The sequence below is a fragment of the Rhodoferax sp. genome, assembly GCF_044236835.1.
Classification (GTDB): Bacteria; Pseudomonadota; Gammaproteobacteria; order Burkholderiales; family Burkholderiaceae_C; genus Allorhodoferax.
In genome coordinates this window covers 1-55,835 of record NZ_JBIIGC010000002.1, presented here as the reverse complement: position 1 = coordinate 55,835, position 55,835 = coordinate 1, and the positions used below count along the sequence as shown (strand labels likewise).

The 55,835-nt window shown below is 63.1% G+C and carries 56 protein-coding genes (1 of these 56 running past the window's edge); 20 read left to right on the top strand and 36 right to left on the bottom strand.

What is annotated here, in order from left to right; genetic code table 11:
- The 4 genes in view from ACILRC_RS01835 to ACILRC_RS01820 are tightly spaced (at most 12 nt apart) and all read right to left on the bottom strand, a layout consistent with a single transcriptional unit that may run on beyond the window.
- Positions 1-128 carry the beginning of a S49 family peptidase gene (locus tag ACILRC_RS01835; RefSeq protein WP_395667635.1) on the bottom strand. The gene continues 853 nt to the left of window position 1, outside the view, so 128 of the gene's 981 nt are visible here — the first part of the coding sequence; it begins with the start codon at positions 126-128; its stop codon lies off the left edge, out of view.
- Positions 129-527, bottom strand: coding sequence for a Rieske (2Fe-2S) protein (locus ACILRC_RS01830; RefSeq protein ID WP_395667634.1), 399 nt, complete (start codon positions 525-527; stop codon positions 129-131).
- A gap of 12 nt (positions 528-539) precedes the next feature.
- A complete protein-coding gene (locus ACILRC_RS01825) occupies positions 540-1,208 on the bottom strand; it encodes an HAD family hydrolase (protein ID WP_395667633.1) in 669 nt (222 codons plus the stop codon).
- A complete protein-coding gene (locus tag ACILRC_RS01820) occupies positions 1,199-2,266 on the bottom strand; it encodes an RluA family pseudouridine synthase (protein WP_395667632.1) in 1,068 nt (355 codons plus the stop codon). The genes ACILRC_RS01825 and ACILRC_RS01820 overlap by 10 nt, the downstream gene beginning before the upstream one ends.
- A gap of 492 nt (positions 2,267-2,758) precedes the next feature.
- Between ACILRC_RS01820 and ACILRC_RS01815 the strand changes: the two genes are divergently transcribed.
- Positions 2,759-5,719 carry an Rne/Rng family ribonuclease gene (locus tag ACILRC_RS01815; RefSeq protein ID WP_395667631.1) on the top strand — a complete coding sequence of 987 codons (2,961 nt, stop codon included), beginning with the start codon at positions 2,759-2,761 and terminating at the stop codon, positions 5,717-5,719.
- 136 nt (positions 5,720-5,855) lie between these two features.
- Here ACILRC_RS01815 and ACILRC_RS01810 read toward each other — a convergent pair whose 3' ends face one another.
- The 5 genes from ACILRC_RS01810 to hemC form a co-directional block, all read right to left on the bottom strand.
- Positions 5,856-6,932, bottom strand: coding sequence for a GGDEF domain-containing protein (locus ACILRC_RS01810; protein ID WP_395667630.1), 1,077 nt, complete (start codon positions 6,930-6,932; stop codon positions 5,856-5,858).
- A 69-nt stretch (positions 6,933-7,001) separates the two neighbouring features.
- Positions 7,002-8,303: a heme biosynthesis HemY N-terminal domain-containing protein gene (locus ACILRC_RS01805; protein ID WP_395667629.1), complete on the bottom strand. Its 1,302-nt coding sequence runs from the start codon at positions 8,301-8,303 to the stop codon at positions 7,002-7,004.
- Between the two features lie 2 nt (positions 8,304-8,305).
- On the bottom strand, positions 8,306-9,421 hold the full coding sequence (locus ACILRC_RS01800; RefSeq protein ID WP_395667628.1) for a uroporphyrinogen-III C-methyltransferase: 1,116 nt from the start codon (positions 9,419-9,421) through the stop codon (positions 8,306-8,308).
- On the bottom strand, positions 9,418-10,203 hold the full coding sequence (locus ACILRC_RS01795) for a uroporphyrinogen-III synthase (protein ID WP_395667627.1): 786 nt from the start codon (positions 10,201-10,203) through the stop codon (positions 9,418-9,420). Before ACILRC_RS01795 ends, ACILRC_RS01800 begins: the two co-directional genes overlap by 4 nt.
- A gap of 2 nt (positions 10,204-10,205) precedes the next feature.
- The gene (gene hemC / locus ACILRC_RS01790) at positions 10,206-11,132 is read right to left on the bottom strand and encodes a hydroxymethylbilane synthase (protein ID WP_395667626.1); all 927 of its coding nucleotides are present in this window, start codon (positions 11,130-11,132) and stop codon (positions 10,206-10,208) included.
- A 57-nt stretch (positions 11,133-11,189) separates the two neighbouring features.
- On the opposite strand from hemC, the gene ppc reads away from it, so the two are divergent.
- Positions 11,190-14,054, top strand: coding sequence for a phosphoenolpyruvate carboxylase (gene ppc, locus ACILRC_RS01785; protein WP_395667625.1), 2,865 nt, complete (start codon positions 11,190-11,192; stop codon positions 14,052-14,054).
- A gap of 66 nt (positions 14,055-14,120) precedes the next feature.
- Here ppc and ACILRC_RS01780 read toward each other — a convergent pair whose 3' ends face one another.
- Both ACILRC_RS01780 and ACILRC_RS01775 read right to left on the bottom strand, forming a co-directional pair.
- The gene (locus ACILRC_RS01780) at positions 14,121-14,906 is read right to left on the bottom strand and encodes a LytR/AlgR family response regulator transcription factor (protein ID WP_395667624.1); all 786 of its coding nucleotides are present in this window, start codon (positions 14,904-14,906) and stop codon (positions 14,121-14,123) included.
- Positions 14,903-15,940, bottom strand: a complete 1,038-nt coding sequence (locus ACILRC_RS01775; protein ID WP_395667623.1) for a sensor histidine kinase — start codon at positions 15,938-15,940, stop codon at positions 14,903-14,905. The genes ACILRC_RS01780 and ACILRC_RS01775 overlap by 4 nt, the downstream gene beginning before the upstream one ends.
- Before the next feature lie 45 nt (positions 15,941-15,985).
- Here ACILRC_RS01775 and ACILRC_RS01770 point away from each other — a divergent pair, with 45 nt between their 5' ends.
- Together ACILRC_RS01770 and argH are read left to right on the top strand one after the other, a co-directional pair.
- Positions 15,986-17,671, top strand: a complete 1,686-nt coding sequence (locus ACILRC_RS01770) for a dienelactone hydrolase family protein (protein ID WP_395667622.1) — start codon at positions 15,986-15,988, stop codon at positions 17,669-17,671.
- 56 nt (positions 17,672-17,727) lie between these two features.
- Entirely contained in the window at positions 17,728-19,161 is a 1,434-nt protein-coding gene (argH, locus tag ACILRC_RS01765; RefSeq protein ID WP_395667621.1) for an argininosuccinate lyase, read from the top strand.
- Between the two features lie 20 nt (positions 19,162-19,181).
- Here argH and ACILRC_RS01760 read toward each other — a convergent pair whose 3' ends face one another.
- The 12 genes from ACILRC_RS01760 to ACILRC_RS01705 all read right to left on the bottom strand — a co-directional run bounded on the left by ACILRC_RS01760 (position 19,182) and on the right by ACILRC_RS01705 (position 29,014).
- Positions 19,182-19,559, bottom strand: coding sequence for a hypothetical protein (locus ACILRC_RS01760; protein WP_395667620.1), 378 nt, complete (start codon positions 19,557-19,559; stop codon positions 19,182-19,184).
- Between the two features lie 79 nt (positions 19,560-19,638).
- Positions 19,639-20,253, bottom strand: a complete 615-nt coding sequence (locus ACILRC_RS01755; RefSeq protein WP_395667619.1) for an FMN-binding negative transcriptional regulator — start codon at positions 20,251-20,253, stop codon at positions 19,639-19,641.
- A gap of 73 nt (positions 20,254-20,326) precedes the next feature.
- Entirely contained in the window at positions 20,327-21,286 is a 960-nt protein-coding gene (locus ACILRC_RS01750; RefSeq protein ID WP_395667618.1) for a Gfo/Idh/MocA family oxidoreductase, read from the bottom strand.
- A gap of 1 nt (position 21,287) precedes the next feature.
- On the bottom strand, positions 21,288-22,169 hold the full coding sequence (locus tag ACILRC_RS01745; RefSeq protein WP_395667617.1) for a class III extradiol dioxygenase subunit beta: 882 nt from the start codon (positions 22,167-22,169) through the stop codon (positions 21,288-21,290).
- Between the two features lie 4 nt (positions 22,170-22,173).
- Positions 22,174-22,626 (bottom strand): protocatechuate 4,5-dioxygenase subunit alpha, encoded by a 453-nt coding sequence (ligA, locus tag ACILRC_RS01740; protein ID WP_395667616.1) that lies wholly within the window; start codon positions 22,624-22,626, stop codon positions 22,174-22,176.
- Positions 22,627-22,631: 5 nt separating this feature from the next.
- Positions 22,632-23,564 (bottom strand): amidohydrolase family protein, encoded by a 933-nt coding sequence (locus tag ACILRC_RS01735; RefSeq protein ID WP_395667615.1) that lies wholly within the window; start codon positions 23,562-23,564, stop codon positions 22,632-22,634.
- Positions 23,565-23,634: 70 nt separating this feature from the next.
- Entirely contained in the window at positions 23,635-24,663 is a 1,029-nt protein-coding gene (locus tag ACILRC_RS01730; protein ID WP_395667614.1) for a TRAP transporter substrate-binding protein, read from the bottom strand.
- 20 nt (positions 24,664-24,683) lie between these two features.
- The gene (locus ACILRC_RS01725; RefSeq protein ID WP_395667613.1) at positions 24,684-26,006 is read right to left on the bottom strand and encodes a TRAP transporter large permease; all 1,323 of its coding nucleotides are present in this window, start codon (positions 26,004-26,006) and stop codon (positions 24,684-24,686) included.
- Positions 26,003-26,518, bottom strand: a complete 516-nt coding sequence (locus ACILRC_RS01720; protein ID WP_395667612.1) for a TRAP transporter small permease — start codon at positions 26,516-26,518, stop codon at positions 26,003-26,005. The genes ACILRC_RS01725 and ACILRC_RS01720 overlap by 4 nt, the downstream gene beginning before the upstream one ends.
- Before the next feature lie 39 nt (positions 26,519-26,557).
- On the bottom strand, positions 26,558-27,241 hold the full coding sequence (gene ligK, locus ACILRC_RS01715) for a 4-carboxy-4-hydroxy-2-oxoadipate aldolase/oxaloacetate decarboxylase (protein WP_395667611.1): 684 nt from the start codon (positions 27,239-27,241) through the stop codon (positions 26,558-26,560).
- Entirely contained in the window at positions 27,234-27,956 is a 723-nt protein-coding gene (locus ACILRC_RS01710) for a substrate-binding domain-containing protein (protein WP_395667610.1), read from the bottom strand. Before ACILRC_RS01710 ends, ligK begins: the two co-directional genes overlap by 8 nt.
- Positions 27,957-27,967: 11 nt before the next feature.
- The gene (locus ACILRC_RS01705; protein WP_395667609.1) at positions 27,968-29,014 is read right to left on the bottom strand and encodes an amidohydrolase family protein; all 1,047 of its coding nucleotides are present in this window, start codon (positions 29,012-29,014) and stop codon (positions 27,968-27,970) included.
- 140 nt (positions 29,015-29,154) lie between these two features.
- On the opposite strand from ACILRC_RS01705, the gene ACILRC_RS01700 reads away from it, so the two are divergent.
- Complete coding sequence (locus tag ACILRC_RS01700; protein WP_395667608.1) at positions 29,155-30,420, top strand: LysR family transcriptional regulator; 1,266 nt, start codon at positions 29,155-29,157, stop codon at positions 30,418-30,420.
- A gap of 1 nt (position 30,421) precedes the next feature.
- Here the strand turns inward: ACILRC_RS01700 and ACILRC_RS01695 are convergent, their stop codons facing one another.
- The 8 genes from ACILRC_RS01695 to ACILRC_RS01660 all read right to left on the bottom strand — a co-directional run bounded on the left by ACILRC_RS01695 (position 30,422) and on the right by ACILRC_RS01660 (position 37,776).
- Positions 30,422-31,339 (bottom strand): sugar phosphate isomerase/epimerase family protein, encoded by a 918-nt coding sequence (locus ACILRC_RS01695; protein ID WP_395667607.1) that lies wholly within the window; start codon positions 31,337-31,339, stop codon positions 30,422-30,424.
- Positions 31,336-32,259 (bottom strand): 4-hydroxyphenylpyruvate dioxygenase, encoded by a 924-nt coding sequence (locus ACILRC_RS01690; RefSeq protein ID WP_395667606.1) that lies wholly within the window; start codon positions 32,257-32,259, stop codon positions 31,336-31,338. The genes ACILRC_RS01695 and ACILRC_RS01690 overlap by 4 nt, the downstream gene beginning before the upstream one ends.
- Before the next feature lie 20 nt (positions 32,260-32,279).
- A complete protein-coding gene (locus ACILRC_RS01685; protein WP_395667858.1) occupies positions 32,280-33,146 on the bottom strand; it encodes a shikimate dehydrogenase family protein in 867 nt (288 codons plus the stop codon).
- Between the two features lie 46 nt (positions 33,147-33,192).
- Positions 33,193-34,191 carry a TRAP transporter substrate-binding protein gene (locus ACILRC_RS01680; protein ID WP_395667605.1) on the bottom strand — a complete coding sequence of 333 codons (999 nt, stop codon included), beginning with the start codon at positions 34,189-34,191 and terminating at the stop codon, positions 33,193-33,195.
- Positions 34,192-34,277: 86 nt separating this feature from the next.
- Complete coding sequence (locus ACILRC_RS01675) at positions 34,278-35,555, bottom strand: TRAP transporter large permease (RefSeq protein ID WP_395667604.1); 1,278 nt, start codon at positions 35,553-35,555, stop codon at positions 34,278-34,280.
- Positions 35,552-36,103, bottom strand: coding sequence for a TRAP transporter small permease (locus tag ACILRC_RS01670; protein WP_395667603.1), 552 nt, complete (start codon positions 36,101-36,103; stop codon positions 35,552-35,554). Before ACILRC_RS01670 ends, ACILRC_RS01675 begins: the two co-directional genes overlap by 4 nt.
- Before the next feature lie 88 nt (positions 36,104-36,191).
- Positions 36,192-36,881 (bottom strand): TetR/AcrR family transcriptional regulator, encoded by a 690-nt coding sequence (locus ACILRC_RS01665; protein ID WP_395667602.1) that lies wholly within the window; start codon positions 36,879-36,881, stop codon positions 36,192-36,194.
- A gap of 22 nt (positions 36,882-36,903) precedes the next feature.
- The gene (locus ACILRC_RS01660; protein WP_395667601.1) at positions 36,904-37,776 is read right to left on the bottom strand and encodes a helix-turn-helix domain-containing protein; all 873 of its coding nucleotides are present in this window, start codon (positions 37,774-37,776) and stop codon (positions 36,904-36,906) included.
- 119 nt (positions 37,777-37,895) lie between these two features.
- Between ACILRC_RS01660 and pobA the strand changes: the two genes are divergently transcribed.
- The 4 genes from pobA to ACILRC_RS01640 all read left to right on the top strand — a co-directional run bounded on the left by pobA (position 37,896) and on the right by ACILRC_RS01640 (position 42,246).
- Positions 37,896-39,071: a 4-hydroxybenzoate 3-monooxygenase gene (pobA, locus tag ACILRC_RS01655; protein ID WP_395667600.1), complete on the top strand. Its 1,176-nt coding sequence runs from the start codon at positions 37,896-37,898 to the stop codon at positions 39,069-39,071.
- A gap of 148 nt (positions 39,072-39,219) precedes the next feature.
- Entirely contained in the window at positions 39,220-39,783 is a 564-nt protein-coding gene (locus tag ACILRC_RS01650) for a GbsR/MarR family transcriptional regulator (RefSeq protein ID WP_395667599.1), read from the top strand.
- Between the two features lie 37 nt (positions 39,784-39,820).
- Positions 39,821-41,245, top strand: a complete 1,425-nt coding sequence (locus ACILRC_RS01645) for a cytochrome ubiquinol oxidase subunit I (RefSeq protein ID WP_395667598.1) — start codon at positions 39,821-39,823, stop codon at positions 41,243-41,245.
- Complete coding sequence (locus tag ACILRC_RS01640) at positions 41,242-42,246, top strand: cytochrome d ubiquinol oxidase subunit II (protein WP_395667597.1); 1,005 nt, start codon at positions 41,242-41,244, stop codon at positions 42,244-42,246. The genes ACILRC_RS01645 and ACILRC_RS01640 overlap by 4 nt, the downstream gene beginning before the upstream one ends.
- Positions 42,247-42,278: 32 nt before the next feature.
- Here the strand turns inward: ACILRC_RS01640 and ACILRC_RS01635 are convergent, their stop codons facing one another.
- On the bottom strand, positions 42,279-43,049 hold the full coding sequence (locus ACILRC_RS01635; protein ID WP_395667596.1) for a TOBE domain-containing protein: 771 nt from the start codon (positions 43,047-43,049) through the stop codon (positions 42,279-42,281).
- 254 nt (positions 43,050-43,303) lie between these two features.
- On the opposite strand from ACILRC_RS01635, the gene modA reads away from it, so the two are divergent.
- The 6 genes from modA to ACILRC_RS01605 all read left to right on the top strand — a co-directional run bounded on the left by modA (position 43,304) and on the right by ACILRC_RS01605 (position 49,533).
- Positions 43,304-44,059 carry a molybdate ABC transporter substrate-binding protein gene (modA, locus tag ACILRC_RS01630; RefSeq protein ID WP_395667595.1) on the top strand — a complete coding sequence of 252 codons (756 nt, stop codon included), beginning with the start codon at positions 43,304-43,306 and terminating at the stop codon, positions 44,057-44,059.
- A 29-nt stretch (positions 44,060-44,088) separates the two neighbouring features.
- The gene (gene modB / locus ACILRC_RS01625) at positions 44,089-44,778 is read left to right on the top strand and encodes a molybdate ABC transporter permease subunit (protein WP_395667594.1); all 690 of its coding nucleotides are present in this window, start codon (positions 44,089-44,091) and stop codon (positions 44,776-44,778) included.
- A complete protein-coding gene (modC, locus tag ACILRC_RS01620) occupies positions 44,775-45,860 on the top strand; it encodes a molybdenum ABC transporter ATP-binding protein (RefSeq protein ID WP_395667593.1) in 1,086 nt (361 codons plus the stop codon). Before modB ends, modC begins: the two co-directional genes overlap by 4 nt.
- Positions 45,861-46,019: 159 nt before the next feature.
- Entirely contained in the window at positions 46,020-46,805 is a 786-nt protein-coding gene (locus ACILRC_RS01615) for a YdhR family protein (protein ID WP_395667592.1), read from the top strand.
- A gap of 42 nt (positions 46,806-46,847) precedes the next feature.
- Positions 46,848-47,723, top strand: a complete 876-nt coding sequence (locus tag ACILRC_RS01610) for an RNA polymerase sigma factor (protein WP_395667591.1) — start codon at positions 46,848-46,850, stop codon at positions 47,721-47,723.
- Positions 47,724-48,279: 556 nt separating this feature from the next.
- Positions 48,280-49,533, top strand: coding sequence for a putative Na+/H+ antiporter (locus tag ACILRC_RS01605; RefSeq protein WP_395667590.1), 1,254 nt, complete (start codon positions 48,280-48,282; stop codon positions 49,531-49,533).
- 115 nt (positions 49,534-49,648) lie between these two features.
- Here the strand turns inward: ACILRC_RS01605 and ACILRC_RS01600 are convergent, their stop codons facing one another.
- Both ACILRC_RS01600 and ACILRC_RS01595 read right to left on the bottom strand, forming a co-directional pair.
- On the bottom strand, positions 49,649-50,581 hold the full coding sequence (locus tag ACILRC_RS01600) for a patatin-like phospholipase family protein (RefSeq protein WP_395667589.1): 933 nt from the start codon (positions 50,579-50,581) through the stop codon (positions 49,649-49,651).
- Positions 50,578-51,249 (bottom strand): TetR/AcrR family transcriptional regulator, encoded by a 672-nt coding sequence (locus ACILRC_RS01595; RefSeq protein ID WP_395667588.1) that lies wholly within the window; start codon positions 51,247-51,249, stop codon positions 50,578-50,580. Before ACILRC_RS01595 ends, ACILRC_RS01600 begins: the two co-directional genes overlap by 4 nt.
- Before the next feature lie 92 nt (positions 51,250-51,341).
- Between ACILRC_RS01595 and ACILRC_RS01590 the strand changes: the two genes are divergently transcribed.
- From ACILRC_RS01590 to ACILRC_RS01580, 3 genes are all read left to right on the top strand, one after another.
- A complete protein-coding gene (locus ACILRC_RS01590) occupies positions 51,342-52,142 on the top strand; it encodes a hypothetical protein (RefSeq protein ID WP_395667587.1) in 801 nt (266 codons plus the stop codon).
- A 25-nt stretch (positions 52,143-52,167) separates the two neighbouring features.
- Positions 52,168-52,389 (top strand): transcriptional regulator, encoded by a 222-nt coding sequence (locus ACILRC_RS01585; protein ID WP_395667586.1) that lies wholly within the window; start codon positions 52,168-52,170, stop codon positions 52,387-52,389.
- A gap of 225 nt (positions 52,390-52,614) precedes the next feature.
- On the top strand, positions 52,615-52,899 hold the full coding sequence (locus ACILRC_RS01580; RefSeq protein ID WP_395667585.1) for a putative Na+/H+ antiporter: 285 nt from the start codon (positions 52,615-52,617) through the stop codon (positions 52,897-52,899).
- Positions 52,900-52,945: 46 nt separating this feature from the next.
- Here the strand turns inward: ACILRC_RS01580 and ACILRC_RS01575 are convergent, their stop codons facing one another.
- Positions 52,946-53,482: a GNAT family N-acetyltransferase gene (locus ACILRC_RS01575; protein ID WP_395667584.1), complete on the bottom strand. Its 537-nt coding sequence runs from the start codon at positions 53,480-53,482 to the stop codon at positions 52,946-52,948.
- A gap of 39 nt (positions 53,483-53,521) precedes the next feature.
- Positions 53,522-54,142 (bottom strand): class I SAM-dependent methyltransferase, encoded by a 621-nt coding sequence (locus tag ACILRC_RS01570; RefSeq protein ID WP_395667583.1) that lies wholly within the window; start codon positions 54,140-54,142, stop codon positions 53,522-53,524.
- A gap of 64 nt (positions 54,143-54,206) precedes the next feature.
- On the opposite strand from ACILRC_RS01570, the gene ACILRC_RS01565 reads away from it, so the two are divergent.
- Positions 54,207-54,662, top strand: a complete 456-nt coding sequence (locus tag ACILRC_RS01565) for a rhodanese-like domain-containing protein (RefSeq protein ID WP_395667582.1) — start codon at positions 54,207-54,209, stop codon at positions 54,660-54,662.
- Positions 54,663-54,835: 173 nt separating this feature from the next.
- Entirely contained in the window at positions 54,836-55,327 is a 492-nt protein-coding gene (locus tag ACILRC_RS01560) for a Spy/CpxP family protein refolding chaperone (RefSeq protein ID WP_395667581.1), read from the top strand.
- Positions 55,328-55,835 lie beyond the last annotated feature (508 nt).

The following is a 55,835-nucleotide window of genomic DNA, read 5'->3' as shown; positions in this document are numbered from 1 at the left end:
CGGCGCGCCCGGCGCTGCTCTTCAAGCGTTGCCATGGCCAGTTTTTCGAGCACCGCGCGCTCCCAGCCTGGTGCGTGGGCATTATCGGCATCGCCCGAAACACTGGGAGAAGGATTGGAGTCGGTCATTTAAAAATCTACCGGTTGAAGGTTGTGCGCAGTATGCCAGTGGACCACTCCATCGTGCTCCGAGACGCTGATCTTGACCAAGCCGCCACGGCACGGACCGCCTTGGCACGCGCCGGACTCCGGGCTGTACATCGCGCCGTGCGTTGCGCAAATCAAATACTGGCCACTGGAATCAAAAAAACGGTTGGGCTGGTAGTCCATTTCCATGGGCACGTGGGAGCAGCGGTTGAGGTAGGCGTGCACGCGGCCTTCGAAACGAATGGCAAACGCCAAACACGTTTGTCCAAGGTACTTCACATCAAAAGGAACCGCTTCGGCGCCTTCTTGTAACTCGCTGGACTGGCACAAAACCAGGGCCCGCGATGCGGGTGCTGCTCCATCCAAACCACTGTATTCCATGCCTGCGATCCTTCATCCGTGGCTCAACAGCCATGCTTGCAAGTCTGCCACGGTGTGGGCCACGTGCAGAGGCGCGTACGGCGCAAAGCCACCCGCGTCGTGGGCACCATAGGCCACGGCAACACTGGCACAACCGGCATTGCGCGCCATCTGCAAATCGTGCGTGGTATCGCCGACCACCAGCGTTCTGTCGGGCGCCACCCCGAATTCATGCATCAGTTCGTTCAACATCAGCGGGCTGGGCTTGCCAGCAGTTTCATCTGCTGTTCGCGACCCATCAAACATGCCTTGGAGGTCCACATGCGCTAGCGCCGCATTGAGCCCCACGCGGCTCTTACCTGTCGCCACCACCAGGAGATACTGGGCCGCTTTGAGCGCATGCAGCATGGGTAAGACGCCCTCGAACAGGCTGGTGTCGTGTTGGTGCATCGCATAGTGGTGGCGGTAGCGTGCACCCAGCTCGTGGTACTTTTCCTTGGGCACGTCCGGCGCAGCGTGGGCCAGCGCTGGCAGAAGCGCCATGCCAATCACGTACGCGGCGGCGCGGTCGCTGGGCACAGTGCCGCCCACATCGGCCACCGCCGCCTGGATGCAGCGGGTAATGAGCTGGGTCGAGTCGAACAGGGTTCCGTCCCAATCGAACGCGATCAGGTCAAACCGGCGAGCCCCCGTCACACGCACGCCCCAGGCAGCGCCACGCGCAAAAAACCCAGCAAGTCCGGCGGTAACTCCGACCGGATCTCCATACGCTCGCCGCTGGCCGGATGTTGACATTCAAAGCGCCAGGCATGCAAGAACATGCGAGCCAGACTACCCGGCCCCGTTGCCCGCGCCAAGGCCTTGTTGGTGTCGAAGTTGCCGTACTTGTCGTCGCCCGCAATGGGCATGCCCTCAGACGCCAAGTGGACCCGAATCTGGTGGGTGCGTCCGGTCTTGATGGTGACCTCCAACAAACTAAACGCCTGTGCTAGGCCGCCTGCAGTGGGGACGTTGGTCGCGCGCAGCTTCACCAAACTCAAGGACGGCATGCCATCCGGGTGGTCCTTGGCCACTACCTTTACCCGGCGCTCACCGCCCTGCGGCCCATCCGCCATGGGCACCAGATATTTGTGCAAGGGCTTGTCCAGCACCTTTTTGTTAGTGGGCCAATGGCCCACCACAACAGCGAGGTAAGTCTTGCCGGTTTCCCGCTGGCGAAACTGGTCTTGCAAGTGCTTGAGTGCGCTGCGCCGCTTGGCGACCAGCAGCACCCCCGATGTCTCGCGGTCCAAACGGTGCACCAGCTCCAAGAAAACCGCACCAGGCCGGGCCATGCGCAGCTGTTCGATCACTCCAAACGCCACCCCCGACCCGCCGTGCACCGCAACCCCCGCGGGCTTGTCAATCGCCAGAAAGTAGTCGTCCTCAAACAGCACGGGAAAACTCTGCACCGGCACCGCTACGCGGCCCCGGCCCAAGGTGCTGGCCGGACCTGGCAGCGGGACGTCCCTCTGGGCAACCCGCACCGGCGGCAAGCGCACCAAGTCGCCGGCCGCAACCCGTGTGTCGGCCCGCACCCGACCTTTGTTGATGCGCACCTCGCCGCTGCGGATGATTCGGTAAATGTGCGTCTTGGGCACGCCTTTGAGGCAGCGCATCAAGAAATTATCCAGTCGCTGGCCAGCCCCTTCGCCATCGACGAGGACCGTTTTCACTTGCTGGCCGGGGGGCTCAGGATTGACCCCTATAATGTGTTTCACTAGCGTGACGCTGTAAGTGGTTGATTTAGTTGGAGTTTAGTCCACCCCACTGGCAGCCTCGCTGGAAGGTCGATGCCGCCGCACCGCCGCCGTTGCACACCCCACGCCCCATGCGCTGGGTGCACCAGGCGGTCCGGTCCATCAGACAAATTGAAACCCTGCTACGGAATACCCCAAGTCTGCCAACCCACCGTTGGCAGGCGGATAAAAACGAGATGTTTGTGTTGTTGAATCTGGTAGCCCTCTGCATACGGTGTGTTCTCGCACCGCTGGCAGCACTGCACCAGCCCGCAGCCCGCACCCCCACGGCGCACCGCAACGGCCCCACTGCCGCGCGCACGCAAACACGCACCCTCGTTCCCATCCACTCGCCCACGCTGCGACGTCACGTTTGACGTAGCAAAGCTTCGGCAATTCCACCGCGTTTCGGTTCGTCTGCACAGGCATCGTTGGCCCTTTGGGGCAGGTACACAATGATGAAGGACGCACTCCATGAAACGGATGCTGATCAACGCCACGCAGGCAGAAGAGCGCCGCCTGGCCATCGTCGACGGACAAAAGCTCCTCGACTACGAAATCGAAATTGAAGGGCGCGAGCAGCGCAAAGGCAACATCTACAAAGCGGTGGTAACCCGTGTAGAGCCCTCGCTGGAAGCCTGCTTTGTCGATTACGGCGAAGACCGCCACGGCTTCTTGCCGTTCAAAGAAATCTCCAAGATGTACTTCCAGCAGGGTGTGTCAGCCAGCCAGGCGCGCATCCAGGACGCCATCCGCGAGGGCCAGGAACTGCTGGTCCAAGTCGAGAAGGAAGAGCGTGGCAACAAAGGTGCAGCCTTGACCACCTTTGTATCCCTGGCAGGTCGCTACGTCGTGCTGATGCCCAACAACCCCCGCGGCGGTGGCGTAAGCCGACGCATCGAGGGTGACGACCGCGCCGAACTCAAAGAAGCGCTGGACCAGTTGGAGTACCCCAACGGCATGTCCATCATTGCCCGCACCGCCGGCATCGGCCGCAGCGCTCCGGAGTTGCAGTGGGACTTGAACTACCTGCTCAAGCTCTGGAACGCCATTGACGGCGCAGCCAAAGGCGGTAAAGGCGCGTTCCTGATTTACCAAGAATCCTCCTTGGTGATTCGCGCCATCCGCGACTACTTCAACAACGACATCGGCGACATCCTGATTGACACCGACGACGTGTACGAACAGGCCCAGCAGTTCATGGCCCACGTCATGCCCGAGCATGCCGCCCGGGTCAAACGCTACCGCGACAACGCGCCGCTGTTCAGCCGCTTCCAGATCGAACACCAGATTGAGTCGGCCTACGCCCGCACGGTGCAACTGCCTTCGGGTGGCGCCATCGTGATCGACCACACCGAAGCGCTGGTCTCGGTGGACGTGAACTCGGCGCGTGCCATCAAGGGTGGCGATATTGAAGAGACCGCCACCCGCACCAACCTGGAGGCCGCCGACGAAGTGGCCCGCCAGATGCGCCTGCGCGATTTGGGCGGCCTGATCGTGATCGACTTCATCGACATGGAAGAGTCGCGCAACCGCCGCGAAGTCGAAAACCGCCTGCGCGACGCCCTGCGCCAGGACCGTGCCCGCGTGCAGTTCGGCACCATCAGCAAATTCGGCTTGATGGAGATGAGCCGCCAGCGTCTGCGCCCAGCGCTGTCCGAAGGCGCGTCCATCCCCTGCCCGCGCTGCGGCGGCTCGGGCCACATCCGCGACACCGAATCCAGCGCATTGCAAATTTTGCGCATCATTCAGGAAGAGTCGCTCAAAGACAACACCGCGTCCGTCCTGTGCCAGGTGCCGGTGGACGTGGCTTCGTTCCTGCTGAATGAGAAGCGTACCGAAATCGCCAAGATCGAACTCAAGCAGCGCATCAACGTGCTGATGGTGCCCAACAAAACGCTGGAGACGCCCAACTACAAGCTCGAACGCCTCAAGCACGACGACCCGCGCCTGGATAACATCGAAGCCAGCTACAAGATGGCCGACGACATGGAGGATGCCACCGGCGTCACCCGTCGCTCACAAGAGCCTACAAACAAGCAAAGTCCGGTGATCAAAGGTGTGCTGCCCGATGCACCGGCACCGGTCGTTCCGCCCAAGCCCGAAGCGCCACCGATCGCCCCAGTGGCGGTGGCCAAATCCGCGCCCACTCCCGCCCAGGCGGCGCCCCAAACCGGCTTCATGGCTTGGATCAAGCGCCTGCTAGGCGGCGAGGCACCTGCATCGCAGGCCAAGCCCGCTGCAAGCACGCCGGTCGCCAAGGCAGACGACAAGCGCGAGGGCCGCAGCGCGCGCGACAGTGGCCGCCCTGCTGGTCGCGCGGGGCGTGGCGACGGACGCGGTGACGGACGCAACACTGAAGGTCGATCCGAGGGTCGCGGCGAAGGTCGCGGTGAGGGACGTGGCCGCAACGGACGTGGTGGCCGCAGTGCCGAGCGCCAAAACAGTATTACGACCGACGCGGTGCAAGACACTGCGGCCCGCGAGCCACGCCAAGAGCGTGTACCACGACAAGACCGTGGCAATCGCGCGGGCCAAGGTCGCAATGAGGCCGTCGAGCCACGCGACGACGTGCGCATCGAAACACCCCAAGACCGGGCCGAAGTGGCACGTAATGAGGCACCCCGCACCGACAACGCGAGCGAGCCCCGTGAGGGACGTGAAGGTGGTCGCGGCGGCCGTAGCCGTGGATCGCGCGGACGAGGCGAGCCAGGCCAACGCCCGAGCAACCCAACCCAAGAAACCTCTAACGGGGACGCTGCGCAAGGAGCGCTGGAGTTTTCAGCGGACGCTTCAGCAAACGCCACCGAGGCGGGTGCTGGGTCATCAGAGCGCAACGAAATGAACGAGTCCCGCGAGAAGCGAAGCCGTGACCGGTACGGTCGCGAGCGCACGCCTCGCGGCGAGCGCGGCAACCGCAGCGAGCGCGAAGACCGCCAAGCGCCAGCACCACAGGCAACGCTAGCAGACGGCAATGATGCGGCGACGCAGCCAGCGGCCATGCACCACGCGAACACACCCGGCACCGAAAGCGCAAACAACGCAGGCGACGCCAGCGCCCACCGTGTATCTGCCGCTGGGTCCATTGGCACAAGCCCGGCATCAGTCGTCGACACCTCGGCTAGCACAAAGGCCAGCCCGGCGGCAAGTTCTTCGGCTGCACCCGCCACCGCCATGCCCGCCGTCGGCACATTCGCGTTGCCGTTGGACAGCCTGCAGTCCATCGCCACCGGCGCTGGCCTGCAGTGGGTTAACTCGGATCCGGCAAAGGTGGCTTCAGTGCAGGCAGCAATCGCAGCGGAACCAGCGACGATTCACGTGCCGCGCGAGCGCCCTCCTTTGGTCGAAGTGGACACCGGCCCACTTATCCTGGTGGAAACGAAACGCTCACTTGTTGACTTGGCATTGCCCTTCGAGCCGCCAGCGCAGAGCTAAGCACACCACTATCGCGTGGGGAGTGGTGGCGCAACCAGCGCCACCTCACACTAGCGGCGGAAAAACCGGCGGGCTCAGAAGCGCGTGCCAATACATAAGGGCCCTCGGGCCCTGATGTATTGTGCGCAGTGCGCCACTAAATGATGTCAATCGCACCGACCTTGGCCGCCCCATTGAGCAGGCCTCGGCGCACCAGATCAGCGTGCCCAGCCACTCGGTCGCCGCCCTGGTGCTGGGCGTAGTCCACTGCGCGCTCGGCTCTCTCTAGCGCAGTGCTGGGAGAATCATCGGCTGACACCCTGGTGAAGCCGCCGCAGACAGTGACCGTGCCCACCTGCGGAAAGTTGAACTTGGCCACGTTCGCGCGACAGCGCTCAAACGCTGCGAGCACCAGGGCTTCATCCGGGCAATGCATCAACACCGCAAACTGCTCGCCACCCAACCGGTACAGGCGGTCGTAGGTACGGAAGGTGTTGGCCAAAACACGCGCGACCAACAGCAAGACTTCTTCGGCGATCAGATGGCCATGTTTATCGGAAATCGCTGAGAAGCCGTCGACGCTGACCGTGCCCAGCCAGTAGTTCGGCGGCACACGGTGGCGGCGCTCCTGGCCCGCCTTGACTTGCACCTCGAGTAGCCGCGCGCTGCCAGCGGCGCCAGCTTCAAGTTCGTCGAGCACTGCGCTGTAAAACGTGTCGTCCAAAGACTTGCGGTTGAGCAGCCCGGTCAGACCATCGCGGTCACTGTAGGCAAGCAGGTGGAACATGTTGCGAAACACATGCTGCAGGCGCCCGATCGCTTCGAGCTCGCCAGCCGAAAGCAACCCACCAGAATGAAACTCCACCACACAGTCGGCACCATCGCGGGACCCATCCAGCAGCGGCAAGTACGTGATGCGTGGCCCGTCTTCGCCCGCCCAGGCGAACACCACCTGGGCGCGCTCGCGCAGGCATTGCGCGCGTTGCTTGAAATCCTCCAGCAGCGGCAAGGTCGCAAACTCCACTCGCAAGGGGTCTACCACTTTGCCTCCGCCGCGGACATCCAGCGTCACGACCTCCATCCAGCGATCCACACCGTCTTCGCTGAGCAACTTGGCAATGATCACACGCTGCACAGGCAGCAAGTCGATCAAGGCCTTGGCCAGGGTGAGTTCCAGTAGGTCGCGCTCGCGGTGGTCGGTGAGCTTGATGAGGTGGTCGGTGAGTGTGGCCATAAAAACATAATAGCCCTGAAAGCAGCGCGCGTCACCCTACCAAACCCGGGGCAACACCCGCAAAAAACCTCAGGTTTTGGCGGACTCTTTGAGTGCCTGTTGGTAGGCGTGGGAGGCCACATCGGGCTCGTTGCGCTGCTCGGCCATGCGCCCCAAAGCATGCCACGCATCGCGCTTGAGCCGGTGGTCTTGCAGAAGCGACAAAGACTGTTTGAGCAGTTGCTGGGCCTTGCCCCACAAGCTCAGACGCATACAGGCCATGCCAGCTAAGTACTGCAATACCGGGTCGCGGGGCCGCGCCATCTGCGCAGCCTCGATCCGACTAAGCCAGTGTGCATCGGGCGGGTCGCCCTGCTCGCCAAAACCGCGCTCCAGAATACGCACCATGCGCACCCACTGCGCCGCTGCCGGGTCACTCCCAGGCGAGCCCTGCGCTTGCACCCACTGTTCCCAAATGGGCGCAACCCATTGCCGCGACAACTCGGCACCGCCTCCAAGTTCGAGTAAACGCTCAGCGGCTTGCATCGCCACGTCAGGCATGAGCCGTTCGGGCAGATCCAGCTGCTGCCAGGCGCGCGTCAGTTGGGCCGGATCGTGCGCCGCCATGACATGTTCAAGTGCCAGGCCCCGCGCAATGCTCTTGCCAGCCATCTCGGAAAAGGCACGGTGCTTGGTCAGCACCCGGGCGTATTCCAAGGCCAACACCGGTTGGCGCGACAGGCGTGCGGATTTGAAGCGCAAACGCAAAGCCACGGTGCGACGCGACGCCCCCTGCGACAGGCGGTCCAACCACTCGAGCGATTTGGCGGGATCCCGGTCGTCAAAAGCCCAGCGCGCCGCCCGCAGGTACACGCCATCACGCAACTCGGCTGCGTCGCGCGCTGTGGCACGCTCCAGCGCCTGCTGCAAATGCCCGTCACGCACCGTGCGGTCCTGCAGCGCGTGCGCGGCCTCGGCCGCCAGCAGATGCGCCATGGCATGCAAAGCATCTGCGTGGGGCAAGGCGTCGCCGGTGCGGTCCATGGATGCCTCCAATGTGGCGACCAGCTCGGCCGCCTTGCGCGCCCGAATAAAGCGACCACCGGCCATGTGGGAGAGGGACTCCAGCAAGGCCTCTCCCATCGCGCGCTCCTTCTGTTGCAAGCGCCAGCGCTTGGCCTGGCGCGGGATGGCGAACATGGCTGTCACCGCACGCAAGAACAAATGCCCTGAAACAAAACACGCCAGCAGCACCAGTAACACCAAATTGAGCGAAAAGTCCACCCGGTAAGGCGCCCAGTACAGGGTCACCGTGCCCGGGTTGCTGCCGGCAAACTGCGCGGTGGCCGCAGCCACCGCAAACAAGCCCAACAGCCACAGCGCCAGCCGCATCTTCAGCGCCCTGCTGCGGCGGTGGCCAGCGCCGCCAGTGTCTCGTCGATACGTGGGATTTCCAGCGACTGCATTTGCCCCTGCGCTTGCGCCAGGCCCTGAACCGCGAACTGGGTTTTGCGCGAGCCGCTGTCGAAGTAACGTTGCAGCAAAACACCCGCTTTGGCCAAGTCGGAACGGGCCGCGTCGGTTTGGCGTGAGAGCAAACCGAGCCTGGCATTGAGCAGCAGCAGCTTGAGGTTCTCCCGAAGGAAAAATGCTTGCTCGGGCGCAAGCAGTGCAGCCTCGGGGTGTTCGATGCGGCCCACCCGCACCAGCGCGCGCAGCTCGTCACGCACCGTCGCGCCCAAGCGGGCCCACCAGGCACCGGCCGGCTCGTCAATGCGGCGCTTGGGTGACTCGGTGGCCTGCGCTGGTACCGCGTTGCCCACCGGCAAGTCGTCGATCTGCTTGACCAGGTCGTCGAGCCGGGCCAAGAGCGCCGGTGTGTCGGCCAAGGCGGTGGATTTGACGCGCGCAATGTCCCGCCCAATAGCCCGCTGCAAGCGCGACAAGCGGGGCTGCGCGGCGCGCGCAATACGGCCCTCGGCGCTCCTTAACGCGGCCAGCAAAGGCTCGAGGCTACCGGTGAGCTGGGCTTGCTGCTGCGCCAGGCGCAAGGCGGATTCGATATCGACCACTAAGTTTTCATCGCGCGAACGGGCCAAGCTTTGCATCAACTCTTCCAGCTGGCTGCGCTGCAAAGACACTTCGGCCAAACGCGCCTGCGCCACAGACAGCTTGGCGGCCGTGTCCAGGGAGAGATCCTGCGCCTGTTTGGCAAACGCATGGGCTTGAGCGGCCAAGTTGGCGGTGTCGGCGCTTCGTCGGGCCAACTGCTCCTGCATGTCACCCACTCTCTGCCATGCCATGAAGGCGCCCAACACACCTACCACTGCGACCACCGCCACGACCGCCAGTAAAGTTTTGAGGGTCTTCTCGTTTAAGGGTGCTTGCAGGGGTGACGGCGCTGGCCCGCTAGCCAACCCTGGCGCAGGGCTCGCGGGTTCGGCAGGGCCCGAAAGGTTGGCCGCAGACGCCTCGGTGGTTCCTTCAGGGGCTGCGGGCTCGGATTTCATGGCAGGGATTCTATCGACGCAAGCACCTGCGCCAGCGTGGGGCGGGACTCCCAGACGACGCCAAATCCCAGTGCTCGCGCGGTTTGCGCGATGCGGGGGTGCGTGGCTAATGCACGGGCGTCCTGCCAGCGCTGCGCGGGACACAGCAAGCCCAGATTGCGAATCGCCTCTGAACTGCTAAACAACCACAGCGTCCCGTCCCCCGCAGCCTCCCGCACAAGGGTGCGCGCGCTGTCATCGAGCACAGGCAGGCCCCGCAAGTAGGCTACTGCAAAGTCCACATTTGCGTCCGCTGCACGCACTTGCTGGGCAAACCAATCGCGGCCGGCGCCTTGTGCGTCGCCCTCTGGGTGGTCTGCATCCGCCAAAGAGCCACCGCGCACCACCAAGACCCGGTAGCCCGGCACCACCCGGCTGCCGACCAACAGCCACAGCGCTTCGGAATCGAACTGCCCCTGGGCCGCGTCGGGCACATCAACCTGCTGAGGATCCAGTCCGCAACGCAGCAGCGCGGCCGCACTGCCAGGGCCGGTAACCCAGGCGCGAGCAGTGAAGGGCGTGCCCGCAGGCCGCAAAGCAAAAAAATGGTCGATCGCGCTGGCGCTGACAAACATCACAGCGTCGTAGGTGTGCAAAGCCTGCCAGGCGCGCAGCACGGGCTGCGGGTCGGGCACCGGGTGGATGGCGATCAAGGCCAGTTCCTGCACCGCATGTCCGCGTTCTCGCAGGGCCTGTGTCCAGGGCTGGGCCTGCGCCTGGGCACGGGTCAGCAGCAGGCGCATCGCTAGCGGTCGGCATCCAGCGCGGCCACAGCCCGCTGCAGATCGCCAGCGACCGCTTCGCCCAGCGCCGTCGCGCTTTGGGTGTCGTGCACCGACGCGCTGCCCTGGGCTGTTACCAAGGCGTGTTGTCCCTGGGGATCGCCCCAGGCTGCCTCCAGGTGCAAGACGGGTCCACTCCAGGTGGCATGCGCTGCCAATGGCATGGAGCAACTCCCCCCCATGACACGGCTGACCGCCCGCTCGGCGCAGACCACCAGCCAGGTGGCCGGGTGCATCAGGGGCGCGAGCGCCTGCACCACATCAGAGCGGTGGCTGCGCACCTCGATACCAAGCGCGCCTTGCCCTGCGGCGGGCAGCATCTGGTCGGTCTCAAACACACTGCGAATCCGCTCAGCCAAGCCCAGCCGCTTGAGGCCGGCTGCAGCTAGCACGATGCCGTCATACAGGCCCTCATCGAGTTTGCGCAGTCGGGTGTCCAAATTGCCACGCAAGGCCTCGATGCGCAGGTCCGGGCGCAGCGCACGCAGCAGCGCCATGCGGCGCAAGCTGGAGGTGCCCACCACCGCGCCTTGGGGCAACGCCTCCAAGTTCGCGTAGCGGCCAGACACCCATGCGTCACGTGGGTCCTCGCGCTCCATCACGCAAGCAAGCGAGAAGCCTTCCGGTAACTCCATGGGAACATCTTTGAGCGAATGCACTGCCAGATCGGCACGTCCGTCCTCCAGCGCCGCCTCCAGCTCTTTAACGAACAGCCCCTTGCCACCCACTTTGCTTAAGGCACGGTCCAGAATTTGGTCGCCCTGCGTGGTCATGCCCAAAAGCGTGACCACATGGCCCGCGCGCTCAAGCAAAGCCTTGACGTGTTCGGCCTGCCACAGGGCAAGGCGGCTTTCGCGGGTTGCGATCGTGAAATGTTGCTTGGAGGTCATGGCGTGAAGGCGTGGATGGGACGCGGTAACGGCGCGGTAACGGCAGGTTCGTCGGCGATGCTAGCATGGCCCACCATGAAAAACGCCGCTGCCACCCCCCCTGCAACAGGCCCCTCCACCGCGTCGCTTGCCGGCCAAAAAACCAAGGAGCGGCCCCTGGTGGAAGACATCCGTTTGCTAGGCCGCATCTTGGGGGATGTGATCCGTGAGCAAGAGGGCGTGGAGGCCTACGAGCTGATCGAGCAAATCCGCAAATGGTCGGTTGCATTCCGGCGCGAAGCCGACCAAGCGGCGGACAAGGCACTCAAGAAACTGCTCAAGGGCTTGAGCAGCGACCAGACGGTGAGCGTGATCCGCGCCTTCACCTACTTCAGTCACCTGGCCAACTTGGCCGAAGACCGCCACCACATCCGCCGCCGCGCAGTGCACGAGCGCGCTGGGGAAACCCAGGAAGGCAGCCTGGAGGTAGCGCTGCAGCGCCTGCGCTGGGCTGGTATCACGCAAAAGACGATCTCCAACACCTTGGCCCAAAGCTATGTGGCGCCGGTGCTGACCGCCCACCCCACCGAGGTGCAGCGCAAAAGCATTCTGGACGCCGAGCGCGACATCGCCCAGCTGCTGGCCGCGCGCGACGACATCCGCCAGCGCGCAGCGGCTTATCAGGGCAAGAAAGACGCGCTCACCCCCCGCGAACTGGCGGCCAACGAGGCGCAGATCCGCGCCCGGGTGATGCAACTCTGGCAAACCCGCCTGTTGCGCTACAGCAAGCTCACCGTGTCCGACGAGGTGGAGAACGCGCTGAGCTACTACGAGTCGACGTTTTTGCGCGAAATCCCCAAGCTGTACGCCGAGCTTGAACAGCTCTTGGGACAGCAACCGGTGCACAGCTTCCTGCGCATGGGCCAGTGGATCGGTGGCGACCGCGACGGCAACCCCAATGTCAGCGCCCAAACGCTGGAGTACGCGCTGCGCCGCCAGTCCGAGGTGGCTTTGCGCCACTACCTGACCGAAGTGCACTACCTGGGCAGCGAGCTGTCAATTTCAGCCATGCTCAACCGCTGCACCCCCGAACTGCAGGCGCTGGCCGATGCATCACCAGACAGCAATGCACATCGCCAAGACGAGCTCTACCGCAAGGCGCTGATCGGCATGTACGCGCGCTTGGCCGCCACGCTGCAAGAACTCACTGGCACCAGCGCGGCACGCCATGCGGTTCCGCCCCAAAACCCCTACTTGCGCGCAGAAGACTTTTGCGCCGATTTGCGAACCATCGCGCATTCGCTCAAGACCCACTTCGCGGGCGCTCTGGTGGGGCAACGGCTGCACCCTTTGATCCGCGCCGTCGAGGTGTTTGGTTTCCACCTGGCCACCGTCGATTTGCGCCAAAGTTCAGACAAGCACGAGGAGGTGGTTGCCGAGCTCTTGGCCACTGCGCGGGTGGAGGCCAACTACCCGGCCTTGGACGAAACCGCCAAGCGCACGCTGCTGTTGCAACTGCTCAACGATGCCCGCCCTTTGCGTGTGCATGGTGCGCAATACTCGGACCACCTTCGCGCAGAACTCGCCATCTTTGCGATGGCCAAAGACATGCGCCAGCGCTTTGGCCACGAGGCGATTCGCCACTACATCATCAGCCACACCGAAACGGTGAGCGACCTGTTGGAAGTGCTGTTGCTGCAAAAAGAAGTGGGGCTGGTGCGTAGCACTTTGGACACACAGGCAGCGAGCGACCTGATCGTGGTGCCACTGTTTGAAACCATCGAAGACCTGCGCAATGCCGCACCCATCATGCGCGAGTTTTACGCGCTGCCAGGTGTGGCCGCACTGGTGCAGCGCAGCGGTGGCGAGCAAGACATCATGCTGGGCTACTCCGACAGCAACAAAGACGGCGGCATCTTCACCAGCAACTGGGAGTTGTACCGGGCCGAAATCGCACTCGTGGAGTTGTTCAACCAGTTGGAGGCCAGCCACAAAATCAAGCTGCGCATGTTCCACGGCCGCGGCGGCACGGTAGGTCGTGGCGGCGGGCCCAGCTACCAGGCCATCCTGGCGCAGCCTCCGGGCACGGTGCGCGGGCAGATTCGGCTGACCGAACAGGGGGAGGTGATCGGATCCAAATACGCCAACCCCGAGATCGGGCGGCGCAACCTCGAAACCCTGGTGGCCGCCACATTAGAGGCCACGCTGCTGCAACCGACCAAATCGGCCAGCAAGGCCTTTCTGGATGCGGCTGCCGAGCTGTCGGCCAGCAGCATGGCCGCATACCGCGCGTTGGTCTACGAGACGCCGGGCTTTAGCGACTACTTTTTCAGCGCCACGCCCCTGCGCGAAATTGCCGAACTCAACATCGGCTCGCGCCCTGCTTCGCGCAAGCCCTCGCAGCGCATCGAAGACCTGCGCGCCATCCCCTGGGGCTTTAGCTGGGGCCAAAGCCGCCTGACGCTGCCAGGCTGGTTCGGGTTTGGCTCGGCCGTGGCGACCTTCACCCAGTGCGATACGCCTCAACAAAGCGCAGAGCGCTTGGCCTTGCTACAAAAAATGGTGAAGCAGTGGCCCTTCTTCAAAACGCTGCTCTCGAACATGGACATGGTGATGGCCAAAAGCGATCTGGCCCTGGCCTCGCGCTACGCCGAGTTGGTGGCCGACGCCAAGCTGCGCAAGCGCATCTTCACTGCCATCGAGAACGAGTGGCATGCCACCGCACATGCGCTCTCCGTCATCACGGGGGAGAAGCAGCGGCTGAGCGAAAACGCGGCCCTGCAGCGCTCGATCCGCCACCGCTTTCCGTACATCGACCCGCTGCACCACTTGCAGGTGGAGCTCGTGCGCCGCTACCGCGCAGGAATCACCGACGAACGGGTCAAGCGCGGTATCCACATCTCCATCAACGGCATTGCGGCCGGCTTGCGCAACACGGGCTGAAACGCTGCGCCCCGCTGCTACGCCAGCGCGCTGCAGGAGCGGGTTGCGGCGGTCGGGCTGCTTGGACTATTTGGCAACTGCCTGGTGCCCCAGCAACATCTCACGCACTGCGGCTAACTGGCGACGCGATACCACCAAGGGGGCATCAACCCCCTCCAGGGTCAAGGCCCAACCCTCCCCTTCGTTCGGATCGTGGTGGCGTTGCAGCGCGCGTGCTGCGCGCTTGGCCACCAAGGCATTGCGGTGCACGCGAATGAAGGTATCGCCGTAGCGCGCCTCCAGTTCGCCCAAAGAGCCCTCGATGACGTAGCTGCGTGCCGCCGTGCGCACCGTGATGTACTTGAGCTCGGCCTTGAAGTACAGCACCTCAGCCACCGGCAAGCGTTCGGTGCGGTGGCGATCTTGGATCACCAGCACTGCGGCATCGCTGACTTGCGTGGGCGCAGCTTCGCGCTGATTCAGAAACCGCAGCACCTTGTGCAGCGCAGCCTGCAGACGATCCTGGCGCACCGGTTTGGTCAGGTAGTCCACCGCGTCCAGTTCAAAGGCGTCCACCGCATGTTCGGCGTAGGCGGTTACGAACACCAAGGCGGGCGGATACGGCATGTCGGCGATCTGGCGGGCCAGGGAGAGGCCATCCATGCCAGGCATGTGGACGTCCAGCAGCACCAGGTCGGTGGCTTGCTGCTGCAAACATGCCAACGCATGGGCCGCGCTGTCGGCTTGTGCCATCGTCTCGGCACTCGGGTCGCGGCAAGCCCGCAGCAGCGTACTCAGGCGTGCGCGCGCCAGGGGTTCGTCATCCACCACCAGCACCCGCAGTGGGCGCTCAACACCGGGCTGCGCTGTCACAGCGGAACCTCCACACGGACCTGGAACACGCCGTCCTTCAAGCCGCTGGAAAACTGGCCCTGCACATCGTGGAGCAAAGCCAATCGCTCACGCACATTGCGCAACGCGACCCCAGCCCCGCCGGGGCCGGGACCGGCCGGCACCGTGTTGGTAACGGTGATCACCACCACCGAGCGGCGGCGCTGCACCGTGATCCCTATATCTGCACCCGAGGCACTGGGTTCCACACCGTGACGCACCGCGTTTTCCACCAAGGGTTGGAGCAACAGAGATGGAACCCGGGCGACACCGGCGTCGGGATCGACCTGCCAAGTCACCCGCAATCGATCGCCAAACCGCACCCGCTCAATGGCCAGATAGCGCTGGGCCAACGCGATTTCCTGCTCCAGGCCAACCGAGGCCCCTTGGTCCACCAACGCATGGCGGAAAAGATCGCTAAGGTCTTCCAACAGCAGCTCGGCCTTGTCCGGCTCGGCACGCACCAGGGCAATCGCGCTGTTGAGCGTATTGAACAAAAAATGGGGGCGGATACGGGACTGCAGATCGGCCAGCTGGGCGGCAGCATCGGCCTCACGTTGGCTGCGCGCACGCAAAACCAGGGCCACTACGACCACAGCCGACAGCAGACCGCCAGCACTGGCGCTGGCCAGCCACGGTGCGGGCGCCCCGGCTTGCGACAGCGCAACCATCGCACACGCCAGCACGCCAGCCAACGCACCCAGCACCACCGCGACGGCAGACTGCCAGCCCAGTCCCAGTGCCGCCAGCCGGTGCCGTAGCGAGCAGGCCACCAGCAGCCAAGCCAGGGTGGCAGGCAGGGCGCCGCCGGTAACCAGCGCGGTGCGCAACAACCAGTCCTCAAAGTGCATGGCGCCGAACATGCAGGCCACAACCACCACGCACTCCACCCACACAACGGTGCGTAACACCAGGCCCAACTGGCACACATCCAACACCGGCGCGGCAACGCCAGAAGCACCCGCCCCGGCAGCTGGCGCGTCCTGGAAAACCGATACCATTTGGGCGTTTTTCATAGGGGAGCGTGTTGTGATGTTTTTACCCGATTGTGGCGCTGGGCTGTGGCAGTGAGCGCAGCCTGCCCCTTGGACGCCGCTGATGCGCCTGCGCCAGGCTGCAAGCGCTTGGGGCTGTTGCTGGCGGCGGCGTTGGCGCTGTGGTTGGGGCTGTATGGCTTGGCGGGCGCGCAAGAGGTCGAGTGGCGATTGCAAACCGTCAGCACCCGCACCGGCCCCACCGGCAAGGTTGCGACGATCAACCTGTCGATCGCCGCACCGCAGGGCGGCGGCGCGCGCCATGTTCTGCTGTATGTCTCTAGCTTCAACGCGCCCCAACTCTCACAAAATCCGAAGGTGGACCGCGTCGCCCCCGTGCTACCGTGGTCGCGTGTGGGCCCGCTGCTGACGAACCACGGCGTGGTGTTTGTGGCTGCCGATATCCCCAGCGATGCCAATCGCCGCAGCTTGGCGAATCGTCCACTGCCCGAGATTGCAGCCGACGTGCGCGCGGTCATGCTCCAGCTCGAGCAGGAGTTCCCCGGACTACCGATTCACCTCGCCGGCTTTGGCGAAGATGCCGGCGAACTGGTGCCAGTGAGCCAGCGCCTGCCTGGCGCGGGCCGGCTGGTGTTTGTCAGCCCCGATTTTCGAAACTACCGCGCCTATGACTGGAAGTCATTGAAGCGGCAGGTGATGGTGTTGCAGTCACCGGGCACGCAGTGCGATTACGTGTCCTTTGCCGACGCTGCGATGGTGGCGCAACGCAATGGCTTTCGGATGGTGCTGGCCGGCTACCCGCAGGCCGAGCGCAACACGGTGTGTGGTCGCGGTAGCCAGAACACGCTCGAGGGTCTCGAAGCCCAAACTGCCGAGGTCATCGCACAGTGGCTTGATGGCCGGGAGCCGCCCAGCGGCATCGGGCACGCCCCCGCAGCAGTGGCCTGGCGCGAGCAGGTGCTGCGCTACGCGATGCCGGAGTCCTTAGGCGCGCAGACGCGGGAAATCACCATCCTGTACCCGGACGGCGCGGGCCCGTTTCCGGTCACGATTTTCAACCACGGCGATGTCCTGGTGGAGCACCCGCCGGTCCGCTTTCGCCAACGCATGGTGGACATGGTCGTCGCCCGCGAATTCCTGCAGGCCGGTTGGGCGGTCGCCTTTCCGGCACGCCGTGGCGTGGGCTTGTCCGACGGCCTGTACACCTACGAGAACGTGCTCGACGATTTCAACCCCACCTACAAGGCGCAAGTCCATGCCCGCGAAATCCTGCCCGTGCTGGATTTTTTGAAGCAGTTCGCGCTCATCGACACCAACCGCGTGGTGCTCAGTGGGCAATCGGCGGGTGGCTATGCCGTGATGCAAGTGGCCACGCTGAACTTGCCGGGAGTCATTGGTCTGGTCAATTTCTCAGGCGGACGTAGCGACGTACGGGGCCCCGATGGCCGGGCGACACCGGGTTACATCAACGAAAAAATGGTCAATGGTTTTGCCGAATTCGGCAAAGCCACGTCCATTCCCACGCTGTGGATTTTTGCCGAGAACGACAGCCGCTACTCAGCCGCCACCGTGCGCGCTGCGCACCAGGCTTTCACCGCAGGCGGCGGCAATGCCACCTTGCTGCTGCATCCCCCGCTGCCTCGCATGGACGGCCACTTCATTTACCAAGTGCCACGGATCTGGCGCGGCGTCCTGCAAAACTACTTGCGCACTGTTCAAACGAACATACCGCCCAAGTCCCCCGGCCAGTAGGTGCCCGCCGGGCCGCCTACACCACCAACCTAACCACCACCTCCAACCCCACCCCCATGACAAGCCCCGCCAACCAGTTCGACAAAAAATCCGAGGCGTGGTCCGCGCTGTTCTCCGAGCCTATGAGCGACCTGGTCAAGCGCTACACCTCCAGCGTGTTCTTTGACAAACGCCTGTGGCAGGCCGACATCACCGGCAGCCTGGCCCACGCCGCCATGCTGGCCCACCAGGGCATCATCAGCGCGGCCGACCACCAGTCCATCCAGACCGGCATGGCCACCGTGTGGCACGAGATTGAATCGGGCCAGTTTGAATGGAAACTTGACCTCGAAGATGTGCACCTCAACATCGAAGCACGCCTAACCCAACTGGTGGGTGATGCCGGCAAGCGCCTGCACACCGGGCGCAGCCGCAACGACCAGGTCGCCACCGATGTGCGGCTGTGGTTGCGCGGCGAGATCGATCTGATTGGTGAGCTGCTGACCGATGTGCAAAACGCACTGCTGGCCATTGCAGAGAAAAACGCCGAGGTCATCCTGCCAGGTTTTACCCACCTGCAAGTGGCGCAACCGGTGAGCTTTGGCCACCACCTGCTGGCCTATGTGGAGATGTTCAGCCGCGATGCTGAGCGATTGCATGACCTGCGTGTGCGCGTCAACCGCCTGCCGCTGGGCGCCGCCGCGTTGGCGGGCACCAGCTACCCGCTGGACCGCGAGATGGTGGCCAAGACCTTGGGCATGGTGGACGCGCAGGGCCAAGCTGCCATCTGCCAAAACAGCCTGGACGCAGTGAGCGACCGCGACTTTGCCATTGAGTTCACCGCAGCAGCGACGCTGGCCATGGTGCACATCAGCCGCTTGTCCGAGGAGCTGATTTTGTGGATGAGCCAGAGCTTTGGCTTCATCGACCTGGCCGACCGCTTCTGCACCGGCTCGAGCATCATGCCGCAGAAGAAAAACCCCGATGTGCCCGAGCTCGCCCGTGGCAAAACCGGCCGTGTGGTGGGCCACCTGATGGGCCTGATCACGCTGATGAAGGGCCAGCCTTTGGCCTACAACAAAGACAACCAAGAAGACAAAGAGCCACTGTTCGATACCGTGGACACCCTCAAGGACACGCTGCGCATCTTTGCCGAACTGGTGGGTGGCATCACCGTCAAGCCCGAAGCCATGGAGCGCGCCGCGCGCAAGGGCTACGCTACCGCCACCGACCTGGCCGACTACCTGGTCAAAAAGGGGCTGGCCTTTCGCGACGCCCACGAGGTGGTCGCCCATGCGGTCAAAACCGCCATCCAAAAGGGTGTGGACTTGTCGGAGCTACCGCTGGCCGAACTGCAGCAGTTCCACCCACAGATTGAAGCCGATGTGTTTGACTGCCTGAGCCTGCGCGGCTCGCTCAACGCCCGCAACACCCTGGGCGGCACCGCACCAGCGCAAGTGCGGCTGCAGATTGCCCGCCACCGTCTCCGCTTGGCGCAAGCGCCAAGCTAAAGGCCTCCCGTCAGCGCCGCTTAGTACGCGATGGGCTTCACGCCCACCGCGAAGTACTCGGTTTCGCCAAAGCAACTGGTGGGGATGCCCTTGTGCTGCTCGTAGGTGATGGACACCTTGGTACCGATGGCCGCGCTGATTGCCTTGTGCGCCTCAGGGTCGCGCACCGAGAACAAAAACTTTTCCGGTGTGGTTCCGGGGATGGACACCAAGGTGAGCTCGCCCTCCCAAGTCTTGCAGATCCAGCCCTTCTCGGAGATTTTTTGCAAGAAGCCGGCGCGCTCGCCGGTGGAGTAGCTCCAGTTCAGGGTGAAGGCGGTGTAGCCCGCAAACAGCAGCACCAATCCCAGGACCAACACACCAAGATTGCGCAACACACGACCGGGGGTAACCGCCATACCGAACTCCTTTGCTTGACCTCGGTCGATAGTAACCGTTGGAGGTGACAGCACCGTGCAAGCCCGGCGTGGGATGGGCCTAACCGGCGTTGCGCATGGCCTGGGCAAGTGCCAGGTCGCCATGGCTGGCCAAGGTGTCCGCTGCGTTCAGGCGGTCGTTTGCCTCGCGGTTTTGGCTCAACTTGGCCTTGCCTTCCATGCGGTTGATCTGGATTTCGATGCCCACGATGGCTTTGAGCATGCCGTCGATGTACTCCGGCGCGGAGTCCCCCATCTTCCAGGGCTTGGGCTCGGTGGCCTCGTGGGTGCGGGTCAGGCGACCCACCACACCGCGCACAAACTTTTCGGTGTCCTGCACCGTCATCTGCCCGTGCACATGCACCACCTCGTAATTCCAGGTCGGTACCTGGCGGTGTGACACATGTTTGCTGGGGTACCAGTTGGGCGAGATGTAAGCCGCCTCGCCGCGAAACACCACCAGCACCTCGCAGCCCGCACCGCACTGCTGCCACACTGGATTGGCCCGCGCCACATGGGCCGTCAATACGCCGCGCGCAGCGTCCAGCTCAAACGGAATGTGGTTGGCGTCGAGCCCCTGCGGGCCTTGGGTTACCAAGGCGCCCAGTGGATGGGTGCGGATGATGCTGTGCAGGGCATCGGTGTTTTTGATGGAGAAGTGGTCTGGGATGTACATCGCGCGCTCTGTGGGGGAAGACGTCGGGACCGCTAAATCCAGCGGTCCCCGACACTCTACCAGCCACGCCCCTTCAGACTTGCGCCAGTTGCTGCTCCAGTTGGTGCAGCACCTCGTAGCACGGCAGCACCTGGGCGACGCTGGCATTGGGCTCGCGGCCTTCGCGGATGGCGGCGAAAAACTCGCGGTCTTGTAGCTCGATGCCGTTCATCGACACCGCCACCCCCGAGACGTCGATCTTCTCGTCCTTGCCGGTGAACAGATCGTCGTAGCGTGCCAGGTAGGTTCCGGTGTCGCCGATGTAGCGAAAGAAGGTGCCCAAAGGCCCGTCGTTGTTGAACGACAAAGAAAGGGTGCAGATCGCACCATTGGCTGCCTGGAGCTGGATGCCCATGTCCATCGCAATCCCCAGGGTCGGGTGGATGGGTCCCTGGATGGCGTTGGCGCGCACGATGGGGCTGGCGCACTGGTAGGCAAACAGGTCCACCGTGTGGGCCGCGTGGTGCCACAGCAAGTGGTCGGTCCAGCTGCGTGGCTGGCCGAGGGCGTTGGTATTGGTGCGGCGCATGAAGTAGGTCTGCACATCCATCTGAAAGATGTTGAACGTGCCCGCCGCTACCCGCTGGTGCACCCACTGGTGGCTGGGGTTGAAGCGCCGGGTGTGGCCGCACATGGCCACACGGCCACTAGAGCGGGCCTGGGCGACCACCGCCTGGCCATCACGCAGCACATCGCACAGGGGAATCTCCACCTGCACATGCTTGCCCGCGCGCAGGCAGGCCAAAGCTTGCTCAGCGTGCATCTGGGTGGGGGTACACAGGATGACAGCGTCCACCTCGGGCAGCGCCAGGCTGTCGGCCAGGTCGGTGCTGACGTGGGCAATGCGGTACTTGGCGGCGACTTCGCGGGTCTTGTCGAGATCGCGACCGACCAGCGAGACCACCTCCACACCTTCGATGTTTTGAATGCCGTCCAGGTGCTTGATGCCAAATGCGCCGGCCCCTGCCAGCGCCACTTTGAGGGGCTGTTGCATGTCAGTCGTTCTCCAGAATCAGGTGGCCCACGGCGGTGTTGCTGGCCGGCACGTGGTAGAAACGGTGGCGCACGCGCGGCGCTGCCACCTTGCCGGACGCAGGCGGGGCCAGATCGGCCATGGCGCCACGGGCGATCAGCCACATCACCAGCTCAATGCCCTCGCTGCCGGCCTCGCGCACGTAGTCGATGTGGGGTGTTGCGGCACAGGCCTGGGGGTCCGCCACCATTCGGTCCAGCCAGGCGTTGTCCCATTGCCGGTTGATGAGTCCGGCGCGCGCGCCCTGCAGCTGGTGGCTCATGCCACCCGTGCCCCAGATCTGCACATCCAGGTCCCCATCAAAGCTCTCCACCGCCTTGCGGATGGCCTGGCCCAAGGCCAGGCAGCGCGCCCCGCTGGGCACAGGGTACTGCACCACATTGACATGCAGAGGGATGACCTGGAACGGCCAGCGCCCACCCGGCATGGGCGGGTTGCCGCACAGCAGGCTCAGGGGCACCGTCAGCCCATGGTCCACCACCATGCGGTTGCACAGGGTGAGGTCAAAGTCCTGCTGGATCACGCTCTGCGCGATGTGGGCCGCCAACTCCGGGTGGCCTTGCACCGTGGGCAAGGGGCGCGGCCCCCAGCCTTCGTCGGCGATCTCGAAACTGTCGGCACAGCCCAGGGCAAAGGTGGGAATAAGGTCCAGGCTGAAGTTGGTGGCGTGGTCGTTGTAAACCAAAAACACCACGTCGGGCGTGTTGTCTTGCATCCACTGTTTGGAGAATTCGTAGCCGGCAAACAGCGGCTGCCAATAAGGCTCGTTTTGCTTGCCCTGGTCCACGGCCACGCCGATGGCGGGCACGTGCGAGGTGTAAACCGATGCGGTGATGCGTGCCATGCCTTTAGCCTCCTGGATTGCGCAGGGCGCGACCGGCCGCGCCCTGGGGTTGGTGCTGGGGCTGGGCGTCGCCGTCCTCGCCCAAGTGGCGGTTGCCTTCTACTGAGCGGCCGCCGCGCAGCATCATCTCGCGGTACTCTTGTTCGGTCATGCCGGTCATGGAGCCCGCCATTTGCTGGAAGCTCAGACCGTCGGTGGCACCGATGCGGGCCAGAAAGTAAATATTGCCGCCAGTGCGCATGCACCAGTTGAGGTCGCGCGCCAGCACCGCTTGCTTTTGCTCCTCGCTCAGCGGCCAGGCGTCCAGGTAGGCGCGCTCATCGGCCTTGAAGCGCGCGCGGTTGTCGGGCTTCATCAGGCTGGAACAGAACTGGTTGAGCCAGTAGCCTTTGCGGCTTTGCTCGGCATCAAAAATGATGGTACCGGGCACGTCTTGGTAGGGTTTGTCCAGTGGCATGGTTGTCAAAGCTCCTCGGGCCAGTACAGGCGCATGGGGTTGTCCACCAGCAGCTTCTTCTGAAGCTCTGCGGTGGGCGCAATGTGGGGAATGAAGTCCACCAGCAGGCCGTCGTCGGGCATGTGCCCCTTGAGGTTGGGGTGGGGCCAGTCGGTGCCCCAGAGCACGCGGTCGGGAAACTCTTGGACGATGGCGCGGGCAAAAGGCAGCACATCACGGTAGGCGGCCTGCTCGCCGTGCAGGGCCGGGGGGCCGCCATTGCTCAAGCGCTCGGGGCAACTCACCTTGCTCCACACATGGGGGTGCTCGCGCAGGAAGCGGCGCAGCAGCGTGAACTCCGGGCCATCCAAGGGCTTGGACACATCGGGCCGGCCCATGTGGTCGATGACCACCGTGGTGGGCAGCGCCGTAAAAAAGTCCCACAGCTCGGGAAGGTCCACCGCCTCGAAGTACACCACCACATGCCAGCCGAAAGCGTCGATGCGCTGGGCGATCTCCAGCAACTCGTCCTTGGGCGTGAAGTCCACCAGCCGCTTGACGAAGTTAAAACGCACGCCGCGCACGCCGGCGTCATGCAGCTGCTGCAGCTCGGTGTCGGTCACGCTGCGCCGCACCGTGGCCACGCCGCGCGCGCGCCCGGCGCTGGCACGGCTGGCGTCCACCAGCGCCCGGTTGTCGGCGCCGTGGCAGGTGGCTTGCACGATCACATTGCGGGCAAAGCCCAGGTGGTCGCGCAGCGCGAACAGCTGCGCTTTGCCAGCGTCACAGGGCGTGTATTTACGCTCTGGCGCGTATGGAAATTCCGCGCCGGGGCCGAACACATGGCAGTGCGCATCCACACTGCCAGTGGGCAGTACAAAGCGTGGCTTGCTGGGACCGGCGTACCAGTCCAGCCAGCCGTCGGTCTTGCGGAAATCGCCCGTTGTGGGTCGGCCCATGGTGGATTACCTGGAAAGAATGTGGACGGCCCGCCCCGCCCGCTGGCAAGGGCAGGCCCTGCGGGGCGGTTTACTTGGCAGTGGAGTACTTGGAGATCAGGCCCTTTGCGTCGTCCAGCATCTTGGTGCCGTTCAGTCCTTTGCCGTTCATCTCAGTCACCCATTCGCTGGAGAGCTTGCTGCCCAAGGCCTTCCACTGCACCAGCTCCGATGCGGGAATCACATTGATCGCCGACTGGTTGACCAGCTTCTTGCCCTCCACATCGGCTTGCAAAAAGGCACGTCCTGCCGCCGCCGACAGGGCAGCACCGGAATTGGCGTCGATGACCTTCTTCAAGTCAGCTGGCAGCGCGTCGTACTTGGCCTTGTTCATCGCGAAGATGAAGGTCGAGGTGTAGAACGCGGGCTCTTTGGGGTCGGTCTCGGAGTGGAACTTCACCAGCTCCTGGATCTTGATGGCGGGCACCACCTCGTAGGGCACCACCGCACCGTCGATCACGCCCTTGGACAGCGCATCACCCACCTGGGGCACCGGCATGCTGACCGGGGTTGCACCCAGCATGGCGATGAACTTGTTGGTCATGCGCGTGGGGGCACGCAGCTTGAGGCCGCGCAGGTCGGCCATGGTTTTCACCGGCTTGCCGTTCATGTGGAACACGCCGTCACCGTGCACATGGAAAGCCAGGGGTTTGACGTCCTTGAACTCGGCGGCGCTGTGGATTTGCACGTAATCCCACAAGGCTTTGGAGGTGGCCTCGGGGTTTTGCATCATGAAAGGCAGCTCAAAGGCCTCGATGCTCGGGAACCTGCCAGCGGTGTAGCCCGGCAGCGTCCACACAATATCGGCCACACCATCGCTCACCTGCTGGTAGAGCTGTGGCGGCGTGCCGCCAAGCTGCATCGAGGGGTAAATCTGGCACTTGAGGCGGTTGGCCGATTCCTTGGCCACCTTGTCGCACCAAGGCGTGATCAACAAGGTGTTGGCAAACGAGCTGGCGGGCAGGAAGAAATGGACTTTGAGGGTCACCTCCTGTGCCAGCGCGCTGGAACTTGCCATACAGGCCAGGGCGGCTGCGACCAATGTGCTGCGAATTTTCATAGTGAAGTCTCCTTGTGGTTTCAGGTCAAAAAATGCACCAGCCACAAGGCCAGCGCCGGGAACATAAGCAGCAGCGCCAAGCGAATGCCGTCGGTGATAAGAAAGGGCACAACGCCCTTGTAGGTTTCCACCATGGGCACGTCGCGGGCCAGCCCGTTCATGATGTACACATTGAGCCCCACGGGCGGAAAAATCATTCCAATGGCGCAGACCGTGAGGATCAATACGCCAAACCACAAGGCCTTGTCCGCCGGTCCCAAGCCGTAGAAGTCCAGGCCCATGATCACCGGAAACAGGGTCGGCACGGTGAGCAAGATCATGCTCATCTCGTCCATCACGCAGCCCAGGATGATGTAGAACACCATCACACCCGCCATGATCAGCACTGGCGAAATTTGCAAATGGCCCACGATATCGGCCAGTTGCGACGGCAGTTGCGACAAGGCCAGCGCCGCATTGATCATGTCGGCGCCAATGAAGATCAAGAAGATCATGCCGCTGGTCTGCGCCGTGCTGCGCACCGCGTTGACGAACTTGCCCCAATTGATTTCGCGGCGCACCAAGGTGATGGCAAAGGTCAGCACCACGCCAATGGCAGCGCCTTCGGTGGCAGTGAACAAGCCGCCATAGATGCCGCCAAACACCACGCCAAAGATCGCCACGATGGGCCAAACCTGCAAAGCAGCGCGCAGTACCTGTGCAGCACTTGCGGGCTGGGCTGCGGGCGCATGCTCGGGGTGCAGCCGCACGATGAAGCCAATCGCGAGCAAATAGCCCACCGCGGCCAGCAGCGCCGGTACATAGGCCGCCAAAAACATTTTGGTGATGTTTTGCTCGGTCAAAATTGCGTACACCACCAGCGTGACCGAAGGTGGCAACAGCACCCCCATGGTGCCGCCAGTGGCCAGCGCCGCCGTTGCCAGCCGGCCGGAGTAGCCAATGCGGCGCATCTGCGGGTAGGCCACCTGGGCAATGGTGGCGGTGGTGGCCACGGTGGAGCCCGAAATAGAACCAAACGCGGCACAGGCCAACACACCGGCCATCGCCATGCCACCGCGAAAGCGGCCCAGCAAAGCATTCGCAAAGTCAAACAACGCCTTGGCCAAACCGCCCTGAACGGCCAAGCCACCCATGAGCATGAAAAGGGGAATGACCGACAGGTCATAGACGGACACGCGGCCGTAGACCGCGCCCTTGAGGTGCGACAGCAAAGGCATCCAACCCGACAGCAACAGGTAGCCCACCGCGCCCGGCACGAACATCGCAATCGCGATGGGCACCCGCACCGCCATCAGTGTCAGCATGGCGCCAAACATCAGCAGCCCAATGGTCATGGTGCTCATGCGCGCACCTGCGCTTTGCCAGACAACATGCGCACCAACTGCAGCACACCAATGAGCACGCACAGCGCCAGGCCCGGCAGCATCAAGGTATAGGGCAGCCACAGGGGCAAGTCCATCAGCATGGAGCGCTCTTTGGCGGCGTGGATGTCCACGGCACCCACCGCCACGCGCCACAGCACCAAGGCCATCACCAGCGTGTACAAGGCCACGCCAACGGCGTCCATCCGCCCCTGGGTTCGTTCGGAGGCGCCAGTGGTGAAGAAGTCCACGATGATGTTGGCGCGGCGGTACTGGGTGTACGGCAGGAAGGACGCCACCACCACCGCGCCACCGAGCTGCACCAGCTCGACGTCACCCAGGATGGGATGCATAAAAAAAGCGCGGCCCACCACACTGGTGGTGGTCATGACGGCGATCGACAGCAGCACCACCGCGCCAATGGCGGCGCTGATGTCGCACAAGGTCGCCAGCCAGTCGTGCGGGGGTGACGCGCTTGGGGTCAACTCAGACAAGGGTGGATCTCCGGTAGAGGTAGTGGTGGGATTGCAGGTTCAGTCGACGTAGCGCAAGCCCGCCGCCGCCAAGGGCGCTCGCATCTGGTACATGTCCAAACCCAGCACGCCGGCGGCCAACTGGGCGCGTTTGTCGCCTTCGGCGCGCTCGCGCTGCTGCGCCGCGGCCAGGGTTTGCGCGGCACGCGCAGCAGGCACGCACACCACACCGTCATCGTCAGCCACCACCACATCGCCGGGAGTCACCAACATGCCAGCGCAGACCACCGCAATGTTGACCGAGCCCAAGGTCGCTTTGACCGTGCCTTTGCTGGAGATGCACTTGCTCCACACCGGAAACTGCATGGCTTGCAGTGTCTTCACATCGCGCACCCCAGCGTCGATCACCAGTGCACGCGCACCGCGCGCCTGGAAGCTGGTGGCCAGTAAGTCGCCAAAGTAGCCATCGGTGCATTCGGCGGTAACGGCGGCCACCACGATGTCACCGGGCTGAATCTGCTCGGCCACCACATGCATCATCCAGTTGTCGCCCGGGTGCAGCAGGACGGTCACCGCGGTGCCCGAAACTTGCGCGCCTGCGTAAATTGGCCGCATATACGGCTGCAGTAGCCCGACCCGGCCCATGGCCTCGTGCACAGTGGCAGAACCCAGCTTCGCCAGCGCGTCGGCCACGCCGCGCTCGGCGCGGATGATGTTGCGGTACACAACGCCCAGTTCAAACATGCTCTCTCTCCTCCAAAGCCAGCGCCTGCTCCATGCCCTGGCGCCGCTTGGCGGCCAGCGTGGCAGGCGAGGCGAAATACTGCAACAGCGCCTGGGCCGCTGGCACCTGGTCGCACGCCGCGCACACGCCCCCGGAAAACGTGGTCACGATGGCCACCTCAGCGGGCATGGGCCCCAGCAGCGTGATGCCTGACAACTGCAGCAACTCGCTGGTTTGCTGGAACCCCAGCGTCACCTCACCTTGCGCCAGCAAACGGCCCACAGGCACGCCCGGCGGAGCCTGCACCAGGCGGTCCTGCAACTGCGCCAGTACCCCCCAGCGCGCAAACAGTGCAGTCAACGCCACGCCGCTGGGGCCGGTGGAATAGCCAATGCGCGAGGCGGCCAGCACAGCGCGCTGCAAGGTAGCTTCGGTGCCTATGTCGGGCACTGGCGCACCAGCAGGCACCGCAACCGAGACAGCCGAGCGCACCAGATCGAGCCGGCTCCCGGTGAGCACATGGCCACTCTCGGCGAGCGCATCGATGGCGTCACGCGCCAAAAACACCAGGTCGAAAGCCTCGCCCGCGCGCACGCGTTTGGCCGCATCCACCCCGCCCATCGACTCGAGCGCCAGGGTGACCCCAGCGTCGCGCAGGAAGTCGCCTGCCAGCTCGGCCAGAACCGCCTGGGTGGCCATCGAAGAAATGCCGCAAAGCGTGGTGGTGTGTGCCATGCTGTCCTGCTTCATGCACCGACTGCGGACGGTTGCTCGCGCGCCGACAAACGCGCGTCCAAGCGCGAAAACACCCGCCGGGCATTGCCCTCGTAGATCAGGTGCTTGTCCTGGGCGCTCAAGCGGGAAGACGCTTCGATGTAGCGCTTGGTGTCGTCGTAGTGGTGGCCGGTTTGCGGGTCGATGCCGCGCACCGCGCCGATCATCTCCGAGGCGAACAGCACGTTTTTGACCGGGATGACCGTGCTGAGCAAGTCAATGCCTGGCTGGTGGTAGACGCAGGTGTCGAAAAAAATGTTGTTGAGTAGATGCTCTTCTAACAACGGCTTTTTTAGCTCTTGCGCCAGACCACGAAAACGCCCCCAGTGGTAGGGCACCGCGCCGCCGCCGTGGGGAATCAAAAACTTGAGGGTGGGAAAGTCCTTGAACAGGTTGCCCTGCAAGCACTGCATGAAGGCCGTGGTGTCGGCGTTCAGGTAGTGCGCGCCGGTGGTGTGGAAGCAGGCGTTGCAGCTGGTGCTCACATGAACCATGGCGGGCAGGTCGTACTCCACCATTTTTTCGTACAAGGGGTACCAGTGGCGGTCGGTCAGCGGCGGGCTGGTCCAGTGGCCACCGCTGGGGTCGGGGTTGAGGTTGATGCCGACCGCACCGTACTCCCTCACGCACTTTTCCAGCTCGGGGATGCAGGTGGCGGGGTCCACGCCGGGGCTTTGGGGCAGCATGGCCACCGGCACAAAATGGTCTGGAAACAGTTCACTCACCCGAAAGCACAGCTCATTGCAGATGGCAGCCCAAGTGGCCGACACCTCGAAGTCCCCGATGTGGTGGGCCATGAAACTGGCGCGCGGCGAAAACAAGGTGAGGTCGCTGCCGCGCTCGCGCATCAGGCGCAATTGGTTGGTCTCGATGCTTTCGCGCAGCGCGTCGTCGCTGATCTTCAGGTCCGAAGACCGGGGGCGAGACGCCGGGTCTTGGATGCCTGCAATCTGCGCGTTGCGCCAGTCCTCCAAGGCCTTGGGGGCCGTGGTGTAGTGGCCGTGGCAATCGATCACCATGCGTGTGTCTCCAACAAATAACGTGACCCTGACGGCCCGCATTGTCCCGCGCACCGTGCGTACGCTCCGTCATTATTGGTGAGCTTGGATTCCTATTTTGTGATGACCGTGGTAGAAACCCGGAGATTGCTCCCCACCCCATGTCCGACCGTTCCCCCGCCCATCCCAGCGCGCTTGGCGTTCTAGACCACCTGCGCCCGTTCATGGCTGTCGCGTCCCAGGGCAGCATCGCGCGCGCGGCCCAGCAAGTGTTCAAAGCGCCATCGGCGGTGACGCGCTCAGTGGCGGAAGTGGAGCATGCGCTGGGCGTGGCCTTGTTCGAGCGCAAGCCGCGCGGCATGCTGCTCAATGCGTGCGGTCAGGCGGTGCTGGCGCGCGCGCAGCGCATTGCGGAGGAGGCCCAGGCCGGCGCCGATGAGTTCCTTCGCGGCCTGACCGCAAGCTCCGGTTTGCACAATGCTGTGATCGGCCTGGTGTTCAACGCCCGCAAGTTGGAGTTGCTCATTGGGCTGTCGGAGCACCGTTCGCTCTCGGCAGCGGCAGCGCACATCGGGCTCACCCAGGCCGGCGCCAGCATGGCGCTCACCCGCATGGAGGCCACGCTGGGCCAAGCCCTGTTCCAGCGGATGATGCAAGGCATGGTGCCCACTGACGCCGCTGCGCGCCTGGTGGTGCGGGCCAAGCGGGTGTTTTCTGAGGTCCGCCACATGCAGTCGGACTTGGCGGCCATTTCCGGCAGCGTGGCCGGGGTGGTCACCATTGGCACCCTGCCGCTGGGACGCACCTACGTGGTCCCCACCGCCATCGCCCAGGCGCTGGGCCAGCACCCGGGCTTGCGGGTGGTCACATTCGAGAGCCACTACGAACAGCTGATTGCCAGCCTGCGCAGCGGTGACATCGACGTGGTGTTCGGCGCGCTGCGCGCCGCCGATACCGCACCGGGCCTGGTGACCGAAACCCTGTTTAGTGACCGCATCGGCATTGTTGCCCGCAGCGGCCACCCGCTGTCGCGCAAGAAAACAGTGAAGCTGCAGGACTTGCTGCGCCAGCAATGGATCCTGCCCCGCCCCAACGCGCCTGGCCGCCGCCTGGTGGACGCGTTCTTTCGCGACGCCGGGCTTGCGCCGCCAACGCCGTCGGTGGAAACAGGCGACCTGGCCATGCTGCGCCAATTGCTCAAGTGCAGCGATATGGTCACCGCCATCTCGCCCCACCAGTTGGTGTTCGAAATCGCCAACGGCAGCCTGGCCGAGCTGGCTGCACCCATGGGCACCACCACCCGGCAAATTGGTTTTACGCTGCGCCAAGGCAGCGCCCTTTCTCCTTCAGCCTTGGCTGTGCTGGATGCGATGCGCAGCGCGGCACAAGCGCTGGCGGCCCCACAAGGTCGTCTGCCTCTGGTCTAAGTCAGGGCGCGCTGTGCACGCTGCGCAGTTTCAGTTGGTTGGGCAGGGGCATGGAGCGGCGCAGCACGTCGTCGGCGAGCCACAGCGCGGAGTTGCAGGCGCGCTGCGCCACCATGGGCAGCGGCATTTGCACAAAATCGTCGTTGAACACCTCAAAGCTGTAGTCACCCCGGTACCCCATGCGCTCCAAGATCAGCACCATCTCAATGATGGGGTCGGTGTGCACGCCCTCGCCCGGAAACACCCGGTAGGTGCGCGCGGTGGCGATGCGTTCCTCCATGGTGCGGGCCTCTTGCCACAGGAAATCGGAGAGTTGCACCAGGTAGATTTTGTCGGGGTCGATGTCGGCTAGCGCATCGAGCGGTGTCTTGGCAGCAAGGATGTGGAAAGAGTCGATGCACAGGCCCAAGTTTGGGCTGTCGGCGCGGCAGACTACATCCCAGGCGGTGGTGTACTCGCTCACGCTACGCCCCCACGACAGCCCCTCGTAAGCAATGCGAATACCAAACGGTACCGCCAGCATCGAAAGCTTATGCAAGTCGCGGGCCATCTGGTCTGGGTCCTGGCTTGCGTGGATGGACGTCGATGAGCAGGCCAGCAGCACATCACACGCCAGCTCGGCGCACATCTCCAGCATGGTTTTGGCAATATCGACCTTGTAGTCATGCAGGTGGCCGCTGAGACCTTCAAAGTCGCGCAGCACCTGAAAGCCGGTTCCACGCAAACCGCTGCGCCGCACCGCGTGCACCGCCGCCTTCCAGCCCTGTGGGTGGCCCACCAAGTCGTTGGCCTTGAGCATGACCTGACCAAAGCCGGCCTGCTGCATGGCTTCTAGCTTGGCTTCCAGTGGGCCGGCCAAGGTGATTGTGTCCATACCGAAGCCGCGCAAGGCTTCTTGCACGCTGCGCCGGTGGGTCATGGCAGCACCGGCGCCACCGATGGGACCAGCTCGAAAGCCACACTGCCGAGGTAGGTCTTGGTGAGTGCACCGCGCGCATCGCTGCGCAGGGCGTCGTTTTCCACAAACTCCACGCCGCGTGCGCGCAGCGCCTGCACCGCTGCCAACACATCGGGCACGCCCAGACCCAATCGCTGCAGCCGCTCCTGCGGATCCGGAGCGTCGAAGGTCGGCTCTACCAGCTGCAGCATGAAGCCCGTCTGCGCGCTCAGCCCCGGCACCCGCAGCAAGCGCCCGGCGGGCAGGATGCCAAAGCGCTGGCCCTCGGGCACGGCGGAGCAGCCCAGCAGCGTTTGGTAGAACTCCAGCCAGTCGAAGCTGCGGCCCATGCCGATGTACTGCACCAAGCCAAACACCTGTAAGCCGGGCAAACAGGGCGGCTGGGGCTGCGCACCGGGGATCGGATCAAAGTCCACGTCGTAGATAGAGAACTTCTGGTAGCGGTCCACCAGGTAGATGCGGCTGCCGCCAACGCCATGGATGGCCGGGATGTTGAGCTCCATGGCATCGGGATGGCTGGGCACCTCCCAGCCACCGCGCGCCAGCACGTACGCACGGGCGGCGCGGGCGTTGCGCACCCGCAGGGCCATGGCATGGATGCTGGGGTGTCCCTCGGTATCGCTGGCACTGCGCGCCTCGTGTGGGTGGGCGTTGACCACCAAATTGATCGCACCCTGGCGGTACAGCGTCACCTCGCGCGAGCGGTGCCGCGCCGTGGGGACAAAGCCCATCATTTCCAGCACCTGCCCCAAGGCCTGGGGCTTGTCGGTGGCGTACTCTACAAACTCCAGACCGTCGAGCCCTAGTGGATTGGCCGCCTCGCTGCCGCTGGCTTGCGCGGGCTCGCGAGCGTCCTGTAAAGGGGAAAGTAGTTCCGCCATGCAAGCTCCTGGTGATGCGCTCAGCCCGCGCACGCCAGCGCGGCAGCGGCGTCGTGGTCGTACAAGCGCGACACATGGCGTAGCTGCTCGGGCGTCGCGCTGGGAAATCCAAAAAACTCCAGATAGGCTGGAACCATTTCAAACAGCATGTCGGCACCCACCTGGATGCGGCACCCCCTTGCCTGCGCCGCCAAAAGGAAGGCGGTCATTTCGGTACGCATCACCACCTCGGCTACAAACGTGTGGGCGGCAAGCCGTTGTACATCCACCGGCAGGGGGTCAGCTGGGCCCATACCCAAGGGCGTGGCATTGACCAGCAGGTCAAAACCAGCCGGGTCATTACTGCCGGTCTCCACACGCAAGCCTGGGTAGGCCTCGCACAGGCGCTGCGCCAAGGCGCGCCCTGGCGCGGGGTCGATGTCAAACAAGGCCAGCTGCCGCACACCGGCGCCAGCCAGCGAGGCCGCAATCGCCGATCCCACACCGCCGCAGCCCACCACCAGCGCACTGGCGCCGTGCAAACCCACGCCTTTGCGCAGCAAGCCACGCACAAAGCCCTCCCCATCGAACATGTCGCCCACCAAGCGACCATCAGGCAGCCGTTTGACCGCATTGCAGGCACCGGCTACGCGCGCCGTGCGCGACACACTGTCGAGCAAGCCCATCACCGAGACCTTGTGTGGCATGGTGATGAGCGCGCCGCGGATGTTGCTCAGCGCAAACACGCTGCGCAGGGTGGCCTCGAAGGAGGCTGGGCGGCAACCCATAGGCACGACCACGGCGTTGACACCCACCGACTCGAAGTAGGGGTTGTAAATCAGTGGCGCCTTGAAGCTGTGCGTCGGAAAGCCGAGGTGCACGATCAGCTCGGTATCGCCGTCAATCATGGTGCCCCGCTGTGCCGTGGTGTGCATGGGTGGTGCTGCAGTTCGCTTATTTCCGGATGCGTGCTAGTTCGGCCATCATGGCGCTCACGGTGGCATCGCCCACACTGGCGGAGTGCTTGGCAATCACGGGCTTCATCTTCTCGCGCAGTTTGGCCACCTCGGCCGCAGGGAATTCGGTCACTTGCATGCCACCCTTCTTGAGTGAATCGAGCAAGCTGCCGGCCATCGCGCGGGACTGCTCACGTTGGTATTTGACCGACTCGCTCACCGCGTCCTGCACCACCTTGCGCTCGTCTGCGCTCAGGCCATCCCACACCTTTTTGCTGATAACCACGGACTGCGGGTTGTACTGGTGGTAGGTCAATGCAAGATGCTTTTGCACTTCGTAGAGCTTGGCTCCGTTGATGGTGGCAACTGGGTTCTCCTGACCGTCCACTGCCTTTTGCTCCAAGGCGGCGTAAAGCTCAGGGAAAGGCAGCGGTGTGGGGTTGGCGCCCAAGGCCGAGACCCAATCCACGTTGATCGGGTTGGGGATCACGCGGAGTTTGAGGCCTGCAATGTCTTCCACCTTTGTCAGTGGGCGTTTGCTGTTGGTAATGTGGCGAAAGCCCAGCTCGTAGTAGCCCAGCCCCACCAAGCCTTTTTCTTCGAGCTTGGCGTGCATCGATCGACCAAAGCTCCCGTCCACGACGGTGTCCGCTTCAGCCGGACTGGCAAACAAAAACGGAAAATCGTAGATGGCAAAGTCCTTCACCAAGCTGGCAAAAATGCCCGAGTTCATAGACGCCATCTCCAAGGTGCCGCCTTGCAAGGCCGACACATTGGCCTGGTCGCTGCCCAAGGCGCCGCCGGGGAACACCTGGACTTTGAGTTTGCCGCCCGACTTGGCTTCAACGATTTCGGCAAATTTCTCCATGCCCATCACGATGGGGTGGCCCTTGGCGTTTTGGTTGACGAACTTCAGGGTCTTGGTTTGTGCCTGGGCCAAGCCGATTGCGCCAAAGCACAGTGCGGCGGCCAGGGTCTTGAGTACGAGTCGCTTCATGGTGTGTCTCCGTTCATGGTCTCGGGCCGCCTTTAGGTGGGCTTGGTTGCGGTGGCGAACCCTCGTTACCGCAACCCCCAAGAGCATCAGTAAAACCAGCGTGCGGGCACCATCACCAAGCTAGGGAAAAGGACCAGCAAAAACATCAGCGCGAACTGCGCCAGCATGAAGGGCCATACGCCGCGCGTCACCTCGTCCATGCGCAACTTGCCCACACCGGCCACGGTACTGAGCACCGTACCCACAGGGGGCGTGATCAAGCCGATGGCGTTGTTGATCATGAACAGCACGCCGAAATACACCGGGTCAATGCCCGCTGCTTTGACCAAGGGCATGAAGACGGGGGTCAGGATCACGATGGTGGGCGTCATGTCCATGGCGGTGCCCACCAGCATGGTGATCACCATGATGACCATCAGCAGCAAGGTCGGGTTGTCCAGCAAGGGCTGCAGCAAGGAGATGAGTTCGCCCGGCAGGTTGGCCACCGTGATCAGCCAGGCCGACACCATGGCAGCGGCGACCAAAAACATGATCACTGCCGTGGTCTGCGCCGCTGCCACAAACAACCCTGGCAGTTTGCGCCAAGGCAGCTCGCGGTACACCAAGGTCGAGATCAGCAGCGCGTACACGGCGGCCACCACCGCCGCCTCGGTGGGTGTGAACACACCAAATTTGAGTCCGGCGATCACGATCAGCGGTAGGACCAAGGCCAGCGTCGCGTCCCGGAGCGCGGCAAGCACCTGCGCCCGGCTGGCGCGCGGGGTCGGCGTGGCCGACGAACCGCGGCTCAACCACCACCAGGTGCAAGCCAGCACGGCACCGAGCATCAGGCCGGGAACAATTCCGGCCAAGAACAGCTTGGAAATCGATACGTTGGCCGTGACCCCAAAGATCACGAAGCCGATGCTGGGCGGAATGATGGGGGCCACAATGCTGCCCGCCGCGATCAAACCCGCCGAGCGCGCCCGGTCGTAACCGGCGCGGTTCATGACCGGCAACAACAGCGCAGCCAAGGCGGCGGCATCTGCCACCGCCGAACCGGATAGCGCACCCATCAGCACAGCGGCCATGATGGCGACATAGCCCAGCCCGCCGCGCAAATGCCCCACCAAGGTCATGGCAAAGTGCACGATGCGCCGCGACAGGCCGCCCGCATTCATGATCTCGCCAGCCAGCATAAAGAAGGGCACCGCCAGCAAGGGGAAACTGTTGGCGCCTTCAATCAAGTTTTGCGCCAGTATTTGGGGATCAAACAGGTTGAGCTGCCACATCAACGCCGCGCCTGTGACCAACAAGGAGAAGGCGATCGGCAAGCCAAGCGCCATGGCTGCGAGCAGCGCCCCCAAAAAGATGGCGATGGTCATGCCTGCTCCCTAGCGCTTGGGGCCGAATGCCCGGACGGATGCACGTCATCCGAGCTGCTGATCTGCACCAGTTCATCGTCACCCAGACTGCCTCGCAGCAAGCGCCACAGGTCGTAAGCAATGACCACGCTCGCCAAAACCGAAAACACCAGCCCGGACGCATACAGCCAGGCCATCGACACTTGCATCACGGCGCTGCTGCTTTCCATGTTGATGCGCGTTTGCTCCAGCGCCCCGCGAAACATGAACCAACACATCAGCAACATCAGGCCATGGGCCACTGCAAAGCACAGCTTGCGCCCCCTTGACCCCAGCCGTGACAGCAACATGTCTGTACCCAGGTGGCTGGCGTTGATCAAGCCAACGACCGCCCCCATGAAGATCATCCAGACGAACAGCCACCGTGACAGCTCTTCTGAGACCACGATGCTGGAGTTAAAGCCGTAGCGCAACACCACGTTGCCAAACACCATGCAGACCATGAGCGCCAGGCACAGGGCCATGGCAGCTGACAGCGTGCGCTCCAGAAGGTGGATGAACTTTTTCACTGCAGTGGAATCTCCTTCCCCGCATTTTTGTACGAACTAGTTAGTTTTATGCTCAGGGAAAACCCACCCCAAGGCGCCCAGCGGCGTATCAGGCAGGTAACTTGCGCACGAAACGCACCACCATCTCGACGACGCTGTCGCGCCGTTGGGCGATGTATGCGGGCGACTGCATATCGAGCTTGAAAATGCGCCCGAAGGTGTGGCGGTTGGAGACGTTGAAAAAGCTCAAGGCCGAGATCGACGCGTGGATGTCCACCGGGTCGAGCCCCTTGCGGAACTGTCCGCTTCGCACCCCGCGTTCATACAAATCGCGGATGGCGGCGATGGCTGGGATGTTGAGTTCCTGGATGCGCTGGCTTTGCGCAAGGTAATGCGCCCGGTGGATGTTTTCCGACATCACCAGCCGGATGTAGCTCTCGTGGTGCAGGTGGTGGTCGAAGGTGAAGGCGACCAGTCGGCGCAGCGCCTCCTCAGGGTCCAGGTCGTGCAGATTCAGTTCGGTCTCAACATCGCGCACCCGCCGGTACGCTGCCTCCAGCACGGCCAGGTACAGGCCTTCTTTGCTACCGAAGTAGTAGTAAATCATGCGCTTGCTGGTGTGGGTGGCCTCGGCAATCTCGTCGATGCGCGCGCCGGCCAGGCCCTTCTCGCCAAACTCCGCCTCGGCCACCCGCAAGATGTTGGCCTGGGTGCGCTCGGGATCGTTGGTGCGGCCTGCTGGCTTGTCGTTCTTTGCGACCGCAGAACCGGCCCGGCGCTTTTGTACTGGATCGTTCATTGTGAAAGTATAGGACGCGGCATCACCGCGCCAGCCTCTGGCGAAACGCCCGTGGTGATACACCCGCAATGCGGGTGAAGACCCGGCTGAAATGGGCGGGGTCGGCAAAGCCCAGCGCGTAGCCGATGGTGGTGATGCGCAGGTGGGTGTAGGCCAGGCGCTGGCGCGCTTCGCGCACGGTGCGGGCATCGATCCATTGCGAGGCGGGTGCGCCCGTGGCGGCGCGCACCACGCGGCTGAGGTGGGTGGGCGAGATGGCCAAGGCACGGGCGTAGTCCGCCACGCCCCAGCGCTGCAGGTAGTGCGCCTCCACCAAGGCTTCAAAGCGCTGCAGTACCGTGCTCGCCAAAGGCGCCTGTGGCCCTGGGGCCGGCGTGCCCACATGCCGCGCGGTTAGGCCCAGCAAAGTAGCGCATAGCCCTTGCAACACCACGGAGCGCGCCTCACCCGTGGTCCCAAACTCAAACCAGATCCGCTCACCCGCATCCAGCACACTTTGCGATGCGTTGCACAGCGCAGGGCGACCCAGCAGGTGGCGCACGCCAGGGGCGCTGCCCAGAATGCGGTCCATGATCTCGTCGGCCAAGGTGACCACGAAGCCCTGGGTGCCGGGCTTGAAACGAAAGCCATGCACCGCGCCCGGCGGCACATTGACCAAGCTGCGGTCGCCAAAGGCAATTTGTTCGCCATCCAAATGGGCCACGCCGCTGCCGCTGTGGACCAGCAGGATTTGGTGCAGCCTGGCATGCCGGTGGGGCGCCAGTTCCCACTCGTGCAACACCGATCGCATAGCAATGGTTTCGCAGTGCATCACATCGGGCAATTGGGTGGACTCGCCAAACAAGCCATGTGCGAGCAGCACATCAGTAGGGCGTGAAAGCTGGGACGTGGGCATGTTCGATCGGTGCAAGTATTGGCCAAATTGTGGCATGGCTGCATTGGGCGGCTGCGCCTATCCTGCCGCCCATGCAGCACGCTTTGGCGTGCCAAAACAAGAGAGTGGAGACACCCCTTATGAAAACCAGCGTCTGCATTGTGGGCGGTGGGCCTTCGGGCCTGCTGCTGTCCCAGTTGCTGCACCTCCAGGGCATAGAAACCGTGGTCCTGGAGCGGCAGAGCCGTGAATACGTGCTGTCGCGCATACGCGCTGGCGTGCTGGAGCGGGGCTTTGCTGCGCTGATGCGCCAGGCCCAATGCGGCGAGCGCATGGACCGAGAAGGCGAAGTGCACGATGGCTTTTTCATCGCCCACGGCGGTCAGCAACACAGGATCGATTTGCACAAGTTCAGCGGTGGCAGCTCGGTGCTGGTGTACGGCCAAACCGAGGTCACCCGCGACCTGTACGCGGCGCGCGACTTGCTGCAAGGCGTCGTCGTCCACAACGCAGAGGACGTGCAGCTGCACGACCTCAAGTCCAGCACCGGGACCTATGTGACCTACCGCCAAGGTGACGAGACCCTGCGCATCGATTGCGACTATGTGGTCGGTGCCGACGGCTTCCACGGCGTGAGCCGCAAATCCATTCCCCGCGATGTACTCAGGGAGTACGAGAAGGTCTACCCCTTTGGCTGGCTGGGCGTGCTCTCACGCACCAAGCCGGTGTCGCCCGAGCTGATCTACGCCCGCCATGCGCGCGGCTTCGCGCTGTGCTCGCTGCGCTCGCAGGTGCTGTCGCGCTACTACATCCAGGTCCCACTGACCGACCGGGTGGAAGACTGGTCGGACGCCGCGTTTTGGGATGAACTCCAGCGCCGCCTGCCCTCGTCGATTGCGGGGCAACTGGTAACGGGTCCGTCGATCGAAAAGTCGATTGCGCCCTTGCGCTCCTATGTGGCCGAGCCCATGCGCTATGGCAACTTGTTTCTTGCCGGCGACGCAGCCCACATCGTGCCGCCCACGGGTGCCCGCGGGCTCAACACCGCAGGCTCAGATGTGCATTACCTGTACCAGGCGCTGGTCGCCCACTACCGCAAGGGCGACGATACCGGGTTGGATCGCTACTCCGAGCAGGCCCTGGCCCGCGTCTGGAAGGCCCAGCGCTTTTCGTGGTGGATGACCAACCTGCTGCACACCTACCCCGACCAACCGGCCTACGACCAGCAACTCCAAGCCACCGAGCTGGCCTACCTGTTCTCGTCCGAGAAGGCGCAGGCCGCGCTGGTGGAAAACTACGTCGGGCTGCCGTATTAGGCGCTGGCCCATCCGTGAGCGGCCACCCGCTGCAAAGCGTTCACCGGTGCGGATTACCCAGCGCAGGGCATCCGCCTATTCCTGAAGTTTCACAAATTTCTGAAACTTTGAATAGAATTCGCGCCATCCCAAACAACCTGCCAAGCCCATGCCCCACGCACTCACACCCCTGGTCCGTAGCTTTGTCGCCCACTTTGGCGAGATGGGTAGCCGCTGGGGCATCAACCGCACGGTGGGGCAGATTTATGCGCTGATCTATGTCGCGCCGCAAGCGCTCAACGCCGACGAGATCGCAGAGGCGCTGGAGTTCAGCCGCGGCAACGTCAGCATGGGCTTGAAAGAGCTGCAGGCCTGGCGGCTGGTGAAGCTGCTGCACCAGCCCGGCGACCGGCGCGAGTACTTTGAGGCGCCGGGTGACGCCTGGGAGGTGTTCCGAACCCTGGCCGAGGAGCGGCGTCGCCGCGAAATCGAACCCACCCTGACCATGCTGCGCAATGCCCTGCTGGAAGAGCCCACCACGCCCGAGGACCGCCACGCACAAAAGCGCATGAAGGGCATGCACGACCTGATCGAGCTGATGACCAGCTGGTTCGAGGATGTGCAGCGCATTGACGCGACCACACTGGCGCAACTCATGAAGATGGGCTCCAAGGTGCAGCGGCTGCTGGAGTTCAAAGACAAACTCAAAGTCGTACCCGGCGGACGGGGCTGAGTTCAGGGTATTTCGCACCACACAAGGATTCAAGTTCATGGACGCGCTGGTTCTGGCCCGTATGCAATTCGCGGCCAACATCACTTTCCACATCCTGTTCCCAACGATCACGATTGCGCTGGGCTGGGCCCTGCTGTTCTTCCGGCTGCGCTGGCACAAAACGGGCGACGTCGCTTGGCTGCTGGCCTACCGGTTCTGGACCAAGGTGTTCGCCCTGAGCTTCGCGCTGGGCGTGGTCAGCGGCATCGTGATGAGCTTTCAGTTCGGCACCAACTGGCCGGGCTTTATGGAGCGGGTGGGCAATGTGGCGGGGCCGTTGTTGGGTTACGAGGTGCTCACCGCCTTTTTCTTGGAGGCCACCTTTTTGGGGATCATGTTGTTCGGCCATGGCAAGGTGTCCGAGCGGGTGCATCTGGTCGCTACGGGCTTGGTAGCTTTTGGCACCACCATGAGTGCGTTTTGGATCTTGGCGCTGAACTCCTGGATGCACACACCTGCCGGCGTGGAGATCCGCGGCGGTGAGTTTTTTGTCACCAGCTGGTTCGAGGTGGTCTTCAACCCCAGCTTCCCGTATCGGTTGGTGCACATGTTGCTGGCCAGCGGCTTGACCATGGCCTTTTTGGTGGCGGGTGTGAGCGCCTGGCAGATCCTCCAAGGTAAGGCCAATCCCAGCACGCCGCGCACACTGCGCTTTGGCCTGACGGTGGGTGCGGTGCTGATTCCGCTGCAAATCCTGGTGGGTGACCTGCACGGCCTGAACACCCTGACGCACCAGCCCGCCAAGGTGGCCGCCATGGAAGGCGTTTGGGACACCCAGCGCGGCGCGCCGCTGTTGCTGTTCGCGCTGCCCGACCAGGAGGAGCGCCGCAACCACTACGCGCTGAAAATCCCCAAAGGTGCATCCTGGATCCTTACGCACGACCCCAACGGCGAGATCAAGGGCCTTAACGAGTTCGAAGGACAGCACCCGCCGGTGGCACCCGTCTTCTGGGCGTTTCGCACCATGGTAGGCACCGGCATCTTGATGCTGCTGGCCAGCTGGGGCGGGCTGTGGCTACTCAAGCGCCGCGCATGGCAGGCCGACGCGCTGCCGCGCCCGGTGTTGGCTGGGCTCTCGCTCATGGCGTTCAGCGGATGGACTGCCACCGTGGCGGGCTGGTACGTGACCGAGGTGGGCCGCCAGCCCTGGATCGTGCAGGGCTTGCTGCGGGTGGACGAAGTGGCCTCGACAGTACCGGGCTCGTACATTGCATTGACGCTGGCCCTGTACCTCACGGTGTATGCGGCACTCTTGCTGGCCTATGTGAGCGTGGTCAAGCACATGGCAGAAAAGCCGGTGCCCATGCCACACGACCCGCCGGGGCAGCCGGGCTTGGCCCCCGGCAGCGCAGACCGCCCGCCCCCAGCACACAACCCAAGCCTTGCCGCCAAAGCGGGCACGCAGCAGGGGGCCGGAGCATGAGCGCAATCGACTGGGCCACCGCACTGCCGGTGGTGTTTCTGGCGCTGATGGGTGTGGCCATGCTGGCCTATGTGGTGCTGGATGGTTACGACCTGGGCGTGGGCCTGCTGCTGCACCGCGCCACACCTGAGCAGCGCGACACGATGATCGCCAGCATCGGCCCGTTTTGGGACGCCAATGAGACCTGGCTGGTGCTGGGTGTGGGCATCTTGCTGATTGCCTTCCCCAAAGCGCACGGCATGGTGCTGACTGCCCTGTACTTGCCGGTCACGCTGATGTTGGTGGGCCTGGTGCTGCGCGGCGTGGCCTTTGACTTTCGGGTGAAGGCGCAAGACCAGTGGAAGCCGCTGTGGAACTTCGCTTTCTGGGCCGGCAGCGGCATCGCGGCGACCTCGCAAGGCTGGATGCTGGGCCGCTACATCACCGGGTTTGCGCCCGGCGACCTCGCGCTGGCCTTCGCCGCGGTGATTGCCTTGCTTTTGCCCGCCGCCTATGTGCTGCTGGGTGCCTGTTGGCTGGTGATGAAAACCGAAGGCGACCTGCAAGTGCTGGCCGTGCGCTGGGCCAAATGGGCCTGGCCACCCGTGGTGCTGGGCATGGCGCTGGTGTCCCTGGCGACGCCGGTGGTGAGCGAGACGGTGCGCAACCGCTGGTTCAGCATGCCCGAGTTCATTGCCCTGCTGCCCATTCCTTTGGCAACCCTGGCCGCCTTGGTGGTAGCGCGCGCGATGCTCAACTCCAAGTTGGTACGGGCCCACCTGTGCTGGGTGCCCTTTGTGGCGGTGGTGACGGTGTTTCTGTTCGGCGCCATCGGCCTGGCCTACAGCCTGTTTCCCTATGTGGTGATGGATCGGCTCACGGTGTGGCAGGCAGCCAGCGCCACGTCCTCCTTGGCGGTCATCGCCATCGGGTGCGCAGTCACTGTGCCCGCCATCGTCGGCTATACCATCTTCAGCTACCGGGTGTTTGCCGGCAAGGTGCGAGAACTCCAGTACGCATAAATCATCTGGGACGCTGCGTCCGTCGGCGGTGCTCAACCCATCAGCCCAATCACCACCGCATTGGGCTCCACCGCAGCCATCGCGGTTTGGCGCAACTTGGGTTGCGTGCTGGGGTCGGCAAAGCCCACCAGTGCCAGCCCCGGCGTGATCTGCAAGGACACCTCCACCCCAGCGGCACCGCTGCCACGGCGCACCACTTTGCCCCGCAGCAGGTTGACGCCACCGACACCCACAATCGTTGGGGCCACGGTCACGGCGGTGGCCTTGAACAAGGCCAGCACCTTGTCCCCAGAGCGCAAGCCCAGCAGCTGCAAACTCTCCAGCGTGATGCGCGAGGCGAGCTGCTGACCATCTGGCAAGACCAGCAACACGGTCGCTGCGCCTTTGGCTTTGCGCACCTCATGCACGGTACAGGGCAACTGGTTGCGCATGCTGGTGCGAAGACCAACCGCAGAAATGGCCCGCAAATTCAAGCCCGCGCCGCGTACCGAGCGCCCAAGCTGCGCCAATACCTGCTCGCGTGCCGAGCTGAGCAAGTCGGCCGCCTCCAGCACCTGCAGCCCGGCCGGTGTGAGCCGGGCACCACCCCCGCCCGAACCGCCCACGGCCTTCTCCACCAAGGGCACGCCGGCCAAGTTGCTCAGGGTCTCCAGGGCCTGCCAGGCGGCTTTGTAGCTCACCCCATTGGCCCGCGCAGCTTCGGAGATGGAGCCGGCGCGGTGCATGGACCGCAGCACCTCCAAACGCTTGTCGACCGCTGGGGCGCCGAGTACGTCGTCGAAGGGGATGGTGGCTTGGGTCATGGTGTCAACGTCCTATGGCAGCGAGATTTCGGCTTCGGTGCACGAGCGCGCTTGGACACGGCGGTGCCGCAGCATGGCGATCGTTGCATTGCAAGTTCGCTATTCCTTCATAGAATAGCGTGCAGCTTCCGATTTCTGATTGTGACCTACCGAGTTTCCGCGTGGACCCCAATGCACTTCGCCAATTGACCACGGCCACAATTGCCTGGGCGGCTGGCTGGGCCCCGGCTTGGGTCCACGTCCGAGGCCATGCCTTGGCTGCTGCACTTACAAGCATCCTCGCTGCTGCCCTTGGCGCCGCCCTGCCCTCCCAGGCGGTCGCCGCCGAGGTCACAGTCGCGGTGGCATCCAACTTTGCCGCACCGATGCAGGCCATTGCCCAAGACTTCGAGCGCGCATCCGGCCACAAGGTGGTCATGGCCTTCGGGGCCACGGGCCAGTTGTACGCCCAAATCCGCAACGGTGCGCCCTTTGCCATCCTGCTCTCCGCGGACGACGAAACGCCGGCCAAGCTGGAGGGCGAAAGGCTTGCGGTGGCAGGCTCGCGGTTCACCTACGCCACCGGCAGGCTGGTGTTGTGGAGCAAGAGGCCGGGCTTCGTTGACGCGCAAGGCGAGGTGCTGCACAGCGGGCAGTTTGCGCGCATCGCCGTCGCCAACCCCAAGCTCGCACCGTATGGCGCTGCGGCCCTAGAAACCTTGACCAACATGGGTTTGCGCGAACGCACCGCTCCCAAATTGGTGGAGGGTTCCAACATCACGCAAGCCTTCCAGTTTGTCGCTTCTGGTAACGCGCAGCTCGGCTTCGTTGCTTTGTCCCAGGTGCTGGAGAACGGCCAGCTCCGCGAGGGCTCCGCTTGGGTGGTGCCTTCGTCTTTGCACTCGCCCCTCTTGCAAGACGCGGTGCTGCTTCTGCCCGGCAAAAACCAGCCCGCCGCCGCCGCGCTGCTCCAATACCTGCAAAGCGACAAGGCCAAGGCGGTGATCCGCGCCTTTGGCTACGAACCCTGAGCATTGGCAAGCCCAGACCCATCCAACCCATGCACGGCAGCATCACCCCCGAGGCTTGGCAGGCCATCGCACTGACGGTCCAACTGGCGGCGCTCACTTCAGGGCTGCTGCTGTTGATCGCCACGCCGCTGGCCTGGTGGTTGTCGCAAACACAGTCGCGCTGGCGCGGCCCTGTTGGTGCGCTGGTCCTGCTGCCCCTGGTCTTACCACCCACGGTGCTGGGCTTTTACATCTTGGTACTGCTGGGGCCGCAGGGCTGGGTGGGCGCTTGGACGCAAACCATGGGATGGGGCGTGCTGTCTTTTTCGTTTGGCGGGCTGCTGGTTGGTTCGGTCATCGCCTCGCTGCCGTTCGCAGTGCAGCCCATCCAGTACGCATTTGAAGCCATGGGCAAGCGGCCCATGGAAGTCGCGGCTACGCTGCGGGCGCGGCCCATTGACGCGTTTGTGTCGGTAGCGCTGCCACAGGCCCTGCCCGGCCTTTTAACGGCCACGGTGCTGAGCTTTGCGCACACGGTCGGCGAGTTTGGCGTGGTGCTGATGATCGGCGGCAACATCCCTGGCCAGACGCGCGTGGTGTCCACCCAAATCTACGGCCACGTGGAGGCCATGGAGTACGCCCAGGCCCACTGGCTGGCTGCTGGCATGGTGGTGTTTTCCTTTGTGGTGCTGCTGTCATTGGCGCGCCTCAAAGGCCGCAAAGATCGGGTGCTGCCGTGAGTGGCGCGCCGGGCCTGAGCATCCAGTTGTCGCTAGCGCGGGCGGACTTTGCCTTGCAGGTCGACCTGGCACTGCCCACACAAGGCATCACCGTGGTGTTCGGTCCATCGGGCTGCGGCAAGACCACGCTGCTGCGCTGTGTGGCCGGCTTGGAGAAAGCCCAGGGGCGGGTGACTTTGGGTGACGCGACGTGGCAGGACAGCGCGCGCAAGTGGTTCAAGCCGACCTGGCAGCGCGAGATAGGCTACGTGTTCCAAGAAGCCAGCCTGTTTGAGCACCTCAACGTCCGGCAGAACCTGCACTTTGGCCTGCGCAGGGTCCAGCAAACCAGCCACTCCGGTGGACTGGATCTAACCCTGGAGTTGCTGGGCATTGGGCACCTGCTGGACCGAGCAGTACACAGCCTCTCCGGCGGCGAACGCCAGCGCGTCGCCATTGCCCGGGCGCTGGCCACAAGGCCCGAACTGCTGCTGATGGACGAGCCACTGGCGTCGCTGGATGTGGCGCGGCGCAAGGAGGTTTTGCCCTGGCTGGAACGGCTGCGCGATGAACTGCACATCCCGATGCTCTACGTCACGCACTCGGTGGACGAGCTGGCCCGCCTGGCCGACCATGTGGTCGTGCTGGAGCGCGGCAGCGTGCGCAGCTCGGCGCCACTGCGCGAAGCCATGGTGTCGCAAGAAGTTGCCCTGGCGATCGGCGACGAAGCGGGCTTGGTAACGCAAGGCCACATCGCAGCACGCAGCCCCCACGAGCATTTGGCCCAGGTGCATTTCGGCGGCGGCACGCTGTGGGTGCGCGACCCCGGCCTGGCGGTGGGCCACAGCGTGCGGGTGCGCATTCTGGCCCGCGACGTGAGCCTGGCGCTGTCCGCGCACGAGGACTCCACCATCCAAAACCGGCTGCAAGGCAGCATCGAAGCCATCGACACCGATACCCACCCCTCCCAAGCCATCGTGCGCGTGCGCTGCGGCCGCGAACTGCTGCTGGCGCGGGTAACACGCCGGGCCATCGACAACCTGGGGCTGCGCGCAGGCGACTCGGTGTGGTGCCAAGTGAAATCGGTGGCCTTGATCGTCTAAGGGACCGGGTCAGTTATCGCAAAAGCAAAGCCTCGGGCGCCACGGCATAGCCAGCGTCTTCACTTCCGGCCCACGCGCCGCAACTTCAGTCACAAAACCTGTGCACCAAGTGTCTAACTGGTTGAGCGGTCAATGTCTGGCCGCAAACCAAGGACCAACATGAACTCTTTGAATCTGTCGCATGCAACGCGTAAAACCAGGGTCAACAAGGTACTGACTGCCACCGGTGTGGGCCTGGCGGTGCTCGCTTCGACTACCTCCATGGCGGCAAGTGAACCGGACGCTGCAACGCCCACGGTGGTCATCGTTCGGGTGGCCAAACCTTGGTACGCCCCCAAAGCCCTGGTTACCAGCAAAATGCGCGACACGGTGCCGCAGTACGCCAATGCGCCGGGGCTGGCCTTCAAAGCGTTTTCCTTTGAACGCGCATCCGGCGACTACGGCGGCATTTACCTCTGGAAGGATGCAGGCAGCGCGCAAAGCTGGTTCAACCCGGCGTGGTTTGAACGGGTGAAGCGCGAGCGCGGCAGCGAGGCGTTTGTGCGGACGTTTTCGGCACCCATCGCCATCGACAACACCCCCGGTGGAACGCCTGCCAATGACGACAGCGCAAGCGTGGCCACCTTAGTTGAGATACCGGTGCCCGCTAGCCTCACGCCAGACCAAATGGTGGCAGCATTCAAAGATGCAGTTCCCACCTACCAAGCCATCCCTGGCCTGTTGCGCAAGTACTTCACTCGCTCGGACAAAGGTACTTTCGGGGGCGTTTACCTTTGGAAGGACGAGGCCAGCGCGCAAGCGTGGTTCACGCAGGCCTGGAAAGACCGGGTCACCAAGACCTACGGCCAGAGCGCCAAAATCGAGTGGTTTGACACGCCTATCCTCACGCCCACCAAGGACAGCAAGAACGGTTTGCCATCTGGTACGTTTTTTCAGGCCCGGTGACGCCTGCGCCAAGCACCTTGAGGCCGACGAACCGGGATCAACATGAAAATCCAAGAACCCAGTCAACAAACGATTCAAGAGGCGGTGGCCGGCAGCCTCTCCAGCGTGGACAGCATCATCGGATTCATCCAGCCGGGCATCTTCAACCTCGCCGTGCGCATGCTGGGCAACCGCGACGATGCAGCAGACGCCACCCAAGAAATCCTGCTCAAGGTGGTCACCCACCTGGGGTCATTCCGGTCGGACTCCGCGTTCACAACCTGGGTGTTCCGCGTCGCCAAAAACCACTTGCTGACCGCGTCCATCAAAACCCGGGAGTCACCCGAAGTGTCCTTGGATGCCCTCCACGAAAGCCTGGAACAGGGCATGGCGTTCAACGAGGCGCAGATGCAACCCTTTGGCGGACGCACGCTGCAACCCGATGAAAAGCTGGAGGCCAAGCAAATCGCATTGGGCTGCACACAAAAGATGCTGATGAGCCTGGACCGCGATCAGCGCTTGTCGTACGTGCTTGACACGGTGTTTGGCCTCTCTTCTGAGGAAGCGGCTGCAGTTTTGGATGTTTCTTCGGATGCACACCGGCAGCGCCTGGCCCGGGCGCGGGGCAAGCTTGACGCGTTTGCCGCCCGGTCTTGTGGGCTGGCGTCGGACACCGCCACCTGCCAGTGCGAGAAGCAAATCCCAGCGGTGCGGCATGTCCGGGCCAGCGGGGCCGATGCGCCCAAGTCGCTGAGGGCTGTGCACCCCATAGAACAGGACGAAGTGCAGCGCAACTTTGATGCACTGGTGCGCATGGGCAACGTGTCCGCGATGATCAAGGCCCATCCGAACTACCAGGCGCCTGCGTCCATGCGCACCGCCATCCGGACGGTGCTCAGCGCAGAGGGCTTCCTGGCAGGGCCACAGTCTTTGCACTAGGGGGTGGTTGTCGGACAAGAAATGCCGGGTGGCGTCCAGCAGTACTTCGCCTTGGCGCTGATCTTTGGATTTTTTGGCTGGGTTGCCTTCGGGCTTTTTGCCCAACCAAGGTCGCCATCGGCTCGAAAGGTTCAAACTTGGGCAGGGGGTGTGTGCTGGGGGCCGCCAACAGCTCCACTTCGTAGCCCGTTTGGTTGACGGCTTGCTAGGGCTTGCGCGGGTTGATTTGTTAGCTGGAGTCCAGGCTTTCGAGCACCGCAAAAGGAGTTTTTCTGCCCTTACCGTTGGCGGTTTGACCCCTTAACGAAGCGTGGGTGCCACGACACCAGGCCATGTCAAAGTCTTCCGTTTCTTCATTGCCGGTGGGAAACCGGGCACCGCACGCAAGCTCGTCACACAGCCCCGTCCCACCCCGCTCCAATAGCCTCCACGCGCTGGGCGCATTGCCACAAGTGCTAAGCTCGCGCCGGGTGTCGCCGGGCAGCAGCGCGGTGGCAGGTTGGGTGCAGGTCGGGCCGCCGCACCGTTTGGCGTTTGCCATTGGAGACCTGTCCCCATGAACCACACCTTCCTGCCCTGGATCGCAGCTGGCCTTTTTGCGCTGGCAGTACTGCACACCTTCAGCACCAAGTACTTCGAGCAACTCGCCCACAAGCACCCGCGCCACGCCGGGGTATGGCACCTGCTGGGCGAAGTCGAGGTGGTGTTTGGACTTTGGGCCATGGTGCTGGCCGTCACCATGTTCACTTTGGCCGGCAAGGCCGACACGCTGCAGTACCTCGAGTCGCGCAACTTCACCGAGCCGCTGTTCGTGTTCGCCATCATGGTGGTGGCTGGCACGCGCCCAATTCTGCAAGCCTGCGGTCTGCTGGTGCACCGGCTGGCGCGGCTGGTGCCTCTGCCCACCGCGATGGTTCACTACTGTTTGCTGTTGTCGGCTGTGCCTTTGCTGGGCTCGTTCATCACCGAGCCCGCCGCCATGACGCTGGCTGCGCTGATGCTGCGGGACTCGGTGTTCTCGGCCCAGGTCAGCGAGCGGCTGAAGTACGCCACTTTGGGCGTGCTGTTCGTCAACGTTTCCATTGGCGGAACGCTTACGCCCTTTGCCGCGCCGCCCGTGCTCATGGTCGCGAGCACCTGGCAGTGGGACTTGCCTTTCATGCTCCAAACGTTTGGATGGAAGGCGGCGGTTGCCGTGCTGGTCAACGCGCTCGCCGTCACTTTTTTGATGCGACGTGAGCTCTTGGGTTTGGGCGAGCCCGCCCCGGCACGCATGACGGTGCCGGCGGTGGTGGTGCTGGTGCATGCGGCGTTCTTGCTGGGTGTGGTCTTCTTTGCGCACCACCCCGTGATCTTCATGGGCCTGCTGCTCTTTTTCATTGGCTACGCCTCGGCCTACGCGCACCACCAAGACCGCTTGATCTTGCGCGAGGCGCTGCTGGTGGCCTTCTTCTTGGCGGGGTTGGTGGTCTTGGGTGGCCAGCAGGCGTGGTGGCTGCAACCAGCGCTCATGGGCCTGAGTGCAGACGCCGTGTTCTACGGCGCCGTGGTGCTCACCGCCATCACCGACAACGCCGCCCTCACCTACCTGGCCTCGCTAGTGCCGGGCTTAAGCGATGAGTTCAAGGTGGCCATCGTCGCCGGTGCGGTCACCGGCGGTGGCCTGACGGTGATCGCCAATGCGCCCAACCCCGCTGGCGTGTCCATCCTCAAAGGCCGGTTTGACCAGGGCGTGGTCCATGCGGGCAAGTTGCTGCTGGCAGCGCTGCCGCCGACTTTGGTAGCGGGAATGGCTTTTAGGTTGCTCTGACAGGCCTGGAAGAATCGGCATGCATGCCCCGGACAGGCGCTGGCCGTGGTGCAAGCCGATCAAGCGCTGTGGGGCGTGAAGCTGGCCTGACTTCCTCTTAGTTGTCGGATTGCAGTCAGTTCAGGCGACGGCTACTTTCAGCAGGGACGCCAGAAGATTGCACGGAGCGAAGCCGCGCCAACAAATCTGGCAGAACCTGTGCGGCCGTGGTCGCGCCAGCGCGCCGCGCTTGCCGAAAATAGCTGGGGCGCGGTCCTGCTGCGTACTCCATGTCCGGGTGGATCAGGAAATCCGCATGTTGCGTTTCCGGATCAATCCGACTTCGTCGTTGTGCATCCCGCTTCAACGCCTTCTCAGATGTACCGGGCGGCGCCCTTCCCGCGCGCGCCGAGACATCCACCGCGATCACGAACTGCGCTCCCGCATCACGTGCTGCCCGCACGGCTACCGGTAATGACACATCCGCATCCTCGTACTCCACCCCCTGTATACCCACTGGAGAGATGACTCCGGGCACCGCACTGGAAGCCCGCACCGCGACGCCGACATTCCCTCTTTGAAAGAACACGGGCTGCTTGTCGCTCGTGCGCGTGGCAACAACGATCAATCGGCGCGGGAGATCTTCCAGCGCCGCGTGACCCAGGCGATTGTTGACATAGTCCTGCAAGCGCTGCCCATGAATCCAGCCACGGTCAGCCCAGGGTGACACGTCAAACAAAGTGAGGGGCCCGCCGCTTTGGGCAATTTGGTCCAGTTGATCGGCGTTGTAACCAAACGCCCAGAAGGCGCCAACCAACGCGCCCACGCTGGAGCCAACGACCAAGTCCACCTCAACGCCAGCCTCCTCCAGAACCTTGATGACCCCGAGATGTGCGTAACCGCGCGGACCGCCACTGCCTAACACCAGCGCCACGCGTGGCTTAGGCATGACAGCCGCCGCCGCCGATTGCGCTTGGGGACTGTCGGGCTGGGTGTAGTTGAATGCTGCGCAACCACTGAGGCCGACCGCCGCGAGCACAAGTGCAAACTGGTGAATACATCGGTTCATACACGCGGCCTTTTCGCTCTTTGGGTTGATTTGGGCCGCGAGTTTTGCGGCGATGTTGGAACTTGTACCCAGCGCAACCCCTGACCAATGCGCCCCAGCAGGTCACGCTGCAGATCCAACTCGACCCCCGCGGAAAGGCCCAGGTGCCGCATGACGTTGGACTGTGTGATGCTGGCCATTCCATGCAGCGCGGACCAAATGAACATCGCCTGCTGATCGGCCAGCACTTGGCCATCAACACCGCCGCCCTGCATGCTGCGCAAGTGGTCGCGCAGCATGTTGAAGGCAACCACCGCATGTCGAACCAGTTCAGGGTGATCGGCTGGCTCAGGCCATGGCGTACCAAACATCAGACGGTATTCCAGGGGTTTGCGCGCGGCATAGTCGAGGTAGGCACGCCCCATCGTGCCGAGATCCACCTCCGGATCGCCCGAACGCGGTCGTTGGTCCAGATGCTGTGCAAACTCAACGAAGCACCGACGGATGATTTCCGCGAGCAGGTGATCACGGCTCTCGAAATGGCGATACGGCGCTTGGTGCGAAATGCCCAGCATGCGAGCCACGTCGCGCATGCTCAAGCCCTCCACCCCGTGCTGGGCGATCACATCGCGTGCCGCTTGTATGCAGGCTTCCTTGAGCGAAACAGGTGGCTGCTGTGCGTTACTCATGGGTATTGGATGGTGGGATGGTCCATTGAAATGTTGACAGCGTCAACCATTGTGCGCCACACTTGTAGACAGTGTCAACATTGCAGGTTCTCATGGCAACTCAGCTCCTTGGTTTTTGGTATTTCCTTCGCAGCAGCGCTCTGATCGGATTGCGCGAGCTGATGTCGCGGCAGCCTCTGCTGACGGTGTTTGCAGTGACCATGCTGTTGCTGGCTGCACCCACGAGCGCATTGCTGGTGTTGGACGACAGAACATGGCGGGATGTGGCCATCTGGGCCAAACCGCTGAAATTCATGTTGTCGACGGCAGCGTTTGCGGCAACCACGGCCTGGTTTGTGGGACTGCTGCCCAAAAGTGCCAGGGCCACACCTGCAGTCCGAGGCTTGGCCTGGGTGGTGGTCATCACATCGACCTTTGAGGTCGGCTACATCAGCTTGCAAGCCGCATTGGGACAAGGGTCCCACCACAACGTGGGGGACCCCTTGCATGCCGCGCTCTTCGGTCTGATGGCGCTCGCAGCGGTGGCGCTCACTGCCACGCAAGTCGTATTGGCAGGGCTGATCTGGCGCCATAACTCAGAGCGCACCTCCGTCTATGTGCAATCGGTGATCGTCGGTCTGGTACTGACCTTTGCGTTGGCCACGGCAAGCGGCTTCTTGTTGGGCGGACAACAACCCCCGGCAGGCACTGGCCTGCCGATTGTGGGCTGGCACATCAACCAGGCAGACGCCAGGCCAGCGCACTTCCTGGGCGTACATGGCCACCAGCTGCTACCCATGGCGGGCTGGTTGCTACAGCGCTCTGGGACCACCCAAGCGGGGCGCTGGTTGGCGGCGTTCACATTGATTTATGTACTGGGCTGGGGCGTGCTGATGCAAATCGCTTTGCGATGAAAACAGTTGGTGTCATGCGTGTGCAGTGTCTTGCGTCACCACCCTGTCCAATGTGCTCAACGGGCGCTCTGCGATCAGCCCATCGATGGCGCTGCGCATCGAGCGCTGGCTGGGGCGCGATCACGGCGGGGCCGCTGAAGTGTGGCTGGCCCAGCAAGCTACGTACGACCTCTGGCAAGCGCGGGCGGCGGTGAAGGCGAGCAAGGCACTGTCGGGGGTCAAGATCCTCAAACTTTCACCCGGTTGAATGTCGGGACGGACAACAACACAGTCCACAACAGTCGCTGGATATACGAATGCAGGCGTTTTCCCACGAAGCCAAACCATCGATCAGTTTTCCGCGCTTGGAGAGTCCATGCACAAGGGGGCAGGCGTCACTTTGCACGGTAGACGTGGGTACGGTGAAATTCCATAAAGGGGTGATGCTTTGGCTGAAGCGTTGCGCCCATTACCGGGGCGATGCCAAGTCTATGTGGCTCAGACAACAACGGAGATTCCAAGAGCAGTAAATTCAGTTCCTTGTACCTCGCTGGTGCCGGGCTTGAGCGATGAGTTCAAAGTCGCCATCGTCGCCGGTGCGGTCACCGGCTGCGGCCTGACGGTGATCGCCAACGCGCCCAACCCCGTTGGCGTGTCCATCCTCAAAGGCCGGTTCGACCAAGGCGTGGTGCATACGGGCAAGTTGCTGATAGCGGCGCTGACGCCGACTCCCCGTCAGTCAGGCGGGCGGGCGGGCGGCATCCTGCGCGTGCAATGAAGTGGTTGGGAAACTCGAATAGTTCGAGTTATCCGGTACTTTGAAACTACCAATATGCAGGATCGTCAAACTCCGGTACACAAGCGGGACGGCTCTTCAGAATGGGAATGGCATCACCGAACAACGGCTGCCCCAACCAGCCTTGCGGCATGGACAGTGGCCGGGGTGCTTGGACAAGGTCCTGCGATAGCACCTCAAACCCTGTCTTGGAATAAAAGGCGGGGTCACCATAGGTCACGACCAAGGAGGCAGATCGATTCTTCAGCGAATTCAGCCCATGCCTGATCAAGGCTTGTCCAACTCCTTTTCCTTGGTGTGCGGTGCTTACCGCAACCGGAGAAAGCATGTAGGCTTCAACGGGTTCTTTGAATCGCAGGCGGGTGAAAAAGATCGCTCCTATCAGCTTTCCATGTTCACAGGCACCCATGCCGATGACTTCCTGATTGTCTGTACGCGCGGTTAACGCTGTGGCCAGTCGGCCGATCAATCTGCCTTCGCCCTCACCTTCGGATGACGAGAACACTGAATGGAACAGTTTCGCCACTTCTTGCTCGTTGCCGCGGTCCAGGGTTCTGATGTTCATGTTGTTACTGACCACCCCACAGCAGTCCTTCGCATGGAATCAGTAGCTTCTGCGACACCAGCAATACAGGAACTGCTGGTGGGTACCCGAGGGGGTTTGGTGATGATTGATCTCACTTCCCAACCACTCGAAGCCGTCACCGAACTCATGGTGCAGTTGCTCATCGGTGAACCTGACCACATCGAGCCCGCTGCATTGCCGAGGTCCGTCGGGGCCAAAGGTTGCCATCAGGACGTAGCCCCCAGGCTGCATCGACCGACGGACCAATTCAATGTAACTTCGCCTTGCCGATGGTTCAGTCAAGAAATGGAAAACCGCACGGTCGTGCCACAAGTCAAACTGTTTGCTGGCAAAGTCATAGCGCGTGATATCGCCCACATGCCAGCTCACCTGAGCGGCTTTGGTGCCGAGCCGTTGCTTGGTGAATTCGATCGCCGTTGCTGAAATATCCGGCACGGAGAGATCGAGGTAGTGCCGCTGCAGTAGATCGTCCACCAATGTGGACTCGCCCGCCCCGATGTCCACAATGGCCGCTGTCTTGTCCAGGCACAGTTGTTCTATGAGGCGCAGCGACTCTGCCAAGTGAGGAGCGTACCAACTCACCGCATCGAAGCTCTTGTTTCTATAGACGTTCTCCCAATGGTGGGCTTTTTCGATCATTGCATTCTTGTCGGTGGGGTCGGTTAGGAACTAATATTAGTTATCGCTTATAAAAGATGCAACCATGAAAAAACTCCTCGGCGCCGCACTGGTCTTGTTCTTTGCGGTCGCGCCCGCCCTGGCGAACGACAAAACCAAGCTGATAGACGAACTGTCGGGTTACCTCGAGTTTGTGGACTACGGTGGCGGCGCCATCTTTCCAGAGCAAATTCCTCGCGGGGAATACGCAAAGATGCTGATTATTGATGCACGTGATGCGGCCCAATACAACAAGGAGCACATTCCAGGGGCCGTCAATATCGAATGGCGTCAGGTGCTGGCCAAAAGCGCAGACATCCCGAGGAATAAACCTGTCCTGATCTACTGCAACACCGGCACGCTCTCTGCCCAGGCTGGCTTTGCACTGCGTGTGTCCGGATGGGAAAACGTCCAAATTCTGCAAGGCGGCTTTGCCGAATGGAAAGCCAAAGGGGGGTTGGACGCCAATGCCAAAGCGGCGGGTGCGGCCCCCAAGCATTGAGTCATCCCCGCGTGGCGTTCAGTTCAGATTGAGCAGTCCGTAGCGCCCCACCAAAGTCTTGCTTACTGGAGAAATCTGTGCAACCAATTGCGCTGCTACTCGTGCTTGCCGTCTGTGCTCCGTTGTCGAGCCTGGCTCAACACACCCATGGGTCTTCGACCCCTTACGCTGGCATGCAAAGCCGCGCTGTCAAGGCGCTGTCCGACGCCGACATCAGAGAACTTCGCCGTGGCGGTGGCTGGGGACTGGCTCTGGCAGCCGAACTGAACGGCATGCCTGGGCCAACGCATCTACTGGAACTGAAGGACAAAATCCCGCTGACGCAGGATCAGGTCGCCAAGACCCAGGCGCTGTTTGACGACATTCGCAAAGCTGCGATACCAACTGGCGAGCGCCTGATCGCGGCCGAAATGGCGTTAGAGCTTGCCTTTGCAAGGGGCACAGTGGACGAGGCGTCACTGCGCGGTTTACTGTCAGAAGCTGAGGCAGCAAGAACAACGCTGCGCTTCATCCATCTGTCCCAACATTACAAAACTGTGCAATACCTCCAGCCTGAACAGATTAAGCGGTACAACGTTCTTCGCGGATACGCAGACGACCCGTGCAAGAACATCCCCGAGGGACATAACCCCGAGATGTATCGGCGTCACATGGGATGCAACTGACCGCTTCCGTCCGAAAAGCAGCGTCTGATTTCTGGCAGCTGTGGCTCAGTAACAGTTCGAATCGCCACCGCCAACGGCCCGCATGGATCCTGGCTTTTGGGTCAGTTCGCAGCCAATAAAAAGCCCCGCACCTGAGACAGGGCGGGGCTTTTGTGGACTGGCTGGGATGGGTTCTGGCGGGGCAGAAGATACCTGATCGCAAACCGTCTAAGTTTTCCAAGGACAAGTAGATCAAGCTCTTGGGGTCCGATTCATCATTCTAAATATTGATGCGCAACTAGAGTAGATCTGGTTGACCTGCCCCCCATAAACCGTACCAGCCAAATTTCCAAGAAGTCCATCCACCCGGAGAATGATGGACATGAGAACAAGCAAATTCAGCTGACCTGCCCCCAATCCCCGTACCAATCTAAATTCCAGAAGTCCGTGGTTTGCAAGGTTAACTGAACTGCGTATCTGTCTTGCTCTTGGGAACTGCATCGCCAGTTAACTGGCGATGCAGTGCGGC

Coding starts and splice junctions, on each gene's coding strand:
- ACILRC_RS01830 (WP_395667634.1), bottom strand. CDS start 527: ATGGAATACAGTGGTTTGGATGGAGCAGCACCCGCATCGCGGGCCCTG.
- ACILRC_RS01815 (WP_395667631.1), top strand. CDS start 2,759: ATGAAACGGATGCTGATCAACGCCACGCAGGCAGAAGAGCGCCGCCTG.
- ACILRC_RS01810 (WP_395667630.1), bottom strand. CDS start 6,932: ATGGCCACACTCACCGACCACCTCATCAAGCTCACCGACCACCGCGAG.
- ACILRC_RS01805 (WP_395667629.1), bottom strand. CDS start 8,303: ATGCGGCTGGCGCTGTGGCTGTTGGGCTTGTTTGCGGTGGCTGCGGCC.
- ACILRC_RS01800 (WP_395667628.1), bottom strand. CDS start 9,421: ATGAAATCCGAGCCCGCAGCCCCTGAAGGAACCACCGAGGCGTCTGCG.
- ACILRC_RS01795 (WP_395667627.1), bottom strand. CDS start 10,203: ATGCGCCTGCTGCTGACCCGTGCCCAGGCGCAGGCCCAGCCCTGGACA.
- hemC (WP_395667626.1), bottom strand. CDS start 11,132: ATGACCTCCAAGCAACATTTCACGATCGCAACCCGCGAAAGCCGCCTT.
- ppc (WP_395667625.1), top strand. CDS start 11,190: ATGCTAGCATGGCCCACCATGAAAAACGCCGCTGCCACCCCCCCTGCA.
- ACILRC_RS01775 (WP_395667623.1), bottom strand. CDS start 15,940: ATGAAAAACGCCCAAATGGTATCGGTTTTCCAGGACGCGCCAGCTGCC.
- argH (WP_395667621.1), top strand. CDS start 17,728: ATGACAAGCCCCGCCAACCAGTTCGACAAAAAATCCGAGGCGTGGTCC.
- ACILRC_RS01760 (WP_395667620.1), bottom strand. CDS start 19,559: ATGGCGGTTACCCCCGGTCGTGTGTTGCGCAATCTTGGTGTGTTGGTC.
- ACILRC_RS01755 (WP_395667619.1), bottom strand. CDS start 20,253: ATGTACATCCCAGACCACTTCTCCATCAAAAACACCGATGCCCTGCAC.
- ACILRC_RS01750 (WP_395667618.1), bottom strand. CDS start 21,286: ATGCAACAGCCCCTCAAAGTGGCGCTGGCAGGGGCCGGCGCATTTGGC.
- ACILRC_RS01745 (WP_395667617.1), bottom strand. CDS start 22,169: ATGGCACGCATCACCGCATCGGTTTACACCTCGCACGTGCCCGCCATC.
- ligA (WP_395667616.1), bottom strand. CDS start 22,626: ATGCCACTGGACAAACCCTACCAAGACGTGCCCGGTACCATCATTTTT.
- ACILRC_RS01735 (WP_395667615.1), bottom strand. CDS start 23,564: ATGGGCCGACCCACAACGGGCGATTTCCGCAAGACCGACGGCTGGCTG.
- ACILRC_RS01730 (WP_395667614.1), bottom strand. CDS start 24,663: ATGAAAATTCGCAGCACATTGGTCGCAGCCGCCCTGGCCTGTATGGCA.
- ACILRC_RS01725 (WP_395667613.1), bottom strand. CDS start 26,006: ATGAGCACCATGACCATTGGGCTGCTGATGTTTGGCGCCATGCTGACA.
- ligK (WP_395667611.1), bottom strand. CDS start 27,241: ATGTTTGAACTGGGCGTTGTGTACCGCAACATCATCCGCGCCGAGCGC.
- ACILRC_RS01710 (WP_395667610.1), bottom strand. CDS start 27,956: ATGGCACACACCACCACGCTTTGCGGCATTTCTTCGATGGCCACCCAG.
- ACILRC_RS01705 (WP_395667609.1), bottom strand. CDS start 29,014: ATGGTGATCGATTGCCACGGCCACTACACCACGGCCCCCAAGGCCTTG.
- ACILRC_RS01700 (WP_395667608.1), top strand. CDS start 29,155: ATGTCCGACCGTTCCCCCGCCCATCCCAGCGCGCTTGGCGTTCTAGAC.
- ACILRC_RS01695 (WP_395667607.1), bottom strand. CDS start 31,339: ATGACCCACCGGCGCAGCGTGCAAGAAGCCTTGCGCGGCTTCGGTATG.
- ACILRC_RS01690 (WP_395667606.1), bottom strand. CDS start 32,259: ATGGCGGAACTACTTTCCCCTTTACAGGACGCTCGCGAGCCCGCGCAA.
- ACILRC_RS01685 (WP_395667858.1), bottom strand. CDS start 33,146: ATGATTGACGGCGATACCGAGCTGATCGTGCACCTCGGCTTTCCGACG.
- ACILRC_RS01680 (WP_395667605.1), bottom strand. CDS start 34,191: ATGAAGCGACTCGTACTCAAGACCCTGGCCGCCGCACTGTGCTTTGGC.
- ACILRC_RS01675 (WP_395667604.1), bottom strand. CDS start 35,555: ATGACCATCGCCATCTTTTTGGGGGCGCTGCTCGCAGCCATGGCGCTT.
- ACILRC_RS01665 (WP_395667602.1), bottom strand. CDS start 36,881: ATGAACGATCCAGTACAAAAGCGCCGGGCCGGTTCTGCGGTCGCAAAG.
- ACILRC_RS01660 (WP_395667601.1), bottom strand. CDS start 37,776: ATGCCCACGTCCCAGCTTTCACGCCCTACTGATGTGCTGCTCGCACAT.
- pobA (WP_395667600.1), top strand. CDS start 37,896: ATGAAAACCAGCGTCTGCATTGTGGGCGGTGGGCCTTCGGGCCTGCTG.
- ACILRC_RS01650 (WP_395667599.1), top strand. CDS start 39,220: ATGCCCCACGCACTCACACCCCTGGTCCGTAGCTTTGTCGCCCACTTT.
- ACILRC_RS01645 (WP_395667598.1), top strand. CDS start 39,821: ATGGACGCGCTGGTTCTGGCCCGTATGCAATTCGCGGCCAACATCACT.
- ACILRC_RS01640 (WP_395667597.1), top strand. CDS start 41,242: ATGAGCGCAATCGACTGGGCCACCGCACTGCCGGTGGTGTTTCTGGCG.
- ACILRC_RS01635 (WP_395667596.1), bottom strand. CDS start 43,049: ATGACCCAAGCCACCATCCCCTTCGACGACGTACTCGGCGCCCCAGCG.
- modB (WP_395667594.1), top strand. CDS start 44,089: ATGCACGGCAGCATCACCCCCGAGGCTTGGCAGGCCATCGCACTGACG.
- ACILRC_RS01615 (WP_395667592.1), top strand. CDS start 46,020: ATGAACTCTTTGAATCTGTCGCATGCAACGCGTAAAACCAGGGTCAAC.
- ACILRC_RS01610 (WP_395667591.1), top strand. CDS start 46,848: ATGAAAATCCAAGAACCCAGTCAACAAACGATTCAAGAGGCGGTGGCC.
- ACILRC_RS01605 (WP_395667590.1), top strand. CDS start 48,280: ATGAACCACACCTTCCTGCCCTGGATCGCAGCTGGCCTTTTTGCGCTG.
- ACILRC_RS01600 (WP_395667589.1), bottom strand. CDS start 50,581: ATGAACCGATGTATTCACCAGTTTGCACTTGTGCTCGCGGCGGTCGGC.
- ACILRC_RS01595 (WP_395667588.1), bottom strand. CDS start 51,249: ATGAGTAACGCACAGCAGCCACCTGTTTCGCTCAAGGAAGCCTGCATA.
- ACILRC_RS01590 (WP_395667587.1), top strand. CDS start 51,342: ATGGCAACTCAGCTCCTTGGTTTTTGGTATTTCCTTCGCAGCAGCGCT.
- ACILRC_RS01575 (WP_395667584.1), bottom strand. CDS start 53,482: ATGAACATCAGAACCCTGGACCGCGGCAACGAGCAAGAAGTGGCGAAA.
- ACILRC_RS01570 (WP_395667583.1), bottom strand. CDS start 54,142: ATGATCGAAAAAGCCCACCATTGGGAGAACGTCTATAGAAACAAGAGC.
- ACILRC_RS01565 (WP_395667582.1), top strand. CDS start 54,207: ATGAAAAAACTCCTCGGCGCCGCACTGGTCTTGTTCTTTGCGGTCGCG.
- ACILRC_RS01560 (WP_395667581.1), top strand. CDS start 54,836: ATGCAAAGCCGCGCTGTCAAGGCGCTGTCCGACGCCGACATCAGAGAA.